The organism is Shewanella sp. TC10 (genome assembly GCF_009663145.1).
Classification (GTDB): domain Bacteria; phylum Pseudomonadota; class Gammaproteobacteria; order Enterobacterales; family Shewanellaceae; genus Shewanella.
Window position 1 is genome coordinate 1 of the sequence record NZ_VKHR01000026.1, and the last position, 57,671, is coordinate 57,671.

The window sequence follows — 57,671 nt, forward strand, 5'->3', positions numbered from 1 at the left end:
GATGAAAAAGCAAAACAAGTTCACTTTACTGAACGTGGTCAAGAAAAGGTAGAGCAACTACTWTTCTTGACCACGTTCAGTAAAGTGAACTTGTTTTGCTTTTTCATCAATACTGAAATCACCTTCACCAATCTCATCTTCAGTATCTTCTTTCTCTTGAACGATAAGGTTAGGAATTAAGGTATTTACTTTAATGTATAGCTCAGAACTGTTTTCAGCAGCGCCTGAAATAATCAATGGAGTACGTGCTTCATCAATTAAGATCGAATCGACTTCATCGATAAGTGCATAATGAAGAGGACGTTGAACACGCTCTTGAGGAGAGAATGCCATATTGTCACGAAGATAATCGAAACCAAACTCATTGTTAGTACCATAGGTAATATCTGAGTTGTAAGCTTCTTTCTTCTCAACTTGGCCAAGACCAGCAACGTTAATGCCGACAGTTAGACCAAGGAATTCAAAAAGAGGACGGTTATTTTCAGCATCACGACCCGCAAGGTAATCATTCACGGTAATAACGTGAACACCTTTGCCAGTTAAACCGTTTAAGTATGCTGGAAGTGTTGCGGTAAGTGTTTTACCTTCACCCGTTCTCATTTCAGCAATACGGTTACTATCTAAAACCATACCACCTAATAATTGGACATCGAAATGACGCATTTCGAATACACGCTTTGATGCTTCACGAACTGTAGCAAAAGCTTCAGCCATAATAGTTTCTAATGTCTCACCGTTTTCAATGCGCTGACGAAACTCTTCTGTTTTTGCTTTTAGTTCATCATCTGTCAGCTTTTCATATTCAGCTTCTAATGCGTTAATCTTAGTTACAACTTTACCAAGGCCTTTCAAGGTACGGTCGTTACGACTGCCGAATACTTTTGTCAGTAATTTGCCTAACATCTTAATCACTTATCTCTTGTAGGTTGAGCTCAAATGAGCGACTTAACCGAAAATGTTATTAACTAGCCTTGCGATAGACGAACTTTCTTGGATCTATTTGCTGTCCATTTCGCAACACTTCGTAATGCACGTGGGGACCGGTTGACCGGCCTGTGCTACCCATACTGGCAATTTTATCGCCTTTGGCAACGACGTCACCTAGGTTTACTGACATAGATTTATTGTGTCCATAACGAGTGCGGTAACCATTTCCATGATCAATTTCCACCAACCCGCCATAACCAAGCATATTTCCTGACCATGTAACCACACCTGCAGCAGTTGCAATTACATCGCCGCCTTCCTTACCCGCAAAATCAATGCCTTTATGCAAAGTTCTACGACCATTAAAAGGGTCATTTCGTAAACCGTAGGGCGAAGATAACCAACCTTTAACGATTGGTCGCCCTGATATATAACGTTCTTTATCTATATGGAGATTAGTTGCCACGGTTTCAAGTAGTGACAACTGAACATTATTATTATCAATTCTGGAGGCCAACTGTGACATATCGTCTAACAGTTGGCTTAGTTCGACGCCAGCGCCTATTTCACTTAAACCACCAACCCCTACCTCGGTAGAGAAATCGAATTGATCTTCAAGTAAATTATTTTCGGCAACTTGCTGGCCTAACGCTTCAAGTCGAGTAACGTTAGCTTGCATTCTTGCGACGTGGGCAACTAAGGTGCTTAATTGAGTTTCTGTCGCTTTTTTGAGATTAATGACTTGTTGTTTCTGCTGTTCTCGCAGTTTTTGATTTTCATCAACTTTGGTTTGCTGCGCAGCAAAACGATCAGCACTCTGCTGGTAGAGACCAGTTCCTGCCGCCACTAAAAAGATAGGTAGAAGTAACCAACGTTTGCTAGGGTGCCAACGTGTTACTCCATTTCGACCTTGAATAAAAACTGTTACACTCATAGCCTAACTCAGCCATCTTATTATCATATGAAAAAGCCCCCTCAAGATCTCAGTAGATTACTACATCAATCGGGAACATTACCGGAACTCGCTGAGAAAGCAGAATTATTAAATCAACTGAATACTTATGTAAAGCAGTGTTTAAATGGTCCTGTTAGTGAACAGCTAAAAGTCGCTAATCTTCGTCAGGGTGTTCTTGTTATTGAAACTACTTCGGCTGCATGGGCTGCTAGAATAAATTTCCAAAAGACCAAACTACTGCAACAACTTCAGGAAGAAACGCTTCCAATGCTTACCGCTATAGAGGTTAAAGTCAACCCAGGGATAGCAATTACACCAAGTAAAGCACCAACTAATTATGCAAAAATCAGCCCTGTTGCTGCAGAACACCTGCAGACATTGGCTGATCACGTAGAAGGTTCACTAGGCGAAAAACTAAAACGGCTGGCTGCATTAGCCAGCCGTAATAGGCAATCTTAATTTTTACGCTAAAGATACTGCGCCTGGCACCATGAAGCTCAGTGGTACATCAACTTCGTTTTCAAAGCTGACTAATTCCCACGCTTCTTGTTGTGCAAGTAATGCTCTAACCAATTGGTTATTTAGTGCATGACCTGTTTTATATGCACAGAACTCACCTACAATGGCATGGCCTGCTACATATAAATCTCCAAACGCATCAAGAATCTTATGCTTAACAAACTCGTCCTCATATCGCAGACCGTCAGGGTTAAGGACACGATACTCGTCAAGCACAACAGCATTTTCCATGCTGCCACCTAGTGCTAAATTATTAGCACGTAGATATTCGATATCTTGCATAAAGCCGAATGTTCTAGCTCGGCTAATATCTTTAACAAAAGCAGATGTTGAAAAATCCATCACCATATGTTGTTGGCTGCGTGAGATTTCTGGGTGATTAAAGTCAATTTTAAAATCGACTCTAAAGCCTTTAAATGGCTTTAATTCTGCCCATTTGTCACCGTCTTCAACACGAATGGTTTGATTGATTTTGATATATTTTTTAGCTACCGATTGCTCTTTAATACCAGCGCTTTGCAGTAAAAAAACAAACGGACTTGCACTGCCATCCATAATCGGGATTTCAGGAGCATCAACTTCGATAACCGCGTTATCTATGCCAAGGCCTGCAAGTGCTGCAAATAAATGTTCGATAGTTGAAATGCGAACACCTTCATCATTTACTAATGCCGTACACATTGTTGTTTCACGCACAAGATTAGCCTTAGCAGGAATTTCCACTGCTGGGTTTAAATCTGTACGTCTAAGTACGATACCAGTATTGACAGGTGCGGGCATAATGCACAGAGTGACCTTGTTGCCGGAATGCAATCCGACACCAGTACTCTTCACCATTTTTTGAACAGTTCTTTGAAAAATCATTCAGTTACCCGTTTTAATCACTTTAAAGTAAACATTCTTGAGCTATAAATACTGAGTTAACCCAGTAAGCTGAGGCGGTATACTACCATAAAATTGTCTTTTCACAAAAAAGAACCCTTTAAAGTCTTTTTATCCGTCTCTACTTACATAAGCAACATTTTATCAACATCTTAGATTTTTTAGATTTTCATTTTTACTATCAGCAACTAATCTGCTTGCTTACGTAAAAATGCTGGAATATCTAAGTAATCACCATCAACTCGTGCAGCTGGTTGTGCGGCTTGTTGAGGAGCTGGAACTGCATTACCCGTTGGTGCAACGTAACTTGCTGCAACAGCTGGCTCTTCTACTGGCTCAACTTTAGGCTCAATTACCGGTGCAGGCTCAGGGCGTGAAACAGGCTTAGTGACTAATTGAATATCAGGCTTTTTCTCAGCGCCAATACCAGTAGCAACAACCGTTACACGTAGCTCTTCGCTCATTTCAGGGTCAATAACAGCGCCAACAACCACAGTCGCATTATCTGAAGCGTAAGCCTTAACATGGTTACCCACTGTTTCTAGCTCTTCAATGCTGATATCCATACCTGCTGTAATGTTAACTAATACGCCACGCGCACCAGCTAGATCAATATCTTCAAGTAATGGACTTGCTACTGCAGCTTCAGCCGCCTCTTCCGCACGATCATCACCTGTTGCGACGCCTGTGCCCATCATGGCATTACCCATTTCTGACATAACCGTTTTAACATCGGCGAAATCCACGTTGATTAAACCTGGACGTGTAATTAACTCAGCAATACCTTGTACAGCGCCTAATAAAACATTGTTAGCCGCAGCAAATGCGTCAAGTAATGAAGTACCTCGGCCTAACACTTTTAATAACTTTTCATTAGGAATGGTGATCAGTGAATCAACATGTTTTGCTAGCTCCGCAATACCTTGATCTGCAAAAGTCATGCGCTTTTTGCCTTCAAAAGGGAAAGGTTTTGTCACAACTGCAACAGTTAAAATACCTTCTTCGCGAGCAATTTCAGCCACAACAGGCGCAGCACCAGTTCCGGTACCACCACCCATTCCTGCAGCGATAAAGACCATATCAGATCCTTTAATCGCAGCGCGGATGTTTTCTTTATCTTCAACAGCAGCTTGGCGACCCACATCAGGGTTAGCTCCAGCTCCAAGACCTTTAGTGACATCGCGCCCTAATTGAATTGTTGAGCCAGCACCTGATTTGCGTAATGCCTGAGCATCCGTATTCGTTACGATAAACTCAACACCTTCGATGCTGTGTTTAACCATATGTTCGACAGCGTTACCGCCACCACCACCGACGCCGATGACCTTGATCACCGCTTCGTCATTATGTGTGTCCATGATCTCAAACATTGTCTGATCTCCGTTTGTCTGCGTTATTAAAATTCACCCTTAAACCAGCTTTTGACCCGATTCAAAAGACTGGTAACCCCTTGACGTTCAGGACGCTCGAACTGACGTTCGATAACGCGTCTGGCGCCATAATGAAGCAAGCCTATACCTGTAGAATATATAGGTTGATCCACGTATTCATTTAACCCTTTTACTGGCAGCGGCGACGCCACCCTAACTGGCATACCGAAAGTCGCTTCAGCAATATCAACGGCACCAGTAATCGATGCTGTCCCGCCGGTTAATACTATGCCTGCAGCAATTTGATCTTCTAAGCCACAATCAGTTAATTCTTTTAATACCAGTTCAAATAATTCCTGATATCTTGGTTCCACGACTTCCGCCAATGTATGGCGAGACATACTGCGTGAAGGACGGCCACCTACTGATGGCACTTCAATGCTATCTTCACGGCTCACCATTGAACTTCTCGCGCTAGCAAATTGCACTTTAATCTGCTCAGCATGCGTTAATGGCGTTCTAAAAATTTTGGCAATATCACTAGTAACTTGATTACCTGCAACAGAAATCACGGCGCAATGTCTAAGAGCGCCATTCGTGTAAACTGCAATGTCTGTCGTACCGCCGCCAATATCAACGATGCAAACACCTAGATCTTTTTCATCATTGGTTAACACTGAATCAGCTGACGCGATACCAGAAAAGACCAAATCATCGACAGTTAAGCCACAGCGCTCAACACTTTTAGTGATGTTCTTAGCCATGTCATTTGCACAGGTTACAATATGTGCTTTCGCTTCCATTCGCATACCAGACATGCCGATAGGACTCTTAATACCATCCTGAACATCAATTGAATATTCTTGTGGTAACACGTGCAAAATTCGTCGTTCCGTTGGTATTTTTACAGAACGTGCAGTATGAATAACGTTATCAACGTCTTCTTGTGTTACTTCTTCATCATTAATTGACACCATGCCGTTCTCGTTCTGGCACGCGATATGTTTACCTGAAATACTTAAATACACTGATGATACTTGGCAATCAGCCATTAGCTCAGCCTGGTCTAGTGCACGTTGGACACTCTTAACAATGGAGTCCAAATCATTCACTCCACCTTTATCCATACCACGCGAAGGGTGATTCCCTAAACCGACCACGCTTATCTCACCGTCAGGCAGCACTTCACCAATGATCACTGCGACCTTGGACGTGCCAATATCTAAGCCTACGATAAGATTTCTTTCCTGATTTTTGGTCATTTAGTGTCGACTCTCTGTTTTAGTATCATCCCAGCCAACGGCGACTCCGGTGTCATAGCGTAAATCGATCGTTGCTATTGGCCTTTCATTACGTGTTATTTCAGGATAAACATTAATAAATCTTTGGATTCTCGACATCTTGTCTTCTCGTCCTAGTTCGAGAAGGATGCCGTTATCTAACGTTGCATGCCATGCATGCCTAGGGCTTAAACTTAAACTAGCTAGTTTAAAACCATTAATACTCAATAAATCAGACAATTGCTGATAACTGGTTAACACTTCAGAAGACATTTCTTCTGGACCTGAAAGCAAAGGTAAAAGGCTAATGCTCTCATGGGACTGTGCAGCAAACACTTCACCATTAATGTTAAGCCAATCATCACCATTCCAATGTGCTACTGCATGCTGCTCTTGCAAGGTCACCTTAAGTTTTGCCGGCCACTCTCGTCTAACAGATGCATGGTAAACCCATGGTAATGCTTCTAACGCTTGTTGTACTTCACCTACATCTGCACTAAAAAAGCTTCGTTCCATTAGTGCCTGTAACGCCGCTTGTATCTCTGCATCTGAGGTATAAACTCGCTCGCCTTTAATAGCCACTGCCTCAATGGGTAAAGCATCAGCATCGTTGAGTAAAACATTCAACTTCAAACCCGCCCAAACTATGGTGAGTAGCACCGTCAGCAAAAACAGTAAGCCTGTATACAAGTACCAGTTGACTTCACTCAAATGGCCTTTCAGTTGGCGTGCTTTATCACTCCACGCCACAGTTACTGTAACTCCAAACTGTACACTGTCACTTTCATTAGGCAATTCACCATTATATCCAGCATGCTGACTGTATTAAAGCTTATATTTACAAACAGTTATAGTACAAAAAACGCTCACAACACCTAAGCCGCAATGTTCAAAACTAATTATCAAAACCTAAATTGCTCGACGCTAATAACTTTGATAATGCGCCAATATTACCCGCACCTTGCGTCAGTAATAAGTCACCTTCTTGCAATACATCAGGCAGTACATCAGTTAATAATTCAGGCGAGGCGACAAAAATCGGGTCCACTTGCCCACGAAGTCTGATGGAACGACACAAGGCTCGACCATCGGCTCCAGGAATTACGCTTTCACCTGCTGCATAAACATCTAACAGTAATAAACCATCAACTTGTGATAACACTTCAACAAAATCTTCATACAAGTCGCGTGTTCGACTAAAACGATGCGGCTGATATGCCATGACTAAGCGCTTATCAGGCCAACCAGCTCTAGCTGCTTTAATCGTTGCCAATACTTCGCTTGGGTGATGACCATAATCATCAACTAACATCACTTTGCCATTGGCCGTGTCAAATTCACCAAGATGCTGGAACCGTCTACCGATACCTTCAAATTCAGCTAACGCTGCAACAATAGATTCATCATCAATATCGTCTTCACTAGCAACTGCAATTGCCGCTAATGCATTTAACACGTTATGTTCGCCAGGAAGATTTAACACGATATCTAAATCATCACGGTTTTTACGACGAACACTAAACTGGCTCTGATGACCTATTTGCTTAAAGTTAAGTGCTTGCACATCAGCAACATCACTAAAACCATAAGTCACCACTTGTCTGCCAACTCTTGGCATAATTTCTTGAATCACTTCATCATCTATACACATTACCGCCACACCGTAAAATGGCAGGTTATGTAAAAAGTCCACAAACGTGGTTTTCAACTTTTCAAAATCACCACCATAGGTGTCCATGTGGTCAGCTTCAATATTGGTAATCACACTGACCATAGGCTGTAAGTGTAAAAAGCTCGCATCACTTTCATCAGCTTCAGCAATCAAATAACGACTTGTACCTAGGCGAGCGTTGGTGCCAGCACTGTTAAGTAACCCACCAATAACGAAAGTAGGATCACGCTCAGCTTGTCCATACACGCTAGCAATTAAACTGGTTGTCGTTGTTTTACCGTGAGTACCAGCGATGGCAACTCCGTGACGATAACGCATAAGCTCTGCTAACATTTCCGCACGGCGCACGATTGGAATACGACGCTCTTTTGCGGCAATGATTTCAGGGTTTTCTTTATCGATGGCAGTCGAAACAACAACCACATCAACATCAGCAACGCTTTCTGACTGATGGCCAATAATGATCTTCGCCCCTAAACTCTCCAATCTTTCGGTAACACTGTTGATGGCAATATCTGAGCCACTGATTTGATAACCTTCATTCACTAACACTTCGGCTATCCCGCCCATACCTGCTCCGCCTATACCGACAAAATGGATTTTCTTAATCCTTCTCATCTCTGGGATCATGGTGCGTAACTGGGCATACTTTTCTGTTTTAGTCATTTCAATCCTTTCGTGCTAATTCAGCACAAATACTCGCTACACGTTGGGTTGCATCTAAAACTGCAACACTTCTGGCTTGCTGTGCCATCTCTGATACAACGTGTCTTTGTTCAGCGAAAAGGGTTAACTTCTCAGCTAAATTTTCTGCGTTTAATATGGTTTGCGGTAATAAAAATGCCGCACCGGCTTCTACTAATACTGAAGCGTTCTTTGTTTGGTGATCGTCTACTGCATGTGGATAAGGCACCAAAATACTGGCTCTTCCCACTGCAGCTAATTCAGAAACAGTTAACGCTCCTGAACGACAAACAACAATATCAGCCCAGCGATAAGCGGCTTCCATGTCATCTATAAATTCTGCCACATTGACACTGGCTGCTTGACCCTTGTCTTGATATTGGCTTTTAACGGTAGCCTGATTTCCTTTGCCTACCTGATGCCAAACCGTAATTGAATGTTGTTGACTTAACTGTCCTACAACATCAGGCATGACATCGTTAAAAATTTTGGCGCCTAAACTGCCACCCACGACTAATACTTTTAACGCTTCGTCGTCACAGACCTTGGCTTTCTCTCCTAATTCGATAAGCTCTTGTCGAATTGGGTTACCAACTACCTCAGCATTGGTTACAGGTAAAAAGGTATTTGGAAAAGCACAAAGTACTTTACTGGCAATACGAGATAACAACTTATTTGTCATACCAGGTATCGCATTTTGTTCATGCAATACTAATGGAATACCAGATAGCTTTGCCGCTACGCCACCTGGGCCGCTAGCGAAACCACCCATACCTAAAATGACATCAGGCTTATACTCATTAATAAACGCTTTTGCTTGCATGATTGAACGTAAAATCTTAAACGGCGCTGCCAGCTTTCTAATGATGCCGTTGCCGCGCACGCCTTTAATATCAATGAACTCAATATCAAATCCGTGCTGAGGCACTAAACGCGCCTCCATCCTATCAGCAGTACCTAACCAACGTACTTGCCAACCTTTTTTAGCTAATGCTTTTGCTACTGCTAACGCCGGGAATACATGTCCGCCCGTACCGCCAGCCATCACCAATAATTTGGGTGCATCCGTCATATTAGGGCTCATTTCTTTACTCTCCCTTGCACCGCCTGTGTCAAACTTAGCCGCCTTTCGTAATCGATTCGTATCAATAGCATCACAGCTGCAGTCATTACCCAAAGGCTACTGCCACCGTAACTAATAAAGGGCAGTGTTAATCCCTTTGTGGGTAGCATCCCAATGCTTGCACCAACATTTACTACTGTCTGGAAACAAATCCAAATGCCAATTCCGTAGGCCAAATAGCTTTCAAATGGGCGCTGAATACTTAAACATAAGTTGCCCAAACGAATTGCTCTGAACGATACAAAAAACAACACGGTTAATACACAAACAATGCCTACAAAACCTAACTCTTCACCTATCACAGCAAAGATAAAATCTGTGTGAGCCTCAGGCAGGTATGACAGTTTTTGAATACTATTACCTAAACCTTGGCCAAAAATATCGCCGCGTCCATAGGCCATCAGGGATTGGGTTAACTGGTAACCACTACCAAATGGATCTTCCCATGGGTCCAAAAAGGACGTGACCCGTCGCATACGATACGGCTCAAACACCACTAAAAATACAAACATCGCAATACCGAAAAATATCAGTACTAAAAAGTCCATAATGCGCGCACCAGCCAAAAACAAAAGGCTGACAGTGCATACGAATAAGACGACTACAGTACCTAAATCCGGCTGCGCTAGAATTAAGAAAGCAAACAGCAAAAAGACAAATATAGGCTTATAGAACCCTTTACTGTTTTCTCTTAATTCACCATGTCGTCTTACTAAATAACCCGACATGTAAATAATGAACACAAACTTCGCAATTTCAGCGACTTGGATCCTAACAGGTCCAACCGATAACCAGCGTGTAGCTCCATTTACCGTTGTACCGACAACTAAAACGGCTACCAACATTAGCAACACTAACAGCACTAAGTAGGCGCTATACCTTTCCCAGAACTTCAGTTCTATGTTCAGCACTGCATAAGCAATCACACCGCATCCAATAAGGTATGCCACATGCCGATAAATAAAATGGAACGGATTTTCTGTCAGCTTTTGTGCTTCCGGCATAGAAGCTGACATCACCATAATAAAACCAAAAGCAATCAGGCCAACAACAGCAACAAACAAACTCCGGTCATACAGCTGATCACCTGGCGAAGTTTCAGATAGAATATCTGGCCAAGACCTTTTTAGGACTTGTTGGAATAAGCTAAGCTGCTCACCCCTCGCCATCTTCAATCTGCTCCACTAATTGCTTAAAATGATGACCTCTTTCCATGAAGTTCTTGTACATATCTGTACTGGCGCAAGCTGGAGATAATAAAACGATATCCCCTGAAAAAGTGATTTCAACCGCTATAGCAACTGCTTCTTCAAGATTCTTAACTGTCAGACTGCCCGCTTTTAATGCCGCGATTTTTGCGCCATCTTTGCCAAAGGTAATCACTTGAGTCACATTGCTAAGTGAAGCTTCAAGCTCTTTAAAGTCAGCACCTTTGCCTTCGCCACCTGCAATTAGAATCAAATCACCTAAGTGATCGCTTAACCCATTTAAAGCCGCAACAGTTGCCCCAACATTGGTAGCTTTCGAATCATTGATATATGTAACGCCTTGCTTAAGGCCCGCCATCTCGCACCTATGCTCTAAGCCCGCAAAATTAGATGCGATATCAATCATAAAGCTCTTATCAATGCCACAAGCATCCGTTAGCGCCATGGCGGCTAACAAATTGGCTTGGTTATGACTACCGATTAAGCTGACTTCATGTAAATTCATGATTTCACTTTCGCCATGCAATATCTTGCCGTCTGCAATACCCCATTCATCCCCTTCAGGAACCCCTAAACCAAACGTATTTTGATTCGTTGGTTCATCAGGAAATGTAAGTTGATCATCGCGATTAAACATCACGAAACGGCTTTGCTGATATAAACGTAACTTGGCCGCTCGATACGTATGGATATCATGGTACCTATCCATATGATCTTCACTCACGTTCAAGCAAGTGGCCGCTATACAGTTCAGGCTGTGTGTCGTTTCTAATTGGAAACTCGATAATTCCAACACAAAATACTCAGCATCTGTCGCAAGTAAATCCAATACAGGAATGCCGATATTGCCGCCCACCGCTACCTTTTTACCAGCAGCTTTGAGCATGTCGTAAACAAGAGTCGTAACGGTTGTTTTACCGTTTGAGCCGGTAATCGCAACCACGCAAGGCGCTCTATCGGCAACCGCTTGAGCAAACAGCTCAACATCACCTATCACTTCGATGCCCATATCAATCGCTGCGCGAATTTCAGGCGTATCAACCGCAATACCAGGGCTTACAATAATATGTTGTGCTTGTACTAAGTAACGACATACAAACCCACCAGTAAGTAGCTCAACATCTGGGAACTCCTGAGCTAATGTGTCTCGCCCAGGTGGCGCTCGTCTGCTATCCATCACCAATGGTGTAATACCTTGGGACATCAGATAACGCACAACAGATAACCCTGTTGCACCTAACCCCAAAACAATATGTGAATAGCTTGATTGCATTATTTACTACCTTAACTTAAGGGTTGCCAGTCCTAGCATGACTAGGAATAACGAAATAATCCAAAAGCGAACAATCACTCTTGGTTCTGGCCAACCTTTTAATTCGTAATGGTGGTGAATCGGTGCCATTCTAAAAATACGTTGACCACGCAATTTGTAAGAACCCACCTGTAAAATCACCGACACTGTTTCCATCACGAAAACACCGCCCATAATCACTAATAACACTTCTTGGCGGACTAATACCGCAATGGCACCAAGACCCGCTCCAAGTGCTAATGATCCAACATCACCCATGAATACTTGTGCTGGGTAAGTGTTAAACCATAAAAAGCCTAAACCTGCACCGACTATCGCGGTACATACAATAACCAGCTCACCTGCATCTGGCAGATGTGGAATATGTAAGTAGCTAGCAAACTGCGCATGACCTGATAAATAGGCAATAAGAGCAAATGCTGCTGCAACCATAACGGTTGGCATGATTGCTAAGCCATCAAGGCCATCAGTTAGGTTCACAGCGTTACTTGCACCGACAATGGTGAAGTAAGCCAGCACGATATACAGTAAGCCGAGCTGCGGCATCACATCTTTAAAAAAGGGCACAACTAACTGAGTCTCACCTGGTATTGTCGCTGAGCTATATAAGTAAAAAGCAACAGCTAAGGCTGCTATTGATTGCGATGCATATTTCCAGCGTGCAATGAGCCCTTTAGAATCCTTTTTGACGACTTTAAGGTAGTCATCAAGGAAGCCAATACCACCAAACGTGCCTAAAACAAACAACATCACGATGACGTATCGATTGGATAAATCACCCCACAATAAAACACTGACAAAAATTCCAGCGAGGATCAGTAAACCACCCATAGTAGGGGTTCCGCGCTTACTGAAATGCGACTCAGGACCATCATTTCTGACCACTTGACCAATTTGTAGTAGTTGCAATCGCTCAATTAACTTGGGACCAAACCACAAGCTAAAGATTAGACCCGTCATAAGCCCTAAAATGGCTCTAAAAGTCACATATGAAAAAACATTAAACCCTGTGTAAAACTGGGTTAAATACTCAGCTAAATAAGCCAGCATCTAAACAAACTCCCCGCGCCTATTGGCATTTAATAACTCTTCGACCACAGTTTCCATCGCTGCGCTTCGAGAACCTTTTACTAAAATAGTTACATCATCCGGTAACTGATTTATCTTTTTCATTAATGCTTGAGCGAGTAGGTTTGAGTCACTAAAGTGCTCAGAACCAAACGCTTTGCTAGTTGATTCAGTGAGTTGTCCGCAACAAAACAGGTCATCGATCCCAGCGAGTTTGGCTTGTTCGCCAACCTCAAAATGCAAAAGGGCGCTATTGTCACCTAATTCACCCAAATCTCCCAGTACTAAACACCGAAAACCTCGAGTTTGTTTTAACCAACTTATCGCAGCATCAACAGAAGTTGGATTGGCGTTATAACTGTCATCAACGAGTAAAATCCGCCCCATCTTGTGCGGTACCATTCTTCCTTTAACAGGTGTTAACGCACTTAGCCCCGTTACAATATCTGCAACAGGGATATTTAAAGCGATACAAATGGCGCTAGCAGCTAATGCATTACTGACTTGGTGTAAGCCTGCTAATGGAAGTTGTACTGGATATGAATGACCCGAAACCAATAAAGTAAACTGGTAACAACCAGTATCGTCAGCAACAATATCAAGCGCTTTAATATCAGCGTCGATAGTTTCAGAAATTGAAAACGTCAGTTGCTTGAAGGCCGATGCTTTTTTCACCATGAAATCTGCAAAATCATCATCAGCATTAATAATGGCAGTACCGTCTTTACTTAGATGGTTAAAGATTTCAGACTTTGCCTCAGCAACGCCTTCAATTGAACCAAAACCTTCAAGATGAGCACGGCCGACATTATTCACTAATGCCACCTGAGGCGTCACTAAAGATGAAGTATAATTAATTTCACCCTGATGATTTGCACCTAACTCAAACACGCCATATTCATGGCTTTGCTCTAGTCTTAACAGCGTTAACGGCACACCGATTTCATTGTTAAAGTTACCAGCAGTAAACAGCACTTTATGATGCTGAGTTAATATTGTCGCAACGATTTCTTTAACCGTTGTTTTTCCATTAGAGCCAGTCAGTGCCACTGATTTAGGGTTCACTTGTTGACGAACAAATGCACCAATAGCGCCCATGGCTTTTTGAGTATTTTCGACAACAAGCTGTGGAATATTTACATCAAGCTTTCGCTCGACCAGTAACGCTTTGGCACCATTTTCAATTGCTGTTTCAGCAAAGCTATGGCCATCAAAACGTAAACCTTTTAAAGCAACAAACAAACTGCTGTCCAGCATTTTTCGGCTGTCACTGGTTACATCATTAATAGTGATGTCAGCACCAATGAGTTGCGCGTTAAGCTCAGCAGTCAATGTTGATAATTTAATATCTATCATCAAACGCCTCCTGTTTTGACAAGAGGTTGTACCGCGTCTGGACTGGTTAACATCATGGCTAATGCACGCTCATCGTAATCAACTCGACAACCAGCGACTTCTTGGTAAGTTTCATGCCCTTTACCCGCTAGCAAAACAATATCGCCAGCTTTAGCCAATTGTGACACGGTTTTTATCGCATCAACTCTATCAACTTCAACTAAAGCTTGCTCTGGGTTTGTTAGCCCTGCAACCACATCGTTAATAATGTTCATAGGCTCTTCGCTACGAGCATTGTCACTGGTAATCATCACTTTATCTGCATATTGTTCAGCAGCTTGGGCCATTAATGGACGCTTACCCTTATCTCTGTCACCACCGCAGCCAAACACACACCATAAGGTGCCTTCGCAATGAATGCGCAGCGCTTTTAACGCATGCTCAATCGCATCTGGTGTGTGAGCATAATCAACAACTAGCGTTGGACCATTAGCTTGATTAAATCGCTCCATACGTCCAGCGACAGGCTTTAGTTGAGGCACTAAAGTCAGTAGCTCACTCATTAATTCTCGACCAGCGGTTTGGGCGTTTAACGAGTTTTGCAAATACAATGAACCTAAGGCTGCAACAAGGTTAGATAAATTAAAGTCACCTAAAAGCGGCGAAGATAACTGGCCTTTCAACAATTCTGAGTCAGAGTCATTAATGTCTGCGGGGTAATACAAATCACATGTCACGCCTGCATCATTGAAATCCATATTGTCGGTATAAAAGCGTGCTAAAGGATGCTTTTTAAGGCTGAAACCAAACATGTTGGCCGATTTAAGCTCGGTAAACCAACTCTCACCAACGGCATCATCAAGGTTCAGTAAGCCATTTTTAACACATGCAAAAGTAAATAAGCGTTTTTTAGCTGCGCCGTAAGCATCCATATCACCATGATAATCAAGGTGGTCACGACTTAAATTGGTAAACACAGCTGTATTAAAAGGCACTGCTTCAACTCGGCCTTGTACTAATCCGTGACTAGAGACTTCAATCGCACATGCATTAACATTTTGTTGCTGAAATTCATGTAGCTGTCGAACCAGCGTAATGGCATCTGCAGTCGTATTACCACTATCAATCAAGCTTCCCCAAACACCATTACCCAGCGTGCCCATAACAGCCGCTTTTTGCTGTTTTAAAGTCACTAACTGGGCAATAAGCTGACTCACTGAGGTTTTACCGTTTGTCCCAGTAACCCCAATAATAGCCATATTTGAATTAAGTAATGGATATAGCTGCGCGGCGACCGCCGATAATTGACGACTTAACTGAAAAAATGAGACTAGTACTGCGCCAGAATCATGATGATTCACTTGACCATGTTCATCAGGGTTATCAGTATGAATCAAGGCACCAAGGGCGCCAGCATCAATGGCCTTGTTAATAAATGTTCTGCCATCTACTTGATGGCCAGGTAACGCCACAAACAGGCAATCTTGGCTGACTTCGCGACTATCTAAGGTCATTGAAGAGACTGACTCACGGCCAGCATAATGAAACCAAGGAGCTAATAAATCACTAAGAAGCATTATTCTGCCCTCCTAGCGATAGCTGCCAATTCAACTTTTTCTTTCTCATTTAATGGCTCTACATTGAGCATTTGTAATGCTCCAGACATAATTTTTGCAAAAGCAGGGCCAGCAACATCACCACCGTGGTAGCGATCGCCTTTAGGCTCGTTAACGACAATCGAAATCGCTAGGCGAGGATTGTGCACTGGCGCCACACCGGCAAAGAGCGAGACATAATCATCGCCATAACCACCCGCGATTGATTTGCGGCTAGTACCGGTTTTACCTGCAATAGGATAACCATCAATATGCGCTTGAGTTGCTGTGCCGCCACGTTCAGTCACACCTACCATCATTTCCATGACATCTTTAGCGGTCTGCTTGGAGATCACTTGCTCGCCACGGGGGGCTTGCTTTAGCTTGAGTATGGATACCGGGTAAAGTACTCCACCGCTGCCTAATGTGGCATACATTCTTGCCAACTGGAGTGGTGTTGCAGTGAGACCATAACCATAGGATAAAGTCGCTCGTTCAAAGTCTGACCAACGGCGGCGGTCATGAATAAGGCCCGCGCTTTCGCCTGCCAAATTAATACCAGAATAGTTACCTAGCCCCATAGACTGATAGGTACCCAGTAACTCCTGAACGGGCATAGATAAAGAAACCTTACTGATCCCAACGTTACTGGATTTCACTAAGATTTTGTCTAAGGTCATATTGCCATAGTTGATTGTGTCGCGAACTTGTCGTCCACCCACTCGCATCCAACCAGGAGAAGTATTAATTAAATCATTTCGCTCAACAGTGCCCGCCTCTAATGCCGCAGCGACCACGAATGGTTTTACGGTTGAACCCGGCTCAAAAGTATCGGTCAATGCGCGATTACGCATGCGATAGGATTGTAAGTTTTCACGGGAATTAGGGTTGTAAGATGGTGTATTGACCATTGCAAGGACTTCGCCTGTTTGCACGTCTAGCACCACCACAGAACCTGACGTGGCTTGGTTAATTTCTGTTGTGCGCTTTAACTCACGATATGCAAGTTGCTGAATACGCTGATCAATACTAAGTACTAAGTCATTAGAGCTCTCACCCTCTTCAACGATATCTAGACGCTGAACCACTTTACCATCGCGGGACTTACGTACTTTCTGCTTAGAAGGCGTACCTGTTAGCCAGCTATCATAGGCATTTTCAATGCCTTCAATACCCACATCATCAATATTGGTTAAACCAACCAGCTGCGCAGCAGTTTCACCCGCAGGATAATAACGACGAGATTCAGATTTTAAATATATGCCAGAAATTTTTAACTGCTTGATGTACTCAGCAACAGCTGGCGTCACTTGGCGTTTTAAATAAATAAATCGACGCTTTGGATCGCGCTGCACTTTATTAACGATTTTATCTACAGGCTCATGCAACACATCTGCAAGGGCTTTCCAGCGGCGCATATCTTTAAAGGCATCTTTATCGTGGGAGATTTTAGGATCGGCCCAAACCGCACGTACAGGTACACTTACAGCCAGCATCTCACCGTTTCGGTCTGTGATTAAGCCACGCTGTACTTGGTTACTACTGGTTCTTAGCGTACGCATATCACTTTCGTGGCGTAATTTGTCCGGTTCAATAATTTGAATATAAGCTGCTCGAGCAATCAAAGCGGTAAATAAAAGCAAAACAAAACCAACCACAACGAATAATCGCCACGGAATTAGCTCTGGATTTAACTTACGCTTAGCTTGTCTGCTCATTTTTACTTACTCAACAATCCTTATTTCATCGAGCCCTTTAATTGCAGCCCTGCTATTTCAACCTTATTTACGGTAATCGAATAACCACTTCTTCTTTGGGTAATGGCCTCACCATTTTCAAATCTTGGGTCGCAATCCGAGTCACTCGACTGTGTTCCGACTTAGATTGCTCTTCTAATAACAAGTTGCGCCATTCAATGTCTAATCGGTCGCGCTCTTGTAATAAATGATCCATCTGCGAAGTTAACTTACGGGTTGCATGACTGGTATAAACCACACCAACAGCATTGATGAGTACGACCATCGACATTAATAAAATCCACTTATGTCGCCAAATATCAGCGAGTACAATACGTGATAATTTTATTGATGATTGCCCCAAGTTAACTCCATTTATCTTTCGATATTTGTCACACTAACCCGTTAAATCACTAGCAAGTTAGAGTTATCATTTGCTTTTAATAATCAAGACGCTGCGCAACACGTAGTACCGAGCTACGTGCACGAGGGTTTTGCTCAATCTCAATATCAGAAGGCTTCATTGCCTTACCCATAGATTTAAGCTTTCTTGATTTATTGATTTCAGCTTCAGTGATAGGCAGGCCATGTGGCACACTCTCACCTTGGCTATTCTTGCGAATAAAACGTTTCACCATTCTGTCTTCTAACGAATGGAAACTAATCACAGACAAGCGACCTTCTGGCGCAAGTATCGATACCGCACCTTCTAATGCTTGTTCGATTTGCTCAAGTTCACTGTTGATGTAAATTCTAATCGCTTGGAAAACACGAGTAGCTGGATGCTTATTACGCTCTTTATTTTTAGTAATACGAGCAATTAAATCCGCTAAATCTTTGGTTCTTAGAAAAGGTTTTTCATCACGGTCAGCCGCGATACAACGAGCAATATGGCGCGAGTTCTTCTCTTCACCATAGGTTCTAAATACCCAAGCCATATCCTCAATGTCAGCTTTAGCAATCCACTGGGCAGCAGTTTGGCCTTGGCTGTTATCCATACGCATATCTAATGGCCCGTCACGCAGGAAACTAAATCCACGTTCAGCATCATCTAATTGCGGTGACGACACGCCGAGATCCAGTAACACACCATTGATTTTTCCTTTCAGACCTAACTCAGTCACATATTCAGCTAACTGGCCAAATCCACCATGAACAATCTGAAAGCGAGGATCGTCAGCAAACTGTTTTGCAGCTTCAATCGCTTGAGGATCGCGATCGATAGCAATCAAGCGACCATTTTCACCGAGTTGACTCAGCACATGCCTAGAATGACCACCACGTCCAAAAGTGCCATCGATATAGATGCCATCTTCATGGATATTCAAACCGTCAACGGTTTCTTTTAGTAGTACAGATAAATGGGCAAATTCTTGGCTCATCACACTCTTCTTAATTGGTTATTTATAATGAAAAATTAGCTAATCTTTCATGGTTAGCGAGATCTTCAGCTTGGATCAACTCATGGCTTTCATCCATTTGTGTCTGCCAAGCGGCTTCATCCCACAATTCAAACTTGTTCAATAAGCCCACCAGCATGGTTTTCTTTTGTAACCCTGCATACTGTCTTAAAGCGGGAGGAACAAGCGCGCGTCCATTACCATCTAACTCACATTCATGAGCGTGGCCTAATAATCTTCGTTTCATGGAGCGTTCAACTTTATCGGTGTCAGATAGCTGCAATAACTTTGCTTCTATCAACTCCCATTCGTGGATCGGATAGATCAATAAACAATGCGATTGAATATCTACTGTAATAACGACGATACCTTCGTGCTCAGAACGCAAGGATTCTCGGTATCGCATTGGAATAGCGATCCGCCCTTTTGCATCCATGTTTATCGCACTAGCACCCCGAAACACTGTGATAAATTCCTATTAATTGTTATTAAAATTCCCACAAATATCCACAATTCCCCACAACCCTTAAGTTTAGGGATACAACACAAGTATTGTCAAGGGATGAGAACATTAATTAAATCCAGTTCTGAAGCGGGTTAGCAGCAATTTATTATTAATGAGTTCGAGGTGGAGAAAAGTGGTTTATTGACGGGTAAATGAACGAAACCATAGACATAACAGGATTCATAACAGTAATAAATGTGGGGAATTTGATCCTAAATGTGACTTTTTTCATATAAAAATAACAATAAGCATCGATCTAAGCTGAATTATTAATTGATAAATATCCATCCAATGTGGGATAGCTCACTTTCTGAAAATAATATCTGCCAAGTATTTCAGAAATCATTCCAAAATTGAAACGGCGAAGCGATTTAAGTAACTTAAGATAAATAGATTAAATATTAATCAGCAATTGCCGATATACTAATAGCAGATAACCTACATTTTGATGAGGAGGCTAAAATGAGTTTAGACAGTATTTATGCCATTACCGCCAGGCCGCCAAGACAGGTCGATGGGGTAAAAAGAAATGTTAAAAAAGTCAGTGATAGCGATTCTATCTCAGCTGACAGCCATGAAGCGCCTCAATCTCAACTGCCACCAGAAATCAAACTAGCGCAAAAAGGCACTAGCTCGACTAAAACTTCAGAACAGTCTGATGACGATTCACATATCAAACACATCGATATCGAGGTTTAACCTTTCAGGTATCTAAGTTAAGTCTCAAAGATACCAAAGTCGAGTCTCAAAAATATCATAGCTTCAGTAATTAACTATTCTTAGCCTAATCATCGTAATATCAGGACTTCAGAACGGCTAAAATCAACCGCTCACAGATTTGAGCAGTTGCTGACTAACTTGGTTCGGTTATTTAGAAATAGTTTGCTGCACCGCCTTCTGCCAACCTTGATATAAATCGATTCTCACAGCGTCATCCATTTGGGCACAGAATTGCTTATCTGTGATGGCGATATTCTTAAGCTCATCTGTAGATTGCCAAAAACCAACAGCTAATCCTGCAAGGTAAGCCGCTCCCATCGCAGTGGTTTCTGTCACTTGGGGTCGAATAACATCAACATCACTGATATCAGCCTGAAACTGCATTAAGAAGTCATTGGCAACCGCGCCACCATCGACCCTTATTTGTTTAAGTTCAACACCAGAGTCTTGGCTCATCGCTTCCAGTAAGTCCTTGCTCTGATATGCAATAGCTTCTAATGCTGCGCGAATAATATGACTTCGGTTAACCCCTCGGGTTAATCCAACAATGGCCCCTCGGGCATCAGCTTCCCAATAAGGCGCGCCTAAACCAACAAAGGCTGGCACTAAATAAACACCATTGGTGTTTACCACTTTATTGGCAAAGTACTCAGTGTCTTGTGCGTCTTGAATAAGTCCCATTTCATCACGCAGCCACTGGATCACTGCGCCGCCCATAAATACCGCACCTTCTAGAGCATAATTAACCGATAAATCACCACCTATCCCTATGGTAGTTAACAAGCCATGGGTGGAGGATACCGCTTTATGCCCCGTGTTCATCAATAAGAAACAACCAGTGCCATAGGTATTTTTGGCCATGCCAGGTTCAAAACACAGTTGACCAAATAGTGCAGACTGCTGATCGCCAGCCATTCCTGCCACTGCGATTTCACCACCTGCAATTGTCGTCGTGCCGTAAACCGCACAAGAGGGCTTAACTTCAGGAAGCATAGAGCGCGGAATATCAAAAGCCTGTAGTAGTTTTTCATCCCATTGCTGCTGATGAATATTAAACAACATAGTGCGGGATGCATTTGTCGGTTCAGTGACATGCACTTTGCCTTGTGTGAGTTTCCACACCAGCCAAGTATCAATGGTACCAAACAGTAAATCACCCGCCATTGCTTTTTCACGAGCCCCAGCCACATTATCGAGTAGCCATTTAATTTTACTCGCTGAAAAATACGGATCTAGCACTAAACCTGTGGTCGATTTTATATAATCTTCTAATCCGTCAGCTTTAAATTGTTGACATATAGCTTGGCTTCGACGGCACTGCCATACAATCGCATTATGAATTGGTTTACCTGTATGCTTATCCCATACAACAGTTGTCTCACGCTGATTAGTGATACCAATTGCAGCGACATCATCACAACTGATCCCCGCTCTTGCTAACACCTCGATTAACGACGAGCTTTGAGATGACCAAATCTCCATCGGATCATGCTCAACCCAGCCGGCTTGAGGATATATTTGAGTAAACTCACGCTGGGATACTGCCACCATCTTCGCTTTATGATCAAAAACGATAGCTCTTGAACTAGTAGTGCCTTGGTCGAGCGCGATAACATATTTCTTCGAATTCATGTTTAGCCTATCAATGCAGGTGGTGCTGTAATAAAAATCTCTGCACCTTAATTGCCTTATCATAATAAGTTAAGACGGATACCGCTCAATCACAAGTCAGATAGCAGATGTAATGCAAGCAATTGAAATAAAATGTATATATACCCATGATACTTCAAGATGCAAAGTCAGCAAGTCAAATAGTGCCAAGATGCTAGGCATAAAATTGAAGTATAGTTATTCTACATCGATATTTTATAACAACGCAGATTGGTGCTATTTGGCTTGCCCTATGGGGCGCAAGCTCGAAAACCACTGCTATGTTGTAAGCTTTGAAAAGTGAATAACAATTACCTCAGCTTACGCCTTGCATTGTTATCCGAGCTTGTGCCTGACAAAGCATCTTGAGGTAACATGGGTATAACAAGCATAAAAAAGCCCCGCATTTGCGAGGCTTAAATCTAAATCGGCAACTTACGTCACTAAACTACATCTTGTAGCTAAGTTGAACACCGACTAACCATACATCAGCTTCAACATCGCCGCTGTAGTTAACCGACGCTAAACCCAATAGATCTTGAGTTTCGTCAATCGGTGCATCACCTACACCTTTAATGTAAGTTACGGCAAAATCAACGGTTAGGTTTTGTGTTGCTTGGTAGCCAGCACCCGCGCTAAACCATAAACGGTCAGAATCAGGAATAGTCGTCGAACGGTATTCGTCCTGTGCAGCGCCTTTATCTAACGCCATACCACCACGTACTAACCACTTATCATTCAGCTGGTAAGTTGTGCCTAATGCAAAGCGCCAGTTATCTTTAAAGTTCTCTTCTTTTACTAAGTCAGACTCAAGATCGCCAACCGGCTTATTTTCGCCAGGGAAATAAGCAACTAACTCTTCGAATACACTCCACTGAGTCCAATTAACACTTGCGTGCATTGCCCAGTTGTCAGTGAACTGATGATGCGATGCTAGTTCTGCAAATGCAGGCAATTCAATAGGTAAGTAACCTTCGATGTAAACATCTTGGCCACCATCATAAAGTAAACCAGAAGCGTGACCATCAAGTTCTAATTCAACACCACTATGGTAAGCAAAGCCTAATCGGTGAGTCTCGTTAATTTGCCAGCTCGTACCTAACTGCCAACCGAAAGCAATATCATCGCCTTCCATGTACTTAAGACTTGCACCTGCTTCAGGAAGCATTGGCGCTAAATCTGGTACCGCTTGTTTTACACCGTCAATCCAACCAGGCATTGATGCGCCGACATGACCTTCACCGTAAACGACACGAAGACCTGCACCCACACTAAATGCTTCATTGATTTTGTAAGCAATATTCGGGTTGAACTCAACGGTAGTGATTCCAGTTTCATCACCAAAAAGGGCAGCTGAGTGAGTCGCATCAAGCTCGGTTGCTAGACCATAGTTAGAGTTTACTGCTAAACCCCAAGTCCATTGGTCATTAAGCTGATTTGAATAATAGAAATTAGGCACAATTGCGCTATCAGCAAAGTCGATAGCATCGGCAGGAATTGAAATAGGATCAGGGCCTAACAATGGAGAACTGATACTAACATCACCAATAACATCAACATTTGGCATGACGTAAATAGCACCACCAGAAAGCTGACGGCCATCAAGATAAGTTAACATTGCAGGGTTTCTAGCTTGAGCAGCAGCATTGTCTGCCATGGCAGCTTCACCAGCAAAAGCACGGCCTAAACCAGTCGAAGAATATTCAGCTAACTGGAAACCAGCCGCATTCACTTGAGTCGTTGCCCCGAAAAGCATGGCACTAACAGCCACAGTCAATATTGTCTTTTTCATTATTAGTCTCTGTTTATAGCAAATCTCATGTTTGCCTAATCTCTTACATCATTAGAGCAATTGCTCAATTTGAAATCGCGGCAAGTTTACTGATGCAGAATAAATTTACAACCAAAAGCCATAAAACAGAGTAAATAACTACAAAAATACAGATAGCAAATATTTTTAGTGACTAAGATCACGCGCAATTCGCCATAAAAGCCCATTTTTATAGAAAGTATTCGCTAAGCATTTGTTAGCACGAAGGTAAAATAACGATTAAAATCATATTTATCAGACAGATAGATATTTAAAATTTTTAAACACTAGTACGCTTAAAAAGCCAGTGATTAAAACTGCTTTTTTACTAAAGAGCTACAAATGAAAAAATTAAACAATTAATTCAGAGACTTAATACAAGAACAATTCTTCAAACCAATAAAAAAGCCTCTACAGATAACAGTAGAGGCTTTATGTAAAATCATCTTGGTACAAGTGTGCGCTGAATGTTAATTATTTTGATTTTTGTTAAACAAAGTTAAATGCTCAATTTAATTAATCATCAGGCTCAACTAATATTTTAGCTGCGCCAAGCTGGGATTTTCGCTTCATAATCGCTAATCGCTTGGGCATATTCAAGCGTTAACCCAATGGCATCTAATCCGTTTAACAACTTATGTCTTGCTGATTCAGCAATAGTAAAACTGAACTTGCTGCCAGATGGAGATGTCACGGTTAATGACTCTAAATCAACAGTAATATTAGCGCCTTCACTCGCCTCAACTTCAGCCATTAACTGATTAACTTGCTCATGGGTAAGTTTAACGGGCAACAAACCATTATTGATTGAATTACCGTAAAAAATATCCGCAAACGTTGGCGCAATCACCACTCGTAAACCAAAGTCAGCTAACGCCCAAGGTGCGTGTTCACGGCTTGAGCCACAACCAAAGTTTTCTTGAGCCAATAATACAGAGGCTCCTTTATAGCGTGGTAAGTTTAGCGAGAATGTTGGGTTATCTTGCTCACCTGCTTCATCTAAATAACGCCAGTCATGGAATAAATGTACTCCAAAACCATCACGGGTCACTTTTGATAAAAATTGCTTCGGGATAATTTGGTCAGTATCGATATTCGCGCTATCAATCGCCACCGCTAGACCAGTATGTTGAGTAAAAGCTTGCATCTGTTTGTCCTTTTGGATGACGGTTAATAAGGCTTACGAATATCCACAAAGTGGCCAGCAATTGCAGCAGCGGCTGCCATCGCAGGGCTCACTAAGTGAGTACGACTACCACGGCCCTGTCGACCTTCGAAGTTACGGTTACTGGTCGATGCGCAGCGATCGCCCGCTTCTAAGCGGTCATCATTCATTGCCAAACACATTGAACATCCAGGTAAACGCCATTCAAACCCTGCTTCTAAGAAGACTTTATCTAAGCCCTCAGCTTCAGCTTGTAGCTTAACTTGACCAGAACCCGGCACCACAATCGCCACGACGCCGTCTGCGACTTTACGGTTCTTAGCGTGATGAGCTGCGGCACGTAAATCCTCGATACGAGAATTAGTGCACGATCCGATAAACACCTTATTAATTGGAATATCGACCATTTTAGTACCTGACGTTAGGCCAATGTACTCTAGCGCTTTTTCCATACTTCCACGTACCGTGGCATTAGACTCTTTAGCTGGATTAGGCACTTCTGCATCAATGGGCACCACTTGACCTGGGTTAGTTCCCCAAGTTAATTGCGGCGCAATATCAGCAGCTTCAAGAACAACTTCAGCATCAAACTGAGCTCCTTCATCTGTTTTCAGTGCAGTCCAATCTTTAACGGCTTGTACCCAGTCATCACCTTTTGGTGAAAATTCGCGGCCCTCGAGGTAATCAAACGTGGTTTGATCTGGCGCGACCATACCTGCTTTAGCACCCATTTCGATGGCCATGTTACATAAGGTCATGCGGCCTTCCATTGATAAAGCTTCAATGGCTTCACCACAAAACTCGACAACAAAGCCAGTACCACCATCCATGCCTAAGCGGCCAATAATAGCGAGTACGATATCTTTAGCAGTAATACCTTCAGCCACTTGGCCACGTACTTCCACTTTCATGGTTTTGGCTTTAAGTTGACGCAAGGTTTGCGTTGCCAACACGTGCTCAACTTCAGAAGTACCAATACCAAATGCTAGAGCGCCAAATGCACCGTGAGTTGCGGTATGCGAGTCACCACACACAATGACCGTACCAGGTAAGGTAATCCCAAGTTCTGGGCCCATTACATGGACAATACCTTGGTTTGGATGGTGAATATCATAAAGCTTCACGCCAAACTCTTTACAGTTTTGCGCTAACGTTTCCACTTGAATACGCGCCATTGGGCTCATTGCATCAAGGCTTGCACTCAAGGTAGAGATGTTATGATCCATAGTGGCAAAGGTTTTTTCTGGCGCACGTAGTTTTCTACCCGCCGTTTTTAGACCACTAAAAGCTTGTGGTGACGTCACCTCATGTACCAAATGGCGGTCGACATAAATAATCGGCGCTTCTGCTTCTGGCGAAGCTAACACATGAGCATCCCATACTTTTTCATATAAGGTTTGCGCTGAAACTTGATTGGCCATTAGACACCTTCCTTAACAGCATTTGCGATAAAGTCGCCCATTTCTGAGGTCGATTTCGCATTATGACGCTCATCGCTACTTAATAACTCACCGGTTAAATACCCTGCAGATAAAGCTTTACTGACAGCACGCTCAATCGCACTCGCCGCATCTTCAAGTTTTAGACTGTGACGTAGTAATAATGCGGCTGATAAAATTTGCGCCACAGGATTTGCAATGCCTTGTCCTGCAATATCTGGTGCACTTCCACCAGCAGGTTCGTACATACCAAAACCTGAACTGTTTAAACTGGCTGACGATAATAAGCCCATAGAGCCGGTTAACATGGCAATTTCATCTGAAATGATGTCACCAAATAAGTTTGAACATAACATCACATCAAATTCATTCGGACGACGTAAAAGCTGCATCGTCGCGTTATCAATGTAGATATGTTCAAGCTCAACATCAGCAAAGTCTTTCGCCACATCTTCAACTACTTCACGCCATAGTACTGAACAGGCCAGTACATTGGCTTTATCTACCGAAGTGACTTTTTTACTGCGGCCTTGGGCGGCTTCAAATGCGATACGGGCGATACGTTCGATTTCACGTCGGCTATAACGCATAGTATCGAACGCTTCTTCATCAGCGCCTTCGCCTTGACGACCTTTTGGCTTACCAAAGTAAATGCCACCTGTTAATTCACGGACACAAAGCACATCAAATCCGCGAGATGAAATATCGCTGCGAAGCGGTGACATGTGCTCTAATCCTGCATGTAACTTGGCAGGGCGTAAGTTACAGAACAAGTCAAAATGACCACGTAACGGCAACAATGCGCCACGTTCAGGCTGATCGTTAGGCGCTAGATGTTCCCATTTAGGACCGCCAACACTACCGAATAACACGGCATCTGAAGCTTCACAGCCTTTTAAAGTTGAATCTGGAAGTGGGCAACCATGGTTATCAATGGCAATACCACCGACATCGTACTCAGCATATTCAATGTCTAGTTCGAACCTGGCTTCTACTTCTTTAAGCACTTTACGCGCCTCAGCCATGACTTCAGGACCAATACCATCACCTGCTAATACTGCTACTTGATAACTCATACTCCACCTAACTCCCTATCTTTATGAATCTGTTGTTTGAAATCAGCGACCTTATCTGCGCGATACGTTAAGTTCATCACGTGCACTAATGCTTGTGCTGATGACTCAACCACATCTGTCGCTAAGCCGACGCCGTGGAATGTCTGCTTATTGTATTCAGCAGTAATATCCACCTGACCGAGTGCATTTTGGCCTTCGCCTTTGGCACCTAATTTGTAATTGGTAATATTGATGGTGCGGCCAGTAGCGCGAGCAATGGCGTTATATGCCGCATCGACTGGACCATTACCTGTGGCTGCTTCGGTAATCTCTTTACCATCAACCACAATGCGAACCGTTGCCGTTGCCACACCTTCGGTTGAATCTGAATGCACCATTAAATGCTCTAGCGAATAGTTATCATCGTCTTGAGATTGCGCTTCCATAAACACCAAAGCTTCAAGATCATAATCAAACACTTGGCCTTTTTTATCTGCCAAGTTCAAAAATTGTTCGTACAAGGTATCCATGTCGTAATCAGTTGCCTTGTAGCCCATTTCTTCCATACGGTGTTTAATCACATGGCGACCTGAGCGCGAAGTCATATTCAAGTTGTTACGGTTCAAACCTATGCTTTCAGGGGTCATGATTTCGTAGGTATTCTTGGCTTTTAGCATGCCATCTTGGTGAATACCTGATGAATGAGAAAATGCATTGGCGCCCACAACCGCTTTGTTCGACTGAATCGGCATATTACATAACTGACTCACAAGCGATGAAGTGCGGTGGATTTCTTTGGCGTTGATATTACTTTCAAGGCCCAATAAATTCTTACGCGTCGACAAAATCATCGCAATTTCTTCTAGTGAACAATTACCCGCACGTTCACCAATACCATTTACAGTACACTCAATTTGACGAGCGCCATGCTCGACAGCCGTAATCGAATTCGCCACCGACAAACCTAGGTCATCGTGGCAATGCACCGAAATCACTGCTTGGTCGATATTAGGTACGCGATTAAACAAGGTTTGAATAATGCCGCCAAATTCACTTGGCACCGTGTAACCCACAGTGTCAGGAATATTAATCGTACGTGCACCCGCTTTAATCGCTTGTTCTACCATGCGGCACAAGTTATCAATTGGCGTGCGTCCGGCATCTTCACAAGAAAACTCAACATCATCAGTAAACCGGCGCGCATATTTAACCGCGCTGACGGCCATTTCTAATACATCGTCAAACGAGCGCTTTAACTTGCTCTCAACGTGAATGGTCGAAGTTGAGATAAAGGTATGAATACGGAACTGATCAGCAACTGACATTGCTTGGGCTGCAGCATCAATGTCTTTTTCAAGTGCGCGAGATAATGCACATACACGGCTATTTTTAATCGTTTTCGCAATAGTCTGCACCGATTCAAAATCACCAGGAGATGACACAGGGAAGCCCACTTCCATAACATCAACACCTAAGCGCTCAAGTGCCAGTGCGATTTGAAGCTTTTCTTTCACAGTTAAACTTGCCGCTAACGCCTGTTCGCCGTCTCTCAATGTGGTATCAAATATTATGACTCTATTGGACATCAGTTTTCTCCATCGAACTTATAGTTCCCGTAAAAGTTTGCTCGCCTAGCTAACAATTTAATCCTGTGACTTGGTACTGCTTAAATCCAATTCGTTAGCTGTAAATGTTCGTTCAATTTGTTGGTTTAATTGGTCAGTTTTTAAAATCAATCGGTGTTAGAAACAAAAAACCCCGCGGCTGTTAGCGCGGGGTTTGTGAATGCCAGTAAACTTATTTAGCAAGTAACACAAAGGACTCCGCGCAAATATTGCGTAAGAGAAGAAGGAGACCTAGGAGAATGCTACCGCTATAAATATTCATTAAAGTTAACTAATTATTCTTAATTTAAAATGTTCTATACCCACTTTTTAACGTGACCAGCCTGCTGTGTCAACCCTAATTTATTCATCTTTTAGCCAACGACTCAAAGAAAGCCTCAGGATAACGATCAACAAACAGTGTAAAACCAAGTCATTTACAGCAACAATTTTAGCGTAAAGCTTGATATACACTGATTTAAGCAATTATTTTCACTCAATTTTAGCCTGAAAAACCTATTCAAATTAATGGATATTTTTTGCATAAATAAATTTAAAAAACATCAACCCGATTTGTTATAACAAATATGAAATAAGCTTAATTTAATTGAGCGAATGCAAACGCGGAGGTTTTTTAAATAAAAAGCAGGATCGTTCGAATTCAGAAACAAGACAGCAGCCATTTTATTACTTATTAAGCCCAGCTTGTCGTGTCTTGCTTGGAGAAAGGATGACTTTTTTATCGCTAAGCTGATTATAGATAGGCTGATCATAGATAGGATAATTATAGCTAGGCTTATCATGGATAAACTAGTTATAAGTGAGCCAAACACGAGTAAGCTAAGTACAAGCTAACTATGCATTGAGTAGGCTAATTACAGTAAGACTGGAACGGCTTTATATCAAATGAATGCTACGACAAAACAGCCAATTAGTTTTCAATCAGATATTGGCTAATTTCATCTAAAAACGCATTACCAAAGCGACTCAATTTACGCTCACCGACACCATTGACCGCTAGCATTTCACCTGCGCTAGTTGGCACCATAGCTGACATTTCAGCTAACGTTGCATCATTGAACACCAAATAAGGTGGCACATCATGCTCTTCAGCCAATTCACGGCGTAATAGCTTGAGGCGGGCAAACAACTTACGATCATACTGCTGCGGCGCACGTGATGAAGTTGTACGACGCTTTGTGGTCACTAACTGAATACGAGGCTCTGCGAGTTTTAGCTTCACCTCACCACGTAACACAGGTCTTGCTGACTCATTGAGCTTAACCGATGAACCTCGAGTGATATCTTGGCTTGCAAGTCCAAGGTGAATAAGCTGACGAGTTACCGATAACCAATATTCATGACTATGCTCTTTACCAATGCCCCAAGTGGATAACTTGTTATGACCTCTGTCCATCACATTAGCGGCTTTTGAACCGCGCAATACATCAATCACTTGGTTAACGCCAAAGTGCTGATTGAGCCTAAAGATACAAGAAAGCACCTTTTTAGCGTCTTCAGTGCCATCATATTTCTTAGGCGGATCGATACACACATCGCAGTTACCGCATGGTTTATCTGCGCTTTCATCGAAATAATGCAATAACACTTGGCGACGACAAGTTTGCGCTTCAGCAAAAGCCGCCATGGTATTCATTTTATGAAACTCAACATCTTGCTGCGGGCCTGGCTCTGATTGCTCAATCAGATGTTTTACTCGGCCAATATCTGCCGGGTCAAACAACATATACGCTTCGGCATCTAAGCCATCGCGCCCAGCACGACCCGTTTCTTGATAATAAGATTCGACACTTTTGGGGATATCATAGTGCACCACATAACGCACATTTGACTTGTTAATTCCCATGCCAAAAGCCACTGTGGCGACCACAATATCAATTTTGTCTTTTAAGAACTTATCTTGAATATCGACACGCTCTTCTTGGGTCATTCCCGCATGGTAAGCAGCCGCGCTAAAGCCTTGCAGTTTTAAGCGGTCAGCCACTTCATCTACCCGGCGACGACTACTGCAATAAATAATGCCATTACTGCCTTTTTGCAGCTGTAAAAACTGTTTGAGCTGATTAGCAGCGTTGAGTTTTTCAACCACAGTGTAGCGAATATTAGGTCTATCAAAGCTGGATAAAAGACAAAACGGCTGAATTTGCAGGCGCTGACAAATGCTGTCTCTGGTCGCTTGATCTGCGGTGGCCGTTAACGCCATTAACGGAATATAAGGGAATATCTGTTTTAACTGACCAAGAGCTGCATATTCTGGTCTAAAGTCGTGCCCCCACTGACTGATACAATGGGCTTCATCAATGGCAAACAGTGACACATTGAGCTCATGCAACCGCTCAATAAAATCTGGCCTTAACAGGCGTTCAGGCGACACATAAAGCAGTTTAATCTCGCCTTGATGCAAACGGCGTAAAATAGATACAGTTTCATCGCGAGGTAGTGACGAATTTAAATAAGCAGCAGCTACACCCGATTGGGTCAAACTATCTACTTGATCTTTCATCAATGAAATCAAAGGAGAAACAACGACAGTCAAACCTGGAAGTATCAATGCTGGCAGTTGGTAGCACATACTCTTGCCGCCACCCGTAGGCATAATCACTAAGGTGTCTTGCCCACTTAATGTTTGCTCAATAATCTCCCGCTGCCCTTCGCGAAAATCTCGATAACCAAAAATTTGCTGTAAATGATAACCAAGCACATCCTGCGCTTCATGCTGAGTCGCGTTGGGGATGACGTCGATTTGATCTACTGCTTGGCTTGAGCTTGAAATAGGACTGTCCATTTTTTGGGCTGAAGATAACGAGCGTCATTTTAAAGCACTGCTGTGCAGAAGTCTCGATGCAATGTGGTAAACCCTAAACTAACTGCTCAAATATGCATCATTGATTTTATAAAGCTAATTAAGTTAGATTAAATGCTCTATCTGATTTAAAGCACGTTTCTCGGCTTAAAATAACTATAAACAGGCTAACTATGACCACGGACGTTCAAACAGAAATACTAAAGCAAGTCGCTGAAATTTTTGATAAAAACATTCCCTTCCATAACCTACTAGGATTAAACATCCAGCACTATGATAAAAATGGTGTGGAGGTTGTCATTCGCTTAAAACCCGAGCTTATCGGTAATATCTATCAAAACATTCTCCATGGTGGCGTATCAGCAACCTTATTGGACGTTGTTGGAGGACTAACCGCTTTTGCAGGGTTAGTATCAAGCCGTGATGACTGGACTTATGAGCAACTTGAAAAACGCTTAACCACATTGGGGACCATCGACATGCGGGTGGACTTTTTACGCCCAGGCCGTGGAGAAGTGTTCACTGGCACAGGTCGAGTCATTCGTTCAGGTAATCGCGTGTCAGTTTGCAGCATGGAAATGCACAACGAAGACGGCATGCAAATCGCACTCGGTACAGGGACTTACTTGGTCGGTTAAGCTCACTATTACTAAAACAAGAGTTACTAGTACAAGAGTTACTTGAACAAGAGTTATTTGCACAAGAGCGATAAAGTAAGCACTAAGAAGCAACAGTAACCATTTTGTTGCTTCAAACTCGTTCAGATCTATACAGTTTAAATAGCAACTCAGGTCTTATGAGTTAATAGATTTCGCGAATAACTTGAGTGATCATCCTGAGCAACCTACAATCGCCCTCTCTTTCTTTCTGCGCAGCTGGGTTCCATGCAAGAACTTGAACACCGTAAAGGCATTGCCCTTGCCATTTGTGCCTATTTCCTTTGGGGAATTGCACCACTTTATTTTAAATTATTAAGCGATGTTTCTGCATTTGAAACCTTGGCTCACCGTGTGGTGTGGTCATTCTTCTTCATCATTATCTTAATGCAGTTTATCGGTGGATTCTCGCGCCTGAAACTCGTTCTGAAACAGCCCAAACAACTGCTGGTGTTAACCGTAACCTCGGTACTGATTGCAGTGAACTGGCTGATTTTCATCTGGGCGATTAACAATGACCACATGCTAGATGCCAGTTTAGGCTATTTTATTAACCCATTATTCAATGTGTTGCTTGGGATGGTGTTCTTGTCTGAGCGCCTACGAAAACTACAGTGGGTCGCTGTCGCACTTGCCAGTATTGGTGTGCTGGTTCAGCTAATCTCGTTTGGTTCAATTCCACTGGTTTCGCTAGCTTTGGCCTGTTCTTTTGGTTTTTATGGCTTATTGCGTAAAAAGGTCAACATTGATGCTAAAACAGGTTTATTGGTTGAAACTGCGATTTTGTTGCCTGTGGCGTTAGGTTATTTAATGCTGACCATAGACACTGCTACAGCCAACATATTCACCAATGATATGACGATGAACTTAACCCTTATCGCTGCCGGTATTGTCACTACAGTGCCACTATTATGTTTTGCAGGCGCTGCGATGCGTATTCCTTTGTCAATGCTAGGTTTTTTCCAATATATTGGCCCGAGCATCATGTTTATTCTGGCGATATTTTTATATAACGAACCCTTCGATATTGAAAAAGGCATCACCTTTGGCTTTATTTGGAGTGCGTTAATAATCTTTACTGCAGATATGGCATTGCAGCGAAGACGCCGCATAAAGCAAACTTAGCCCGTAAACCAATAAGTCAGTGCCAATAAGGCGGCAACTATTCCAGCAAAGCAGCGATTTTGGTCATTGCTGTTTGCGGGTTTTCCACAGATAACAGCAGCGTATAACCTTTGTCTGTTGGCACCAAAAGCACTTGTTCATTGGTCGTCACCGATACCAACGCCTTGTGGTCATTTTTAAGCGTAAACCAACCCAAAGAATATCCTGTTAAGCCCAACCCGTTGGTTCGTCTATTAGGGGCGAATTGAGGCGCTTGTGATAGGTTTATTAACTGCGCTTGCTGCCAATCCACCTCGCCCGCCTCAAAGTGTTGACCATATAATGGAATATTCACCTCAACAGCGCCCGACTGACTTACCGATATCCTTGCTTGGCTCGATTGATACATGGTGAGCGAAAACAAAGCGAAAACTGCAATAATGATCCCTAAGCTTGAATAAAACGCCGCACTTGGTAACTTTTTCACTTTCAGCAGTATCGTTAACAGCACTAAGCCAATTAACAAACCAATAAAATTCGCCATGGCATTACTAGAGAGTCCTGCAAGTTCAATATTCATTATTTTTCCAAAGGCTTATAAGTGCTAATTGCGAGCTGATAGTTTTGTCGAGCATAACAAAAATGCCACCCATGTATGACCATGAAGTGGCATTTTATTACGCTAAATTTGTAAGGTTTATAAATCTAACGCTAAAATTTTTGATTTACGCTGGAAGTTATATAACTGCTTTTTCACATTCGGCAAGGCATCAACTTCAACGATATTAAAGCCATGCTCCAAGAACCAATGAATACTACGCGTGGTTAATGCAAACAAACGTGAATAGCCGCGTACTCTGGCTTGACCGATAATATTATTCAGTAACACACTGCCGCGATCTGCATCGCGATAATCAGGGTGCACCACCAAGCAGGCAAACTCACCGGCATTATCTTCTTCAAATGGATACAAGGCCGCACAACCAATGACTAAACTGTCACGTTCAATCAGCATGAACTGCTCAATTTCCATTTCAAGTTGCTCACGGGAACGACGTACTAAAATACCTTGTTCTTCTAATGGACGAATTAAATCCAGCACCCCACCGATATCGCCAATGTTAGCCCGTCTTAAACGTTCAGCACTTTCGGTAACAATTTGAGTACCAATACCTTCACGGGAGAATAGCTCTTGCAGCAAAGTACCATCTTCAAGATAACTAACTAAGTGACAGCGAGGCACTCCATTTCGACATGCATCAATACTGGCCTTTAAGAACGCCATTGTGCCCACACAAGCTTGTCCAGCTTGGTTCATTTCATCCCAAATGGTTTGCGCGCCATTTGGCATCAGCTCCGCAATCACTTCACCTGTTTGATCTAAAATACCGTGGGTATTACTAAAACCGATAATCTTGTCTGCTTTTAATTTGATGGCAACTTGGGTCGCAACCTCTTCGGCAGTTAAGTTAAAGCTCTCACCAGTCACAGAGACCGCCATAGGGCCCATTAACACAATACAGTTGTTATTTAGCTGACGTTCAAGCCCTTGGGTATCAATACGGCGCACCTTACCCGTCAAACAAAAATCGACACCATCATCAATACCAAGAGGCTGAGCAATAACAAAATTACCGCTAACCAAGTTAATTTGTGCATTTTGCATGGGCGTATTACCCAAGCTCATGGATAGCCTTGCGGTAATATCAAACTGCACCGCGCCTGCAACTTGCTTAATCACTTTTAACGAGTCTTCATCGGTGATACGGACGCCATTGTGATAAGAAGGCTCAATATCGGCATCATGAAGCGCCGCATCAATCTGCGGCCTTGCGCCATATACCAGTACCACTTTGATACCTAAAGAGTGCAACAAGGCGACATCATTTAAAATGCCGCGAAACTGATTATGTAATAACGCTTCGCCGCCCAACATGACCACAAAGGTTTTTCCTCTGTGAACATTTACATATGGTGCAGAATGACGAAAACCATCAACAAGCTCTGTGGTTCTTGAAGGCACATTAACCCCTAACAAGTAATCGAATCGGTTTTATTAGCGAACTCGCCAATAAATATAATTAATCAATATTATTGCATTTAAATTCACTTTAAAAGCTTTATATTCTATTGATAATGACTTTTTAATCTTTAAAGCATGAATACTTATTGAATCTGCCTAACTGTTAACCAGTTATATAAGCAAGTTGATTAATCCAATTTGCGTTAACAAGCTTAGTTGCTGAATCCATGACCTATTAATAAGGCGACACTTTTAGCCTATATGTGGGCACATAATTTTACACATAAACAGCAAAATAAAATATTAAGCCACTTACCTACTGTCTATAAACTCACAATGCGGCAGCCTAGAGACGCAAGATGACAAATTAAAGACCAGATCGGCTTTAACCCACAAACCCACTGTAAAGTTATCTTGCTAGTGTTAATTAGACGTTTCAGTGATGGCGAGTAAAGTTCTGATAAGAAAGAAGAAGTATTAGGAGATTAACAATCGAAAAAGCAGAGTTTAGTAAGGATTGGATAAAAAAATGCCAAAAAAAAGCCCCAATAAAGGGGCTTTTCAAAAGATGCTAATCAATTACTTGATTTTAGCTTCTTTGTACATAACGTGCTGACGAATAACTGGATCAAATTTCTTGATTTCCATTTTTTCAGGCATGTTACGCTTATTTTTTTCAGTAGTGTAGAAGTGACCAGTTTTAGCACTAGATACTAATTTGATCTTCTCACGATTACCTTTAGATTTAGCCATTTTCTATTATACCTTCTCGCCGCGGGCACGAAGTTCTTTAACTACAACTTCAATACCTTTTTTGTCGATGATACGGATACCTTTAGTAGATACACGTAGTTGCACGAAGCGTTTTTCTTCTTCTAACCAAAAACGGTGGTTTTGTAGGTTAGGTAAAAAACGACGACGAGTCGAATTTTTAGCGTGCGAACGGTTGTTACCAACCATAGGCTTCTTGCCAGTAACTTGGCATACTCTTGACATGTCAATCTTCTCCAAAAACAATTTTAAAACGCTCGAGCATTTATGTGCCTCGTGTGGCCGTCGCCCGAGGCACAAAGAGGGCGCATTTTATACACGATAACAAAACTAAGATCAAGCATTGTTTATAATATCCATCCACGCTCAGCGAAGGAAACTATCTCTTGATCGCCTACAACCATATGATCTAATAGAGAAACATCGATAGTTGAGAGGGCTTTTTTTAATCTGTCAGTAATTTGCCGATCTGCCTGACTTGGCTCTGCAATGCCAGACGGGTGATTGTGACACACTATGACTGCCGCAGCCTTTTTCTCCAGCACTAGCGCTACCACTTCACGTGGATAAACTGATGCCGAATTAATCGTTCCGCGGAATAATTCTACAAACTGAATCACTCTATGTTGGCTATCCAACAATAATAATGCGAACACTTCATAGGATCGGTCTGCTAATTGTCTCATTAAATAGTCCCGAGTTAAATCAGGATTTATTAAAATTTGTCCTCTATGCATATTTTCTTCGAAAATTCGCTTAGAAATCTCCGATGCAGCCTGTAATTGAGCATATTTTACCGGCCCAATACCCGCCAACTGACACACTTGAGACTTAGGCGCAGCAAATAATGGCCTTAATCCACCAAATCGGCTGATCATCCCTCGCGCTAAATCGACCGCATTATGTCCTGCTAATCCGTTACGTAATAGTACCGCTAGAAGCTCAGCATCAGATAAATGCCCTGCACCATGTTTTAATAATTTATCTCTTGGGCCTTCTCCATCAGGCCAATCTTTAATTGCCATAAACACTCCCTTGTTTATTGGGCTATATATTCATAATTAGTTTGCTGTTAACAAACTAAACTTAGCTCACTTGAGCAATGAGTATGGTCGAAAATTTTAATTTCGGATCATCCCCATTAAAGCCGTTTGTGATATCGTAGCGGCAATAAAGCGAATAGCAGGATTGAGCACAACATGCTGACAAATAAAAAAGTCCTTTTAGGAATTGGTGGCGGTATTGCAGCGTATAAAAGCGCTGATTTAATTCGTCGTCTTAAAGAACGTGGCGCAGACGTCCGTGTAGTAATGAGCCAGAGTGCAATGGAGTTTATTACTCCCCTGACCATTCAAGCCTTGTCAGGCCATCCTGTTGCCTCAGATTTGCTTGACCCAGCTGCAGAAGCGGCAATGGGACACATTGAGTTAGCACGTTGGGCTGATGTGGTTATCGTAGCCCCAGCCACTGCTAATTTAATTGCCCGTATTAATGCAGGTATGGCAGATGAGCTATTAACCACCACCTGTTTAGCCACTGAAGCGCCTGTGATTATTTGTCCAGCAATGAATCAGCAAATGTATCGTAATCAAGCGACCCAAGAAAACCTTGCTAATGTTGCTCGCAAAGGCATAACAGTGTGGGGCCCTGCCAGCGGTGACCAAGCCTGTGGCGAAGTTGGCCCTGGTCGTATGCAAGAGCCTCTAGCCATTGCCGAGCAGTTAGTGCAATTCTTTGGCCCTAAACCACTCACTGGTCATAAACTACTATTAACTGCAGGCCCAACACGCGAACCTATTGATCCAGTGCGATACATATCGAATCACAGCTCAGGCAAAATGGGCTTTGCCCTCGCCTCAGCGGCAACCCAAATGGGCGCTGAAGTCACCTTAGTCACAGGGCCTGTTAACTTAGCAACACCACTTGGTGTAAAACGTGTTGATGTTGAATCAGCCCAAGATATGCTCAATGCCGTAATGGATAATGTTGATAACCAAGATATTTTTATCGGCTGCGCAGCAGTAGCGGATTATCGACTTGCTGAAGTTGCCGAATCAAAAATTAAAAAGTCGTCTGAAAATATGCAGCTTGCGCTTGTGCGTAACCCTGATATCTTAGCCAGCGTTTCAGCACTGACTAAACGACCTTTTACTGTAGGTTTTGCTGCAGAGACCGATAACGTAGAAGAATATGCCCGTGGCAAGCTTGAACGTAAAAAGTTGGACTTAATTGCCGCTAACGACGTATCAGTAGCTGGCCTTGGTTTTAACGCTGATGCTAATGCGTTACATGTTTTTTGGAAAGATGGTAGTCAACAACTGCCTGCAACCGATAAACTGACGCTGGCAAAACAATTACTTACTCTGATAGCGACAAAAATTAAAACATCATGAAAACACCTGTAGAACTTAAGTTACTCGACTCTCGCATTGGCGGTGAGTTTCCGTTGCCAAACTATGCCACTCCAGGCAGTGCAGGTATGGACTTACGTGCCATGATCGATACCACTATGGTTATCGAACCTGGTAAAACCGTCTTGATCCCTACAGGTATTGCCGTACACGTTGCCGACCCAAGTCTTGCAGCGGTCATTTTGCCGCGCTCAGGTTTAGGCCATAAGCACGGTATTGTACTTGGTAACTTAGTGGGATTAATCGACTCTGATTATCAAGGTCCATTAATGGTGTCTTGTTGGAATCGCAGCGATAAGCCATTTACATTAGAAATCGGCGACAGATTAGCCCAACTGGTTTTTGTTCCTGTCGTACAAGCACAATTTACCTTAGTCGATGAGTTTGATACCTCAGATCGTGGTGAAGGTGGATTTGGTCACTCTGGTACCAAATAACCTTTACAAGTAGTCACAAGCCTAGGAATAACAAATGGCGGCTAGCCCAAAAATAAATCGTCGTGAGCACATTTTACAGTGTCTCGCGCACATGCTGGAAACCAGCCCTGGCCAACGTATCACCACTGCTAAATTGGCAGCGGAAGTTGGTGTTTCTGAAGCGGCGCTTTATCGCCACTTCCCAAGTAAAGCAAGAATGTTTGAAGGCTTAATCGAGTTCATCGAAGATGCCATTTTATCTAGATTGAATATCATCATGGATGAAGAGAAAGACACCATGAAACGCTGTGAGCTAGTGCTACAGTTATTACTGGTCTTTTCAGAACGTAATCCTGGTATTTCGCGAGTGCTTAATGGTGATGCTTTATTAGGTGAAAATGAGCGTTTACGCAGCCGTATTAGCGGCTTATTCGCTAAAATCGAAACTCAAATAAAACAAATCCTGCGTGAAAAAACCTTACGTGAAGGCCATGGATTTAGCTTAGATGAAGCCATCCTAGCTAATCTATTACTCGCCATCGCAGAAGGAAGAATCGCCCAATTTGTTCGCAGTGAGTTTAAACAAAAGCCAACTGAACATTTCGATGAGCAATGGCAGTTTGTTCAGCAGCAATTGTTACGTAGCTAGCACAATATACAAAACAAGCTATTATATAGTTAAAATCAATTAGCGTATCTTGAAGATGCGCTTTTTTTTTATCTTAAATATTCAAAGGACTGAAATGAAAAATTTAACGCTCGGTTTATTGCTACTAATGTTTTCAACATTTCCAGCGCAATCAATGATTCAGACGACCTCTAAAAGTTTGGTCAACACTTGCGAAACAAAAGAATGTCATAATTACTTTGTGAGATTCAAAAGCTTTTCTAAACAAGGGTATGTCGATGCGATGTATGTTCTAGGTGAATTTTATTATCAGGGATATGGTACACAACAGAATACAGAAAAAGCACTAAAATGGTATAGAAAAGCAGCCAAATACAACTCTGGCCATGCACAATTTAAAGCTGGAGTTATCTACTTGAAAGAAGGTGAATTTCAAGATGCTGAACGTGGCGTAAAATACCTCGAAAAAGCCAGTAAAAATAATTTGAATGCTGCGACACACCTTCTTGGCTTGCTATACCTTGAAGGTGAATTAGTCGATAAAGATATCGAAAAAGCAAACACTTACTTAACAAAAGCTTATGACAATAAATACCCTGACACAGTGAAGTTTATTGCTATAAATAAAGATAATGACAATTTCACTCCTATCTTTGAATCAGCCCCCCTGAATATCCAGTCGGTACTAACACCAACTGGTGAAATGGAGACAATAAATGTAACTGCACCTACACTGAATGAGGTTTTTGACATACAAATATCATATTTTGAATCGACATTACCTAATGGTGCTAGAGCAACTGGCACTAATATTCCAGGCCGTTCATGTGCTGAAGTGATCTCATGCGGTGTAGAAGCCAATCGAGAAAGAATACGCGACTTCTTCTTAATGGGTTGGTAAAACAGGAACATCTATATAAAACTTAAGTATTGCAAAATTCAATTATCAACTTAGAATGCGTTTTAACACATAACAAAAACGCAACATCAAGGAAGATTTATGAGGTTTGCAATTCTAAGTTTTCTATTGATTTGTTTCTTACAAGTCAATAGCGCTACTGCCGCTCCAAAAAATACAATCAAAGAATTCAGTGCATCTGCTGAGTTCACCGAGATCAAAATATCGCCGGAAGGCGATTACCTATCAGGTGTCGTTATCGATAAAGAAAGCGATAAACGCACACTCATCATTGTTGAACTAGAAACGCTCAAACCGACTTACATTGTCAACTTCAAAGGCAAGGGAGAAGTCGGCAACTACCACTGGGTTAATGCTGATCGTATTGTGGTTCAAAAAACATATAAACGAGTTCGCTTTGAAACCTCTTCTTACCGCGGCGAAATGCTTGCAGTAAATGCCGATGGTAGCCGCTCGGAATATATTTTTGGGTATAAAGAAGGCTTAAGAGCATCGGGTTACGTACTCGATACATTACCTGAAGATAAAAAGAAAATTTTAGTCATGGTATATCCATGGACTGGCACTAATAGTGCTGCAACATCAGTTTATGAAGTCAATGTCTATAACGGCAAACGCAAAAAGTTGACGGTTTCTCCTATCAGCAATGCAAACTTTCTTGCCGATCATGATAAAAATATTCGATTTAGCTTTGCGAGCGATCGTAAAAATAATCATCTAGTTTACTATTTCGATGAAAAATTAGATAAATGGGTTTCTGCAGAAAGTTTCATTGAAGGCCTAGAAGAGTTTTACCCACTTGCATTTTCTGAAGACGGAAATTCTATTTATGCTTCTGCGATTGAAAATAAGCAAACAAGAGCGATTTATCAAATCAAGTTGCCTTCTGGCGAGCGTGAAAAGATAATTCAACACCCCGTGGTAGATCCATCCGAAATCTATATCGATGATCAAACAAAACTGCTTTACGCGGTTGAGTTTGAAAATGGTTACCCAGAATATGAGTTTTTGGATAAAGATAGCTCAAAGGCTAAACAGTTAAATCAATTAATGATGGCCATACCTGATCATCGTGTTCGTATTGTAAGTGAAACACTTGATGGCGAAAAAATGGTTGTTATCGCCATGAATGATAAAAACCCAGGTGACTATTACCTTTTTGATACTAAAAATAAAAAAATAAAATATCTATTTTCTGAAAAAAGTTGGTTAGACCCAAACCATATGTCTGAGGTAAAACCTATTGAATTTACTAATCGCTATGGCGCTAAAATTCACGGTTACTTAACTCTCCCTAAAGGTATTGAACACAAGAACATGCCATTTGTAGTTAACCCTCATGGCGGACCTCACGGACCTAGAGATTACTGGGCGTTCAACTCAGAGAATCAATTGCTAGCACAAAATGGAATCGCTGTTTTACAAGTTAACTTTACTGGCTCTGGTGGCTACGGAAAGCAATTTGAAGAAAATGGATACCGAGCATGGGGAACAAAAATTCAATACGACATCATTGACGGAACCAAGTTCATCATTGAGCAAGGCATAGCAGACAAAGAAAGAATATGTATTTCGGGTGGTAGCTTTGGCGGGTACTCATCACTTATGGCACCAACAATCGAACCTGATATGTATAAGTGTGCGATCGGTACAGCTGGTGTATACGATTTAGAAGAACTGTTTGATAGTGGTGATATTCCGGAATCTTATTCAGGCGGAGCTTTTTTAGATACAGTCTTAGGCGATGATAAAGCAAAGCTTAAAGCAATGTCACCAAGCCATAACGTTGATAAATTGAAAGCCAATATTTTATTACTACATGGCGAAGAAGACGTTCGTGCGTCAATGGAACAATTTGAAGCGATGACTGATGCTTTAGATAGAGCTAACTATCCATACCAGCAGCATGTGTGGGATAAAGCTGGTCATGGATTTTATGTCCCAGAAAGCCGAGAAAAATACTTTCAATTATCACTTAAGTTTTTAAAAGATAATTTAAAATTATAATCATCCTCTAACACCAAAGCCGATACTTGACTAAAAAGGTCGGCTTTTTTTATTTCAATAATATTAATTTGACTCAAATCACGCTATTATCCCCGTCCCTTGAGATTGCTGCGGTTAACGCATTCACGCGAAATACCACGACAGCAACAAGGCGATTTATAACATACACTCAGTAATACGTATTACCCCTGTGGTTGGAGGATAAGATGGCATTAAGTGAAGCCGCGTTAAAAGTTAAAGCAGCACTGACTGAACAAGGGCTTGAAACCCCAATGTTGCCGCAAACTCGAACTGCAGAAGAGCGTAAAGATAAAATTGAGCATCACATGAAAGAAGTGCTGACGTTAATGGCGTTAGACTTATCAGACGATAGCTTAATGGATACACCGCGCCGTATTGCCAAAATGTATGTCGATGAAATCTTCTCTGGCCTTGATTACCAAAACTTCCCTAAAATCACTGTCATCGATAATAAGATGGGCGTTGATGAAATGGTACGAGTTCAAAATATCAGTTTAACCAGCACCTGCGAACACCATTTAGTGACCATTGATGGCTTTGCTACGGTGGCTTACTTGCCGCGCACTAAGATTATTGGCCTATCGAAGATTAATCGCATTGTGCGCTTCTTTGCCCAGCGACCACAAGTACAAGAAAGACTGACTCAGCAAGTGCTGGTTGCCCTGCAAACCTTACTTGAAACCAAAGATGTTGCGGTAAAAATGGACGCTGTGCATTACTGCGTTAAATCTCGCGGTGTGATGGACTCAACCAGCTCAACCACCACCACTGCATTAGGCGGGATTTTTAAATCTAACCCAGCAACAAGAGCAGAATTTCTGGTTAACTAATCATTGAGATCACTAGAGGTTTCAATCTTCTTTAATATTACAAGGATGTTTTATGAAATATGTTTTTCTATTTTTAGTATGCTTCTCTGGTTGCGTGATTGCAGAAACTGAAATACTCACCGTAGACAGGTCTGTATCTGGTAGTTTTCAATCCTCCTTTGATAATCCTCAAAAAGTATTTGCAGATATTAGTGATTTTCAGGTTATCAATTGTGTACTTATGAGTAATGACAAAGGGGAGAGGTGGGCTGTCATCACTGTGAATAATACAGCTAATGGACAACGAACGTTAAACCAAAAACATCTACTTGCTTTATTTGCTAACGGTGACCGAATAATGCCTGCTGCTTTCACTACTAGATTTGAACGTAATGAGAGCTTATCTATTACGATCAATTTCGGTGAAAATAAATTCCCTATTCTTGAAGTTTATTCAAGGTTGGAAGTTTAATAAATAAAAAACACTGCAATAAAATCCCAGTGTTTTTTATCTTAGTACTAAACAACCTGATGTTATTTAATAAGTAGAAGTATCGGATTAAATACCGTATTGCTCGCGGTAAGCACTCACTGACGCTAGCTCTTTTTCCATACCTGGTTTTTCAGATAAGTAGCTAATCAGGTCAGATAGCTTAACGATAGACACGATGTCACAGCCAAAGTCGCGCTCAACTTCTTGAATCGCTGACAACTCGCCTTTACCTTTTTCTTGTCTATCAAGTGCAATTAACACACCTGCTAAGCTTGCATCGTGTGCAGCAATGATTTCCATTGACTCACGAATAGCAGTACCCGCGGTGATCACATCATCCACTAGCATCACTTTACCCGCAAGCTCGCTACCCACTAATGAGCCGCCTTCGCCATGGGTTTTCGCTTCTTTACGGTTAAAGCAGTAAGGCACATCTTTATCGTGATGATCACATAAAGCCACAACGGTAGTTGTCGCAATCGGGATACCTTTATAAGCAGGACCAAACACTAAATCGTAATCGATACCAGAATCAACCAATGCAGCAGCATAAAAACGACCTAAACGCGCTAAATCACGACCCGTGTTAAATAAACCCGCATTGAAAAAGTAAGGGCTAGTACGGCCTGATTTTAAGGTGAACTCACCAAAGCGTAATACCTGACGCTCAAGAGCAAATTCAATAAACTCACGTTGATATGCTTTCACATTATCTCCTTAACACTGTTATCTGTTGGGTAATCTTTTTTGTATTAAATGCAGCTTAAAAAAAGGGCCACCTTATTCAAGTAGCCCCTTAATCAAATACGCTTTAGCTTAATGCCGCTTTTTGCGTATCGACAATTTCGCGAATGCCGTGCTTCGCAAGCTCAAGTAAGCTTAATAACTCTTCGTGGCTGAATGGCTCACCTTCGGCAGTGCCTTGGATTTCAATCATCTTGCCAGTTTCAGTCATCACAACGTTCATGTCAGTTTCAGCAGCGCTATCTTCGATATATTCTAAATCGCAGATTGGCTCACCTTTGTAAATACCAACACTTACAGCAGCAATTAAGAACTTAAGCGGGTTAGTTTTTAAAATGCCTTTACCACGCGCCCAGTTTAATGCATCGACTAATGCAACACAGGCACCAGTAATCGCAGCAGTACGAGTACCACCATCAGCTTGAATCACATCACAATCGATTACGATAGTGTTCTCGCCTAAGGCTTTCATGTCTACCGCAGCACGTAATGAACGGCCGATCAAACGTTGGATTTCTTGAGTACGACCAGACTGCTTACCACGTGCCGCTTCACGTTGCATACGGCTATGAGTCGAACGAGGAAGCATACCGTATTCAGCAGTTACCCAGCCTTGGCCTTGGCCTTTAAGAAAACGCGGTACGCCTTCCTCAAAGCTTGCAGTACATAACACTTTAGTGTCACCAAATTCAACCAACACCGAACCTTCAGCATGAGCTGTAAATTGACGAGTAATCGTAACTGGACGAGATTGTGCAGGTGTTCTGTCGCTTGGACGCATATGCATTTCCTATTGTGTGGAATCAGTGACTAAATTGGCCTTAAGCCTAAGTTCTAGCTAAGGTCGGGCATATTATCCTTGGTAGCGCCTTCAATCAGCAGCTAACAAGATAAACCCACAACCAACGCTCATAATTGAACAGCATTATAGTGACTTGTTAGCCTTGATGCCACGTCAAACAAAACCCTTATTGGATTTTTATTAACAAAACGGCACACTGGTCAAAGGAATGTGACTCATGCTTTAAGGGAAATGATGAAAATAGCCATCTTTGGTGCAGGTTCAACAGGATGTTACTTAGCCGGCGAATTACTCATGGCTAAACTCGATGTCAGCTTAATTTGTCGCGAGCGCATTAAACGCAGCATTATCGACAATCAAGGCATCACGCTCACAAGCTACCAAGGCTTGCATCAAAAAGTCATGCCGAACGCACTGCTCACCGAAGTTGACACAGACACACCCAGATTCGATTTGATTTTTGTCACCTTAAAATGTCATCAAGTTAGTGAGATTAGTGAGCAACTACTGCAGTTATCCCACCAGCAAAGCACCATAGTGTTAATGCAAAACGGCTTAGGCAGTTTAGATGAAATTAAGCAAGCACTCGCTAACATCTCAGCGCAGCCAAGGCTGCTGATACAGGGCATAACCCCGTTTAATGTCCTGCAAAAAGACCATGCCACCTTTCATAAAGGCACCGAAGGTGAATTCACTTTTGCCAATTCGCCCCATACGCAGGCTATTCAACAAGCAATGCTTTCTGCAGGCTTAAGTTGCACCTTGGCAGAGGATATGGCGCCAATCATTTACGGCAAACTACTGCTTAACCTCAATAATGCGCTCAATGCCATCACCGATGTACCGATTAAGCAGCAACTGAGTCAAAAACAGACCCGTAAATTATTAAGCCTTGCGATGAAAGAATGGCTAAGCGTGTGTCAAAAAGCCTGTTTGCCGTTAGCACAATTCACCAAAGTAAAACCCCAATGGTTACCGCTTATATTGTCCTTACCCGATAGCCTGTTTACACTGCTAGCAAAACAAATGCTCGATATCGACCCACAGGCGCGCTCATCCATGTGGGAAGACATACAGGCTAATCGTAAAACCGAAATAGACTATTTAAACCAAGCCGTAGTCAAACTCGGGCAGCAACATCAGGTCGCTACACCCGTTAATGCCGCAATCGTCAGTGCAATCAAGCAGCTAGAACAGGGCCAAAAGGTCGATATTAAATCACTGGGTTAATCGGTATAAAAAAGGCCATGACTTTAATCAGTCACGGCCTATGATTAGCTTTTAGTATCTTATTAAATCAACAGTCAATTAAATCAACAGCCAATTAAACAACAGTCTGCTTAATCGACTAGCTGCTGAATCGACTAGCTGCTCAATCGACAGTCTGCCAAATTAACTAGCTTACTTCTGCTTTTTTACAAACGGTAAAATAAGCAAAGCCACACCCACAAGTAAAAACGGAATACTCAGTAATTGCCCTGCACTCATGGTCCACTCAGTGGCATAAGCCGCTTGCTTCACTTTGACCATTTCAATGGCCCAACGCGCACTGAATACGCTACATAAGAACAAGCCGAATATAACGCCGTGCTTTTCTTTTAAGTTAGTAAACTTGTACACAGCATAAAGCGAAATAAAGATAATTAAGTAGCTAATCGCTTCGTATAACTGTGCAGGATGGCGCGGTAGTAAGTCCACACGCTCAAAAATAATGCCCCAAGGTTTAGTAGTCGGCAGACCTAAAATCTCAGAGTTGGCAAAGTTAGCCATACGCACAAAGAAGCCAAATATCGCGGTCGCAATTGCTAGCCTATCCAATAGGAATAAAAACGGCATATCAGTTTTACGCTTGTAGTAATACAGCGCTAATATCGCCCCTAACCCGCCGCCATGACTGGCTAAGCCGCCTTCCCAAATCGCCAGAATCTTCATCGGGTTAGCAAAGTAATAACTCGGATCGTAAAAGAAACAATGGGCTAAACGCGCACCAACAATAATCCCCACCACACAGTACATCAGTAAGTTATCTAACGACTCAACATCCAAGCCCTCTTTTTTGTACATGCGCTTCATTACCTGAAAACCACTGGCAATCGCCAATGCAAATAATGCCCCGTACCAATGTACTTTAAGACCCATAAATGAAATTAATACCGGGTCGAGATTCCACACGAAATGGTCCAATTGCCTACTCCAAAATTTGATAACACCTTAAATCCGCAGATCTAAGTTGATGATTGAGCCTACTATAAACAATTCACTTAACGAATTCGATGACAAACCCATCGATAACGCCATTTAACAGGCCAAGATAGCCAAAGCGCTAAACACTTCAGTGATGTGACCGTGTAAAACGGCTTAAGTTTCGATATTTAAAGTGAATTTACCTTTGTACACTTTGACCTTCAAGGCCAGCAGACTATAATCGACAACACACACTTGCTGCTAACTATTCAGGGTTCAACCATGATCCAAAGTATGACCGCCTACGCTCGCATTGAGCACAAAGCCGAATGGGGCACCGCCTCTTGGGAACTTCGCTCAGTCAATCAACGCTACTTAGAAACTTACCTGCGTTTACCAGAGCAAATGCGCAGCCTTGAGCCAGTATTACGTGATCGCCTACGTAAACGCTTAAACCGCGGTAAAGTTGAGGTCAACTTACGTTACGAACTGTCTGAATCTGGCAGCAGTGAAATGCGCCTAAACCAAGACTTGGCCAAGCAATTACTTAATGCCGCTGAATGGTTAAAAAAAGAAGCTAATCAAGGTGAACTTAACCTAGTCGATATACTACGCTGGCCTGGTGTTATGGCAGGTGCAGAGCAAGACATGGGCGAAATCAACAAAGATTTACTCGGTGCATTCGACGGTGCAGTGGCACAATTTATCGAAGCCCGTGGCCGTGAAGGCGAAGCCATCAACGCCATGCTACAAACTCGCTTAGACCAAATCGTTGAGCAAGTGGCTATCGTGCGTGAACACATGCCAGCAGTAATGCAATGGCAACGTGACAAGCTCACCAACCGTTTAGCCGAAATCACCGGCGAACTTGATCCAGCACGTATGGAACAAGAAATGGTATTGCTTGCACAAAAAATGGATGTTGCAGAAGAAATGGACCGCCTTGATGCACACGTTGCTGAAACGCGCCTAATTCTTAAAAAAGGTGGCGCACAAGGACGTCGTTTAGACTTCATGATGCAAGAATTTAACCGTGAATCTAACACCCTAGCGTCAAAGTCAATCAGCGCAGAAGTCACTGCAGCAGCGGTAGAGCTTAAAGTATTGATTGAGCAAATGAGAGAACAAATTCAAAACGTTGAGTAAGCTTTCTACGGACGTTTTATAAAACTAAGCCCAGTGAATGCTGGGCTTTTTAGTGCAGTTTGAAAAGTTTATAGCCCTTATAACAATCTCGTTTTACACACTATAACCGTTAAAAGCACTTTTACACGCTATAGGCGGTAAACATTATTTATATGGCAATTTTTTATCACTAGCAGAATCTTTTTGGCTAGGTATAATTTGCGATTCGCAAGTCCAATTCTGTCTTAGGTAATGTAATTAATGAAAGCGATTGATCTTTTCTCTGGTGCAGGTGGCTTCTCATTAGCCGCACATCAATGTGGTATTGATGTTGTAGCAGCTATCGAATTAGATAAAGCCGCTTCAATAACTTATCAAAGTAATCTAATTGATCGACTGAAATCACCAACCAAGCTGATTAATGGTGACATCAATGAAGTAGACCTCCCCGCTCTGATGAAAGAGCTAAAGCTCAAATCAGGTGACTTGGATCTGTTACTTGGCGGTCCACCTTGCCAAGGGTTTTCAACCCACAGAATAAACGACGCAGGTATAGATGACCCACGAAATCAGCTGCTGTTAAAGTACTTCGATTTTGTTGATGGACTAAAACCAAAAGCCTTCTTAATCGAGAATGTGGCAGGCCTTTTATGGTCGCGCCACGAAGAGTACCTGCAAAAACTGTTAGCGTTAGCAGAGGAACATGGCTACACCATCCATTTTTGTAATATCCTCAATGCTAAAGATTATGGCGTGCCACAAAACCGTAAACGGGTTTTCATTTTTGGCACCCGTAAAAATTTGAATATTGAGAATCCTGATTTCCCACCTGCGGCTACTCACTTTTCACCGACATCTGAAAAAACACCAAAGTGGAAAACAGCTTCAACGGTTTTTGAAAAGCTTACACACACACTGATTGAACAGTATATTGAAGATTATTTTAGGCCTAAAACAAATCTGACGGATGATGAAGCAAGGTTTCTTCTTCAATCACTAGAATATGGTGAACCTGTAAAAGATGATGATATTTGCAAGATTAACATGCAACCAACGCCTAAAATGATTCAGCAATTCATTGATACTCCGCTAAATGGGAGCAGAGAAGACGCTGGGGAAAAACATAGAAAAACCTGTCACTCAAATGGCTATAAAGGTCATAAAGATGTTTACGGTCGAGTGATGATCCACTTACCAAGTAACACCGTCACTACTGGATGTAACAACCCTTCCAAGGGGCGTTTTATACATCCATGGCAAAACAATGGCATGACTCTTAGGCATGCAGCTCGCTTTCAAACCTTCCCTGAGAGTTTTAACTTCCTAGGTAATACCACCTCTATAGCCAAGCAGATAGGTAATGCCGTTCCTCCTTTGTTAGCAAAAGTCCTGATAAATGATATATGTAGTAGATTGAAATAATAAAAGTGCCTATTATTGTAGGTACTTGTTACATCTAAACTACTGAGACTTAGCTAAAAATGGCCCAAATGAGTGTAAGCGCCAGAGCTGTAGACATGCTCGGCCGCCAGCAAATTGCTGGAATCCCTACAGCTATTCATGAGCTGTTTAAAAATGCACATGATGCATATGCCAAAAATGTCGAAATAGATTATTTCAAAGATCAGAACCTCTTAACTCTAAGAGATGATGGCACAGGTATGACAGAAAGCGATTTCATCAGTAAATGGTTAACTATTGGCACCTCAAGTAAATTTGGTGTTAATCGAAAATCAGATTATATACCAGAAGGAATGAATGAGCGTAAGCTGATGGGTGAAAAAGGCATTGGACGCCTAGCTATTGCATCAATTGGCCGACAAGTCCTTGTTTTAAGTAGAGCAGAAAGAGCTGATGGTCTTCATGACATGATTGTTGCTCTAGTTCATTGGAGCCAATTTGAAATTCCAGACATTAGCATTTCAGATATTATTATCCCTACGAGAACCTTTCCCGAGAGTGTTTTGCCAACGGCCCACGACCTCCAAGGTATGGTAAAAGAACTAATTAAAAACCTACAAGAACTGGGAAATAAAATACCTTCTGAGTTTATGAACCTGATTTTAGAGGATGTAAAATTATTAGCATTCTCTCCTGAAGTGTTGTTTAAAAATATACAAGGTAAAACTGTCAAGAATTGGAATGCTACTCAGGATGACACTTCAAAAGATGACTTATTAGATAGTGCGAAACCGCCAGTTCTAGATGGCTTCGGCAAGGGCACACATTTTATAATTATGCCTTGTGATGAGACTTTAAGCTTAGATATTAAAACTAATGATGTAGGTACAACTGAGCTTCAGAAAATATTAGTAGGTTTCTCTAATTCTCTTTCTAACAGTAAACACACTGCCATGTCTTCTAAGTTCAGATTACATCAAGGCTCATCAGAGCCAGAAGAATTAATTGAAGAAGGTTTTTTCACTCCCGAAGATGCAAAAAGTGCAGACCACTATATCGAAGGGGAGTTCGATGAATATGGACAATTTAAAGGGTTCGTTACTGTCTTTAAAGGTGAACCTCAAAAGCACATTATAAATTGGAATGAAAATTATGGCTCAAAAACTCGTTGTGGGCCTTTTAAAATCAAATTCTCTTATTTACAAGGTGCTGCATCCGACAGTTTAGTCCCAACAGAAATATACACAGATATAAAGTCAAAACTAGGCATGTATGGAGGGTTATACCTTTATAAAGATGGTATTCGTGTTTTGCCGTATGGCAAACAAGAATTTGATTTTTTAAAGTTTGAGGAAAAACGTACTAAAAGAGCTGCGACTGCCTTTTTTTCATATCGACTGATGTTTGGTGCAATAGATATAGAGCACGATATAAATAAAAAGTTAATTGAAAAAGCTGGGCGTGAAGGGCTAATTGAAAATATAGCTTATCGTGAGTTTAAAGGAATTCTTGAACATTTCTTTGACCAACTTGCAGCTGACTTCTTCAGAAGCACATCAAGTAATGATCGCTTTAATGAAATAAAAACCAAATTAAAAGATATTGTAGAAGCCGAGAAAGCTGCAATTGACAGACGTAAAAAACTTGTTGGCCCTAAAAAAGCGAAATTTGAAGAGCAGTTGAACAGTTTTTTTGACTTTTTTGATGATAATTACTTCACTAACGAAGTTAATACCTTATTAGATTTCGTTGAGTCTGAGTTAAACAAAACTAATGATAATTGGAGTAATAAAGAAAAGTATAGCTTCATATTTGACTTGAAAAAGCATGTAAAAGGTACCTGGAAGAAAGTTAATGACGCTAGTAAAGTAAGCAAACCCAATATAGGTTTAAATAAAGATTTAACAAAAAACTGGATTAGTTACTTAAAAACTAAAGAGAAAATGAATGACGACCTAATTCAGCCTGCCAATTTAAAAATTGAAGAAAATATAGCATCCTATATTGAAAGCCATGGCCTCACTTTTTCACTGAGAGAGCAAGTAAGTGGAGTCTTGGAGGAAGAAAGAAGGTCCCTTAAAAAAAATATTTCACAATATAAGCATGAGCTCACCGCTAATGTTAGTGAGATTGATTCAGTAATAAAAGACAAGGCTAGATTAAAGTCAGGTGAGTTCACCAACAAATTATCTGAAGTTATGTCAAACATAAATTCAACTCCAATAGATACCCTTTCCGTTGAGGAGTCTACTCAATTAATTACTAATTGGGAAAATGAACTAGAGATAATTTCTAATAAAACCGAAGAATACTTCAGTAAAATGCGCGACACTGTAGAACTGGTCCTAGGTGATTTAAAAGATGAGAAATCTAGCTCAGTAGATACTCTTGCAGCATTAGAGACAGAAAACGAACAAGTTAAAGATTCATTGAATCAATATTTTGATTTTGCTCAGTTGGGGATGTCACTTGGTATTATTCAACATGAGTTCAGCAGTACTGCGAGAAATGTAAGAAGCTCAATACAGTCTATAAAGCCGTGGGCTGATAAAAACCCCAAACTAGGGAGCCTATATAAGAATATTAATAATAGCTTTTCTCATCTAGATGGTTACTTGAAAATGTTTACACCTCTTAACCGTCGGTTGTATCGAAGTAAAGTTGAGCTTTCCGGAAAAGAAATTGAATCTTACTTACGAGATATATTTCAGGAACGTTTGACGAGACATCATATTAAATTTGAAGTCACTCATGAGTTTAAAGTAAGAACAACAAGAGTATTCCCTTCGTCTTTCCTACCCGTTTTTATTAACGTGGTAGATAATGCTATTTACTGGTTAAACTCTCAATTGCAAAGTGAAAACGCTAATAAATATATCAAACTAGACGTAAATAACGAACAGCTAACAATAAGTAATAATGGCCCAGCTATCGCATCAGTAGATGAGGATAGAATCTTTGAATTTACATTTTCTAGAAAATCTGGTGGTCGTGGTATGGGTTTATACATAAGTAAACAAAGTTTAAATAGTGAAGGGTTCGATATTGAATTAGTTAGTACTGGAGCATCACCATGTTTTGCTATTAGCAAACAGCTCCCGGGAGGCGAAGAATAATGTCTGCTTTTGAAACATACTGTAGCGATATAGTAAAAGAATATGTGCAAACGGTATTAATTATAGATGATGGTGCGGGATTACAAAAAAAACAGCAAATAGTGAATGATGCTGATATCCAAGACCCGGATGATGATATACAAGACCCTTTGATTACGGCGGAAGCTCCTCTTGTTACAAAGTTAGAAGGTGACCAAGATGATGACATCGGCGAAGAAGAAAGCAGCCACCCGCTTCGAACTCTTGAGCTAACAAACGCTTTTTATGATTTAGGCATCGTGGCAGGATTATTCCAACCTCAAATTACTAATGGTGATGATCCTGACTTATTCGCTAATAGTGTAAAGTCAGCTTCTGCAACAGCTGACATTATAGTGTTGGACTGGATGCTTAGTGAGCATGATACCAGATATAGTAAAGCGTTAGTTAAACAAATATTAAAGCAGGATAGCATCTCCGGTGGCCGACTTCGAACCATTGTTATATATACTGGAGAGCCTGCATTAAATAATTTAAGAGATGAGCTTTGGGATTATTTGGCAGATACTAATCTGGACAATTCATTGGATTTTGAAATTAGCTCTGAAAATTTAAATATTGTTTTTTATAATAAAATTGATTCAATTAATGGACTTAGACCTGTATCAGAAGAAGAGCTGCCAAATACAGCTATTAAGGAATTTGCTACTCTAGTTAATGGGCTAGTCCCCGCTTTTGCAATGAAAGCTGCAGCTACAATTCGTCATAGTACGGGAAAAATAACAACACGATTCGGTTCTGAACTTGATACTGGTTATTTATCTCATAGGGTTCTATTACCTAACCCTGCTGACTCGGAAGTTTTTATGCTTGAAAACTTTGTCTCATATATTCGTAGTGTATTAGCAATTTCTCAAGTAGACCGGGCAACTTTAGGTGAAAAAATTGTAGAGTCTTGGATAACACATAATGAAAATCACTTATCAAAAAAGATCCTGTTTAAAGATAAATGCTATTCAATATCTAACAATGGTTTAAAGGATCTAGCAAAAAATGGCTTTGAAAAAGATTTAGCCAGAGTTATTTCTAATAATACTCCAGATGATATATCAGGCTCTTTTACTGATCCGACTAAAGCATGTTTTGAGCAAGCTATATCCATTTTTGATTTTCATGAGGGTACCAGCAGCCAAGAATCATCAATAGCTCTATCTATTCTGACTTCATTTAGAAGAACATATAAAGACGTTGAAGGACTCCAAAAACCATATTTAACACAGGGTTCATTAGTTTATTCGGTAAAAAGTAACCAGTTTCTATTATGTGTAACACCAAAGTGTGACACGGCTAGAGTTGACGGCTCTTCTAAATTTTCTTTTGCCATACTAGAAAGGAAATTAATCGATAAAAAATTCGATTTAATTGTTCCACTTATGAATGAAGTCTCAGACTATATTAAAACTGCACTAGCTTCAAAGTCTGAATCTTTAGTTGGTGAGATCATTGACTTTCAGTTAGTGAGAACTGGGCCCTTTATTCGACACTCCGCCCACGAAAAATTAGATAATATAAAGAAACTTTTAGATTTTGAAGACAGGGTTTGTTTAAGCACATCAGATAAGTTTTACAAATTAGAGCATATTGATTTTAGTAGTGATTCTAATCGAAGAGTTAACACAAATATGACAGAAGATGGAAACTTAGCTTTTTGGGATAACGAGATTAATGAATATATATGGTTAGGTGACCTAGAAGATTTAGACTCCCAAAAGCGAGTTAGTAAACTGGTTGGTAATCTAAATAGAATAGGAAATGATGAAGTAGAATGGCTCAGGAGAAGAAATACTTGATTTAATTAAGATGTTTAACTAGCAATTCAAAATCTCTTCAGCTTGCCTCTGCTTTAGTCGCGATGGATAGTCTTTGTCCATCGCAATTAAAAAGTCATTCACATTCCCAAACCCTTCACTCTCATAGACAATTTTAGCCACTTCTTCTGCCACTCTACGACCATGGATCAAAATGATAGGATATTTGTCTTCAATCACTTCCCGCTGTACCGAATCAGAGAAATAGCTTGTCGTCACATAGACACCTAGCCAGCCACGCTTTAGGCGAGCAACCGTACGGGCAATATGATTACCGCCAGTTGGCGAATTTAATGCTTCACACTTTGCTTGGCCTAGTACAATCAACTCAACTTTGGAAAACCCACTGCCTAATATGACTTTACCAATAAAGTCTGCACCACCATCACTGGAGCCTTGTGTAACCCAACCTTTTTGATAAATACCATGTTCATTATCAATAACTCGGGCCGCAATAATTTCTGCCAAAGCTTCAAATCGGTGCTTTTTATTAGCGTAATAACTATAAATTTCATTCAGTACACGGTCAGAATCAGATCCCGCTATAGGCTTTTGATTTTCTGTTTTTTCAAGACTTAACTTAGACACTCTGCGACGTAGTTTATTAAGTGAATTACTGCCCTCCGTTAGCCATTTTCGCCAACTGCGAGGGGCCATCTTATTGGTCATATTGAGTGAAAACCCTACTTTACGTCGCTCATTAACCCAACCCCATTCAAATACTTCATGTTCATTGGCAATGCAGAGCACAGTGAAATCAAAAGCATAATTTGTAAAAGTTCTTTGTAATTTATTATCCCACTGGGTGACTAATTCAACTGAATTTATAATGCCTAATCCATGAAACTGAGGAAATCCTTTGGCAATACCATCAATAACTGTGCGCTTAAAGAATAAAATAGGAGGGGTTAATTTTCTTTCTTCAATCGAGTGGGAATGCGATAACCGAAAAGCTTCCAATAATGCTTTATTACCTAATGCTGTAGCAGGATCTTTACCAGGCTCTTTATTGTCACCAAAGTAGCGAATATGACCGTTATCCACATCATAGAAATCCTCCCAAGGTGTTTCTGCCGACCCTTTCTTATTTGGACTACTAGAGATGAGGATAGCTGGGCGAACTAACTCACCAGAGCTAGATTTAATTTTAGCTGAAGGGTTAATGCCCTTTTCAAGCTGCAACCTTTTTGATTCTGCGGAATTAGTTAAAAAATGGAAATTTAAAAAACCACCTTCATACATATTTTTAATACAAGCAGGCTTTTTATACCTCAGTACATCACCAATTTTTATTTCCATTTAGCTTACTCACTACAAAGCCACATTAAGAACTATATTACAGCGAAGGATACACAACACAATGTTATTGTTGTACTTTATTGATAGTAATCAAGAGGGTGTAATATATGACTAAAGCAGAAGCTTTGAGTTTTGCAAATGCAAACTTTAATGAGCAGTTTACAAATAGGAATACGCATTTCGCTAAAGAGAATGCGACAAAGCCAGTTTGGTGGCTTGAGATACCTATAGAAAAAATTCATGATTCAACACATTCTGAAATCCACCTACTTTTAAATAAAGATGGGTCACTGTTCTGGCTCCGAGTCAGCACATCATTTCTTAGAAACCACCAAAGTGGTTTCAAAATTCGCTCTGACAAAAGTGTCATTTGTTTGGAGCTTGATACCTCAACATTCAAAAATGATGTTGGTTCAGAAAAGCTATCATTTTTTCAATTCCTACAAAACTAAGAAACTGTAAGTTATATTGATTTTTAGATATCACCGAAACTTTAACAGTATAATTTTATAATTGTTTATATTTACTTGGTTTCACCATTAATCGGAAAGGATTTCCTGTGAACACATCTCTTAACCGCATTGCGGTTTTCAGTGCTTTTTCAGCACTGGCTTTTATGCCAATCACGTCTCAAGCAACTGCACAAGACAAGCAAGCTTTATTACTTGAGTGGATGCAAGGCCACTTTGATAGCGAGCAGCAATCTATCAGTGATAAAGATTTTTTTAATATCCACCTCAATATGGTGCAAATTTGGCCAGAGGATAAATCCACTTGGCTTTATGTTGAACAAGCCGCTGCAACACATTTAGATAAACCATACAGGCAGCGTGTTTATGAGGTCACAGCACTATCAGCAACTGAGTTTGCGAGTAAAGTGTATACCTTTGAAAACGATAAAAGCTTCGCAGGCGTTTATAAAAATGATGCTCCTCTGAGCGAGCTAACACCTAAAGACTTAACTGAAAAGTCAGGCTGTACTGTTTTTTTAACTTGGTCTGATAAGTCACAATCTTTTGCAGGTTCTACTGATGAGAAAAGCTGTTTAAGTCAGCTA

Annotated in this window: 50 protein-coding genes and 1 pseudogene (1 of these 51 running past the window's edge); 18 read left to right on the forward strand and 33 right to left on the reverse strand. The window is 41.5% G+C overall.

Features of this window, described 5'->3' with window-relative positions:
• Positions 1–63 precede the first annotated feature (63 nt).
• Positions 64–903: pseudogene (gene secA, locus FNZ24_RS10615) on the reverse strand (preprotein translocase subunit SecA); the annotation flags it as partial.
• Positions 904–961: 58 nt separating this feature from the next.
• A complete protein-coding gene (locus FNZ24_RS10620; RefSeq protein WP_153914462.1) occupies positions 962–1,861 on the reverse strand; it encodes a M23 family metallopeptidase in 900 nt (299 codons plus the stop codon).
• Positions 1,862–1,888: 27 nt separating this feature from the next.
• On the opposite strand from FNZ24_RS10620, the gene FNZ24_RS10625 reads away from it, so the two are divergent.
• Positions 1,889–2,341 (forward strand): DUF721 domain-containing protein, encoded by a 453-nt coding sequence (locus FNZ24_RS10625; RefSeq protein WP_153914463.1) that lies wholly within the window; start codon positions 1,889–1,891, stop codon positions 2,339–2,341.
• A gap of 3 nt (positions 2,342–2,344) precedes the next feature.
• Here the strand turns inward: FNZ24_RS10625 and lpxC are convergent, their stop codons facing one another.
• The 15 genes from lpxC to mraZ all read right to left on the reverse strand — a co-directional run bounded on the left by lpxC (position 2,345) and on the right by mraZ (position 19,529).
• On the reverse strand, positions 2,345–3,265 hold the full coding sequence (lpxC, locus tag FNZ24_RS10630) for a UDP-3-O-acyl-N-acetylglucosamine deacetylase (RefSeq protein WP_153914464.1): 921 nt from the start codon (positions 3,263–3,265) through the stop codon (positions 2,345–2,347).
• Positions 3,266–3,471: 206 nt separating this feature from the next.
• Positions 3,472–4,653, reverse strand: a complete 1,182-nt coding sequence (gene ftsZ / locus FNZ24_RS10635; RefSeq protein WP_153914465.1) for a cell division protein FtsZ — start codon at positions 4,651–4,653, stop codon at positions 3,472–3,474.
• 26 nt (positions 4,654–4,679) lie between these two features.
• Complete coding sequence (gene ftsA, locus FNZ24_RS10640; protein WP_153914466.1) at positions 4,680–5,915, reverse strand: cell division protein FtsA; 1,236 nt, start codon at positions 5,913–5,915, stop codon at positions 4,680–4,682.
• Positions 5,916–6,683: a cell division protein FtsQ/DivIB gene (locus FNZ24_RS10645; protein WP_153914509.1), complete on the reverse strand. Its 768-nt coding sequence runs from the start codon at positions 6,681–6,683 to the stop codon at positions 5,916–5,918. It lies immediately after the preceding gene.
• A gap of 145 nt (positions 6,684–6,828) precedes the next feature.
• Entirely contained in the window at positions 6,829–8,271 is a 1,443-nt protein-coding gene (murC, locus tag FNZ24_RS10650) for a UDP-N-acetylmuramate--L-alanine ligase (protein ID WP_153914467.1), read from the reverse strand.
• A gap of 1 nt (position 8,272) precedes the next feature.
• The gene (gene murG, locus FNZ24_RS10655) at positions 8,273–9,361 is read right to left on the reverse strand and encodes an undecaprenyldiphospho-muramoylpentapeptide beta-N-acetylglucosaminyltransferase (protein ID WP_153914510.1); all 1,089 of its coding nucleotides are present in this window, start codon (positions 9,359–9,361) and stop codon (positions 8,273–8,275) included.
• 8 nt (positions 9,362–9,369) lie between these two features.
• On the reverse strand, positions 9,370–10,581 hold the full coding sequence (gene ftsW, locus FNZ24_RS10660; protein WP_153914468.1) for a cell division protein FtsW: 1,212 nt from the start codon (positions 10,579–10,581) through the stop codon (positions 9,370–9,372).
• The gene (gene murD, locus FNZ24_RS10665) at positions 10,568–11,893 is read right to left on the reverse strand and encodes a UDP-N-acetylmuramoyl-L-alanine--D-glutamate ligase (protein WP_153914469.1); all 1,326 of its coding nucleotides are present in this window, start codon (positions 11,891–11,893) and stop codon (positions 10,568–10,570) included. Before murD ends, ftsW begins: the two co-directional genes overlap by 14 nt.
• A 6-nt stretch (positions 11,894–11,899) precedes the next feature.
• A complete protein-coding gene (mraY, locus tag FNZ24_RS10670) occupies positions 11,900–12,982 on the reverse strand; it encodes a phospho-N-acetylmuramoyl-pentapeptide-transferase (RefSeq protein ID WP_153914470.1) in 1,083 nt (360 codons plus the stop codon).
• A complete protein-coding gene (locus FNZ24_RS10675) occupies positions 12,983–14,356 on the reverse strand; it encodes a UDP-N-acetylmuramoyl-tripeptide--D-alanyl-D-alanine ligase (RefSeq protein WP_153914471.1) in 1,374 nt (457 codons plus the stop codon).
• Positions 14,356–15,915 (reverse strand): UDP-N-acetylmuramoyl-L-alanyl-D-glutamate--2,6-diaminopimelate ligase, encoded by a 1,560-nt coding sequence (murE, locus tag FNZ24_RS10680; protein ID WP_153914472.1) that lies wholly within the window; start codon positions 15,913–15,915, stop codon positions 14,356–14,358. The genes FNZ24_RS10675 and murE overlap by 1 nt, the downstream gene beginning before the upstream one ends.
• Complete coding sequence (locus FNZ24_RS10685; RefSeq protein ID WP_153914473.1) at positions 15,912–17,648, reverse strand: peptidoglycan D,D-transpeptidase FtsI family protein; 1,737 nt, start codon at positions 17,646–17,648, stop codon at positions 15,912–15,914. Before FNZ24_RS10685 ends, murE begins: the two co-directional genes overlap by 4 nt.
• Before the next feature lie 67 nt (positions 17,649–17,715).
• A complete protein-coding gene (ftsL, locus tag FNZ24_RS10690; protein WP_153914474.1) occupies positions 17,716–18,030 on the reverse strand; it encodes a cell division protein FtsL in 315 nt (104 codons plus the stop codon).
• 76 nt (positions 18,031–18,106) lie between these two features.
• The gene (gene rsmH, locus FNZ24_RS10695; RefSeq protein ID WP_153914475.1) at positions 18,107–19,048 is read right to left on the reverse strand and encodes a 16S rRNA (cytosine(1402)-N(4))-methyltransferase RsmH; all 942 of its coding nucleotides are present in this window, start codon (positions 19,046–19,048) and stop codon (positions 18,107–18,109) included.
• Positions 19,049–19,070: 22 nt separating this feature from the next.
• Positions 19,071–19,529: a division/cell wall cluster transcriptional repressor MraZ gene (gene mraZ / locus FNZ24_RS10700; protein ID WP_153914476.1), complete on the reverse strand. Its 459-nt coding sequence runs from the start codon at positions 19,527–19,529 to the stop codon at positions 19,071–19,073.
• A 504-nt stretch (positions 19,530–20,033) separates the two neighbouring features.
• On the opposite strand from mraZ, the gene FNZ24_RS10705 reads away from it, so the two are divergent.
• Entirely contained in the window at positions 20,034–20,270 is a 237-nt protein-coding gene (locus FNZ24_RS10705) for a hypothetical protein (protein ID WP_153914477.1), read from the forward strand.
• 168 nt (positions 20,271–20,438) lie between these two features.
• Here FNZ24_RS10705 and glpK read toward each other — a convergent pair whose 3' ends face one another.
• The 7 genes from glpK to recQ all read right to left on the reverse strand — a co-directional run bounded on the left by glpK (position 20,439) and on the right by recQ (position 31,820).
• Positions 20,439–21,923: a glycerol kinase GlpK gene (glpK, locus tag FNZ24_RS10710; RefSeq protein WP_153914478.1), complete on the reverse strand. Its 1,485-nt coding sequence runs from the start codon at positions 21,921–21,923 to the stop codon at positions 20,439–20,441.
• A 466-nt stretch (positions 21,924–22,389) separates the two neighbouring features.
• Positions 22,390–23,733, reverse strand: coding sequence for an outer membrane protein transport protein (locus FNZ24_RS10715; RefSeq protein WP_153914479.1), 1,344 nt, complete (start codon positions 23,731–23,733; stop codon positions 22,390–22,392).
• 559 nt (positions 23,734–24,292) lie between these two features.
• Positions 24,293–24,898: a 3-isopropylmalate dehydratase small subunit gene (leuD, locus tag FNZ24_RS10720; protein WP_153914480.1), complete on the reverse strand. Its 606-nt coding sequence runs from the start codon at positions 24,896–24,898 to the stop codon at positions 24,293–24,295.
• A 23-nt stretch (positions 24,899–24,921) separates the two neighbouring features.
• Positions 24,922–26,337: a 3-isopropylmalate dehydratase large subunit gene (gene leuC, locus FNZ24_RS10725; protein WP_153914481.1), complete on the reverse strand. Its 1,416-nt coding sequence runs from the start codon at positions 26,335–26,337 to the stop codon at positions 24,922–24,924.
• A complete protein-coding gene (leuB, locus tag FNZ24_RS10730) occupies positions 26,337–27,431 on the reverse strand; it encodes a 3-isopropylmalate dehydrogenase (protein ID WP_153914482.1) in 1,095 nt (364 codons plus the stop codon). Before leuB ends, leuC begins: the two co-directional genes overlap by 1 nt.
• Positions 27,428–28,996, reverse strand: coding sequence for a 2-isopropylmalate synthase (gene leuA, locus FNZ24_RS10735; protein WP_153914483.1), 1,569 nt, complete (start codon positions 28,994–28,996; stop codon positions 27,428–27,430). The genes leuB and leuA overlap by 4 nt, the downstream gene beginning before the upstream one ends.
• Positions 28,997–29,945: 949 nt before the next feature.
• Positions 29,946–31,820, reverse strand: coding sequence for a DNA helicase RecQ (gene recQ / locus FNZ24_RS10740; RefSeq protein ID WP_153914484.1), 1,875 nt, complete (start codon positions 31,818–31,820; stop codon positions 29,946–29,948).
• Positions 31,821–32,011: 191 nt separating this feature from the next.
• Here recQ and FNZ24_RS10745 point away from each other — a divergent pair, with 191 nt between their 5' ends.
• The gene (locus FNZ24_RS10745) at positions 32,012–32,476 is read left to right on the forward strand and encodes a thioesterase family protein (protein ID WP_153914485.1); all 465 of its coding nucleotides are present in this window, start codon (positions 32,012–32,014) and stop codon (positions 32,474–32,476) included.
• A gap of 246 nt (positions 32,477–32,722) precedes the next feature.
• Positions 32,723–33,619: an EamA family transporter RarD gene (gene rarD, locus FNZ24_RS10750; RefSeq protein ID WP_153914486.1), complete on the forward strand. Its 897-nt coding sequence runs from the start codon at positions 32,723–32,725 to the stop codon at positions 33,617–33,619.
• Positions 33,620–33,656: 37 nt separating this feature from the next.
• Here rarD and FNZ24_RS10755 read toward each other — a convergent pair whose 3' ends face one another.
• The 5 genes from FNZ24_RS10755 to radC form a co-directional block, all read right to left on the reverse strand.
• Entirely contained in the window at positions 33,657–34,178 is a 522-nt protein-coding gene (locus tag FNZ24_RS10755) for a PH domain-containing protein (RefSeq protein WP_153914487.1), read from the reverse strand.
• 117 nt (positions 34,179–34,295) lie between these two features.
• Positions 34,296–35,621, reverse strand: coding sequence for an amino-acid N-acetyltransferase (argA, locus tag FNZ24_RS10760; protein ID WP_153914488.1), 1,326 nt, complete (start codon positions 35,619–35,621; stop codon positions 34,296–34,298).
• Positions 35,622–36,200: 579 nt separating this feature from the next.
• Entirely contained in the window at positions 36,201–36,374 is a 174-nt protein-coding gene (rpmG, locus tag FNZ24_RS10765; RefSeq protein WP_011494790.1) for a 50S ribosomal protein L33, read from the reverse strand.
• 6 nt (positions 36,375–36,380) lie between these two features.
• Entirely contained in the window at positions 36,381–36,617 is a 237-nt protein-coding gene (gene rpmB / locus FNZ24_RS10770) for a 50S ribosomal protein L28 (RefSeq protein ID WP_055025225.1), read from the reverse strand.
• A gap of 122 nt (positions 36,618–36,739) precedes the next feature.
• Entirely contained in the window at positions 36,740–37,417 is a 678-nt protein-coding gene (gene radC, locus FNZ24_RS10775; protein WP_153914489.1) for a RadC family protein, read from the reverse strand.
• A 174-nt stretch (positions 37,418–37,591) separates the two neighbouring features.
• Between radC and coaBC the strand changes: the two genes are divergently transcribed.
• The 7 genes from coaBC to FNZ24_RS10810 all read left to right on the forward strand — a co-directional run bounded on the left by coaBC (position 37,592) and on the right by FNZ24_RS10810 (position 44,075).
• Entirely contained in the window at positions 37,592–38,785 is a 1,194-nt protein-coding gene (coaBC, locus tag FNZ24_RS10780; RefSeq protein ID WP_153914490.1) for a bifunctional phosphopantothenoylcysteine decarboxylase/phosphopantothenate--cysteine ligase CoaBC, read from the forward strand.
• On the forward strand, positions 38,782–39,240 hold the full coding sequence (dut, locus tag FNZ24_RS10785; protein ID WP_153914491.1) for a dUTP diphosphatase: 459 nt from the start codon (positions 38,782–38,784) through the stop codon (positions 39,238–39,240). The genes coaBC and dut overlap by 4 nt, the downstream gene beginning before the upstream one ends.
• Before the next feature lie 34 nt (positions 39,241–39,274).
• Complete coding sequence (gene slmA, locus FNZ24_RS10790) at positions 39,275–39,868, forward strand: nucleoid occlusion factor SlmA (RefSeq protein WP_153914492.1); 594 nt, start codon at positions 39,275–39,277, stop codon at positions 39,866–39,868.
• A gap of 94 nt (positions 39,869–39,962) precedes the next feature.
• Entirely contained in the window at positions 39,963–40,748 is a 786-nt protein-coding gene (locus tag FNZ24_RS10795; RefSeq protein WP_194945040.1) for a tetratricopeptide repeat protein, read from the forward strand.
• Positions 40,749–40,847: 99 nt separating this feature from the next.
• Positions 40,848–42,773, forward strand: a complete 1,926-nt coding sequence (locus FNZ24_RS10800; RefSeq protein WP_153914494.1) for an alpha/beta hydrolase family protein — start codon at positions 40,848–40,850, stop codon at positions 42,771–42,773.
• A 206-nt stretch (positions 42,774–42,979) separates the two neighbouring features.
• On the forward strand, positions 42,980–43,624 hold the full coding sequence (folE, locus tag FNZ24_RS10805) for a GTP cyclohydrolase I FolE (RefSeq protein WP_153914495.1): 645 nt from the start codon (positions 42,980–42,982) through the stop codon (positions 43,622–43,624).
• A gap of 52 nt (positions 43,625–43,676) precedes the next feature.
• On the forward strand, positions 43,677–44,075 hold the full coding sequence (locus tag FNZ24_RS10810; RefSeq protein ID WP_153914496.1) for a hypothetical protein: 399 nt from the start codon (positions 43,677–43,679) through the stop codon (positions 44,073–44,075).
• Between the two features lie 87 nt (positions 44,076–44,162).
• On the opposite strand, the gene pyrE is transcribed toward FNZ24_RS10810, so the two are convergent.
• Together pyrE and rph are read right to left on the reverse strand one after the other, a co-directional pair.
• Positions 44,163–44,804: an orotate phosphoribosyltransferase gene (pyrE, locus tag FNZ24_RS10815; protein ID WP_102476567.1), complete on the reverse strand. Its 642-nt coding sequence runs from the start codon at positions 44,802–44,804 to the stop codon at positions 44,163–44,165.
• Positions 44,805–44,907: 103 nt separating this feature from the next.
• A complete protein-coding gene (gene rph, locus FNZ24_RS10820) occupies positions 44,908–45,621 on the reverse strand; it encodes a ribonuclease PH (RefSeq protein WP_055025233.1) in 714 nt (237 codons plus the stop codon).
• A gap of 255 nt (positions 45,622–45,876) precedes the next feature.
• On the opposite strand from rph, the gene FNZ24_RS10825 reads away from it, so the two are divergent.
• Positions 45,877–46,872: a 2-dehydropantoate 2-reductase gene (locus tag FNZ24_RS10825; protein ID WP_153914497.1), complete on the forward strand. Its 996-nt coding sequence runs from the start codon at positions 45,877–45,879 to the stop codon at positions 46,870–46,872.
• A 171-nt stretch (positions 46,873–47,043) separates the two neighbouring features.
• Here FNZ24_RS10825 and lgt read toward each other — a convergent pair whose 3' ends face one another.
• Positions 47,044–47,826, reverse strand: a complete 783-nt coding sequence (lgt, locus tag FNZ24_RS10830) for a prolipoprotein diacylglyceryl transferase (protein ID WP_153914498.1) — start codon at positions 47,824–47,826, stop codon at positions 47,044–47,046.
• 282 nt (positions 47,827–48,108) lie between these two features.
• On the opposite strand from lgt, the gene FNZ24_RS10835 reads away from it, so the two are divergent.
• The 4 genes from FNZ24_RS10835 (at position 48,109) to FNZ24_RS10850 (ending at position 55,297) form a co-directional block, all read left to right on the forward strand.
• Positions 48,109–48,972: a YicC/YloC family endoribonuclease gene (locus FNZ24_RS10835; protein WP_153914499.1), complete on the forward strand. Its 864-nt coding sequence runs from the start codon at positions 48,109–48,111 to the stop codon at positions 48,970–48,972.
• Between the two features lie 240 nt (positions 48,973–49,212).
• Entirely contained in the window at positions 49,213–50,373 is a 1,161-nt protein-coding gene (locus FNZ24_RS10840) for a DNA cytosine methyltransferase (protein ID WP_153914500.1), read from the forward strand.
• Positions 50,374–50,432: 59 nt separating this feature from the next.
• Positions 50,433–53,468: an ATP-binding protein gene (locus tag FNZ24_RS21475; protein ID WP_194945041.1), complete on the forward strand. Its 3,036-nt coding sequence runs from the start codon at positions 50,433–50,435 to the stop codon at positions 53,466–53,468.
• Complete coding sequence (locus tag FNZ24_RS10850) at positions 53,468–55,297, forward strand: response regulator receiver domain (protein WP_153914501.1); 1,830 nt, start codon at positions 53,468–53,470, stop codon at positions 55,295–55,297. The genes FNZ24_RS21475 and FNZ24_RS10850 overlap by 1 nt, the downstream gene beginning before the upstream one ends.
• 18 nt (positions 55,298–55,315) lie before the next feature.
• Here FNZ24_RS10850 and FNZ24_RS10855 read toward each other — a convergent pair whose 3' ends face one another.
• Positions 55,316–56,614: a restriction endonuclease gene (locus tag FNZ24_RS10855; protein ID WP_153914502.1), complete on the reverse strand. Its 1,299-nt coding sequence runs from the start codon at positions 56,612–56,614 to the stop codon at positions 55,316–55,318.
• Between the two features lie 107 nt (positions 56,615–56,721).
• Between FNZ24_RS10855 and FNZ24_RS10860 the strand changes: the two genes are divergently transcribed.
• Together FNZ24_RS10860 and FNZ24_RS10865 are read left to right on the forward strand one after the other, a co-directional pair.
• Complete coding sequence (locus FNZ24_RS10860; protein ID WP_153914503.1) at positions 56,722–57,066, forward strand: hypothetical protein; 345 nt, start codon at positions 56,722–56,724, stop codon at positions 57,064–57,066.
• A 107-nt stretch (positions 57,067–57,173) separates the two neighbouring features.
• Positions 57,174–57,671 carry the 5' portion of a chromophore lyase CpcT/CpeT gene (locus tag FNZ24_RS10865; protein WP_153914504.1) on the forward strand. It continues 135 nt past the right edge of the window, so 498 of the gene's 633 nt are visible here — the first part of the coding sequence; its start codon is at positions 57,174–57,176; its stop codon lies off the right edge, out of view.

Excerpts from the sequence above, each read along its gene's own strand:
- FNZ24_RS10620 (WP_153914462.1), bottom strand. The coding sequence starts at position 1,861 with ATGAGTGTAACAGTTTTTATTCAAGGTCGAAATGGAGTAACACGTTGG.
- FNZ24_RS10625 (WP_153914463.1), top strand. The coding sequence starts at position 1,889 with ATGAAAAAGCCCCCTCAAGATCTCAGTAGATTACTACATCAATCGGGA.
- lpxC (WP_153914464.1), bottom strand. The coding sequence starts at position 3,265 with ATGATTTTTCAAAGAACTGTTCAAAAAATGGTGAAGAGTACTGGTGTC.
- ftsZ (WP_153914465.1), bottom strand. The coding sequence starts at position 4,653 with ATGTTTGAGATCATGGACACACATAATGACGAAGCGGTGATCAAGGTC.
- ftsA (WP_153914466.1), bottom strand. The coding sequence starts at position 5,915 with ATGACCAAAAATCAGGAAAGAAATCTTATCGTAGGCTTAGATATTGGC.
- murC (WP_153914467.1), bottom strand. The coding sequence starts at position 8,271 with ATGACTAAAACAGAAAAGTATGCCCAGTTACGCACCATGATCCCAGAG.
- murG (WP_153914510.1), bottom strand. The coding sequence starts at position 9,361 with ATGACGGATGCACCCAAATTATTGGTGATGGCTGGCGGTACGGGCGGA.
- ftsW (WP_153914468.1), bottom strand. The coding sequence starts at position 10,581 with ATGGCGAGGGGTGAGCAGCTTAGCTTATTCCAACAAGTCCTAAAAAGG.
- murD (WP_153914469.1), bottom strand. The coding sequence starts at position 11,893 with ATGCAATCAAGCTATTCACATATTGTTTTGGGGTTAGGTGCAACAGGG.
- mraY (WP_153914470.1), bottom strand. The coding sequence starts at position 12,982 with ATGCTGGCTTATTTAGCTGAGTATTTAACCCAGTTTTACACAGGGTTT.
- FNZ24_RS10675 (WP_153914471.1), bottom strand. The coding sequence starts at position 14,356 with ATGATAGATATTAAATTATCAACATTGACTGCTGAGCTTAACGCGCAA.
- FNZ24_RS10685 (WP_153914473.1), bottom strand. The coding sequence starts at position 17,648 with ATGAGCAGACAAGCTAAGCGTAAGTTAAATCCAGAGCTAATTCCGTGG.
- rsmH (WP_153914475.1), bottom strand. The coding sequence starts at position 19,048 with ATGAGCCAAGAATTTGCCCATTTATCTGTACTACTAAAAGAAACCGTT.
- FNZ24_RS10705 (WP_153914477.1), top strand. The coding sequence starts at position 20,034 with ATGAGTTTAGACAGTATTTATGCCATTACCGCCAGGCCGCCAAGACAG.
- glpK (WP_153914478.1), bottom strand. The coding sequence starts at position 21,923 with ATGAATTCGAAGAAATATGTTATCGCGCTCGACCAAGGCACTACTAGT.
- FNZ24_RS10715 (WP_153914479.1), bottom strand. The coding sequence starts at position 23,733 with ATGAAAAAGACAATATTGACTGTGGCTGTTAGTGCCATGCTTTTCGGG.
- leuD (WP_153914480.1), bottom strand. The coding sequence starts at position 24,898 with ATGCAAGCTTTTACTCAACATACTGGTCTAGCGGTGGCGATTGATAGC.
- leuC (WP_153914481.1), bottom strand. The coding sequence starts at position 26,337 with ATGGCCAATCAAGTTTCAGCGCAAACCTTATATGAAAAAGTATGGGAT.
- leuB (WP_153914482.1), bottom strand. The coding sequence starts at position 27,431 with ATGAGTTATCAAGTAGCAGTATTAGCAGGTGATGGTATTGGTCCTGAA.
- leuA (WP_153914483.1), bottom strand. The coding sequence starts at position 28,996 with ATGTCCAATAGAGTCATAATATTTGATACCACATTGAGAGACGGCGAA.
- recQ (WP_153914484.1), bottom strand. The coding sequence starts at position 31,820 with ATGGACAGTCCTATTTCAAGCTCAAGCCAAGCAGTAGATCAAATCGAC.
- FNZ24_RS10745 (WP_153914485.1), top strand. The coding sequence starts at position 32,012 with ATGACCACGGACGTTCAAACAGAAATACTAAAGCAAGTCGCTGAAATT.
- rarD (WP_153914486.1), top strand. The coding sequence starts at position 32,723 with ATGCAAGAACTTGAACACCGTAAAGGCATTGCCCTTGCCATTTGTGCC.
- FNZ24_RS10755 (WP_153914487.1), bottom strand. The coding sequence starts at position 34,178 with ATGAATATTGAACTTGCAGGACTCTCTAGTAATGCCATGGCGAATTTT.
- rpmG (WP_011494790.1), bottom strand. The coding sequence starts at position 36,374 with ATGGCTAAATCTAAAGGTAATCGTGAGAAGATCAAATTAGTATCTAGT.
- rpmB (WP_055025225.1), bottom strand. The coding sequence starts at position 36,617 with ATGTCAAGAGTATGCCAAGTTACTGGCAAGAAGCCTATGGTTGGTAAC.
- radC (WP_153914489.1), bottom strand. The coding sequence starts at position 37,417 with ATGGCAATTAAAGATTGGCCTGATGGAGAAGGCCCAAGAGATAAATTA.
- coaBC (WP_153914490.1), top strand. The coding sequence starts at position 37,592 with ATGCTGACAAATAAAAAAGTCCTTTTAGGAATTGGTGGCGGTATTGCA.
- dut (WP_153914491.1), top strand. The coding sequence starts at position 38,782 with ATGAAAACACCTGTAGAACTTAAGTTACTCGACTCTCGCATTGGCGGT.
- slmA (WP_153914492.1), top strand. The coding sequence starts at position 39,275 with ATGGCGGCTAGCCCAAAAATAAATCGTCGTGAGCACATTTTACAGTGT.
- FNZ24_RS10795 (WP_194945040.1), top strand. The coding sequence starts at position 39,963 with ATGAAAAATTTAACGCTCGGTTTATTGCTACTAATGTTTTCAACATTT.
- FNZ24_RS10800 (WP_153914494.1), top strand. The coding sequence starts at position 40,848 with ATGAGGTTTGCAATTCTAAGTTTTCTATTGATTTGTTTCTTACAAGTC.
- folE (WP_153914495.1), top strand. The coding sequence starts at position 42,980 with ATGGCATTAAGTGAAGCCGCGTTAAAAGTTAAAGCAGCACTGACTGAA.
- FNZ24_RS10810 (WP_153914496.1), top strand. The coding sequence starts at position 43,677 with ATGAAATATGTTTTTCTATTTTTAGTATGCTTCTCTGGTTGCGTGATT.
- rph (WP_055025233.1), bottom strand. The coding sequence starts at position 45,621 with ATGCGTCCAAGCGACAGAACACCTGCACAATCTCGTCCAGTTACGATT.
- FNZ24_RS10825 (WP_153914497.1), top strand. The coding sequence starts at position 45,877 with ATGAAAATAGCCATCTTTGGTGCAGGTTCAACAGGATGTTACTTAGCC.
- FNZ24_RS10835 (WP_153914499.1), top strand. The coding sequence starts at position 48,109 with ATGATCCAAAGTATGACCGCCTACGCTCGCATTGAGCACAAAGCCGAA.
- FNZ24_RS10840 (WP_153914500.1), top strand. The coding sequence starts at position 49,213 with ATGAAAGCGATTGATCTTTTCTCTGGTGCAGGTGGCTTCTCATTAGCC.
- FNZ24_RS21475 (WP_194945041.1), top strand. The coding sequence starts at position 50,433 with ATGGCCCAAATGAGTGTAAGCGCCAGAGCTGTAGACATGCTCGGCCGC.
- FNZ24_RS10850 (WP_153914501.1), top strand. The coding sequence starts at position 53,468 with ATGTCTGCTTTTGAAACATACTGTAGCGATATAGTAAAAGAATATGTG.
- FNZ24_RS10855 (WP_153914502.1), bottom strand. The coding sequence starts at position 56,614 with ATGGAAATAAAAATTGGTGATGTACTGAGGTATAAAAAGCCTGCTTGT.
- FNZ24_RS10860 (WP_153914503.1), top strand. The coding sequence starts at position 56,722 with ATGACTAAAGCAGAAGCTTTGAGTTTTGCAAATGCAAACTTTAATGAG.